The organism is Pseudonocardia sp. ICBG601 (assembly GCF_020496245.1).
Genome location: NZ_JAHLJA010000055.1, coordinates 1 through 57,671, shown reverse-complemented (window position 1 = coordinate 57,671; position 57,671 = coordinate 1). Strand labels below are relative to the sequence as shown.

The window sequence follows — 57,671 nt, the reverse complement described above, 5'->3', positions numbered from 1 at the left end:
CGGGGGGCGTGATGGTGGCGCTGCGGGTCACCGAGGACGCCGCCCGGGCCGCGCTGGCGGCCGAGGGGACCGCACTCGCCGACGTCGCCGCCGTGAACGGACCTCGTTCGGTGGTGCTCTCCGGCGAGGCCGCCGCCGTCGAGGCGGTCCGCGCCCGGCTCGGCGTCGAGGGCACCCGGCTGCCGGTGTCGCACGCGTTCCACTCGCCGCTGGTCGAGCCGGTGCTGGAGCGGTTCGCCGGTGTCGTCGCCGGGCTGCGCCTGTCCGCGCCGCGGATCCCGGTGCTGTCCGGGACCGCCGGTGCCCTCGCCGGGGACGAGATCACCGACCCCGCGTACTGGGTGCGGCACGTGCGGGCCACGGTGCGGTTCGCCGACGTCGTCGACGCCGCGCGCGCCGCCGGGGCGGACACGCTGCTGGAGGTCGGTCCGGACGCCGTGCTGGCACCGTTGGCCGACGGGATCGTCCCGACGCTGCGCCGCGACCGGGACGAGGAGACCGCGCTCGCCACCGCGCTCGCCACCGCGCTCGCCACCGCGCTCGCCCGGCTCCACGTGGCGGGCGGGCCCGTGCGGTGGGGCCCGTGGTTCGACGGGACCGGGGCCCGGCCGGTGGACCTGCCGGTCTACCCGTTCCGCCGGGACCGGTACTGGCTCGACCCCGCCGCCCGCGCCAGCGGCGCCGACCCGGGGGAGTCCGCGTTCTGGGCCGCTGTCGAGCAGGGCGACCTGGAGTCGCTGGCCGCCACCCTCGACCTGGACGACGACGCGGTCTCCGCGGTCGTCCCGGCGCTGTCGGCCTGGCGCCGCCGCCGCCGCGCCGAGGGCGCCGTCGACGCCGTCCGGTTCCGCGAGACCTGGGAGCCGGTCACCCCCGCCGCCCCCGCGCGACCGGGCCGGGTCCTGCTGGTCGCCCGGACCGCCGACCCCGGCACCGATCCCGACACCGCCGCCGTGGCCGCGGCGCTGCGCGACGCCGGTGCGACGGTGGCCGGGCCGGTCGCCGTCGACGACGTGGCGCTCGCCGACCGCGGCGCGCTGGCCGCCCTGGTCGGCCCGGCCGGGGCCGGCGCGGACCGCCTCGTGTCCCTGCTCGGTCTGCACCCCGACGCGCACACCGCGCTCACCGGCACCCTCACCCTCGTCCAGGCCCTCGGCGACGCCGGTGTCGACGCGCCGCTGTGGACACTCACCCGCGGCGCCGTCGGCACCGGTGGCGCCGACCCCGCTCCGGTCCCGGAGCGCGCCGCGCTCTGGGGGCTCGGCCGGGTCGCGGCGCTCGAGCACCCCACCCGCTGGGCCGGGCTCGCCGACCTGCCCGCCGACCTCGACGGCCGGGCCGCCCGCCGGCTCGTCGCCGTCCTCACCGGTGCGGGTGAGGAGGACCAGGTCGCGGTGCGCGACAACGGCGTGCTGGGGCGGCGGCTGGTCACCTACCCGGTCGGCGCCACCGCCGAGGCCCCGGCTCCCGGCTGCGTCCTGGTCACCGGCGGCACCGGTGCGCTCGGCGCGCATGTGGCCCGTGACCTCGCCCGTCGCGGCACCCGCCGGCTGGTGCTGCTGGGCCGCCGCGGCCCCGACGCCGCCGGAGCGGCCGAGCTGTCCGCCGAGCTGACCGCGCTCGGCGCCGAGCCGGTCTTGGTCGCCGCCGACGTCACCGACCGCGACGCACTGGCCCGCGTGCTCGACGCACACCCCGTCGACGGCGTCGTGCACGCCGCGGGTGTCCTCGACGACGGCGCGCTCGACTCCCTGACCCCGGACCGGTTCGACACGGTGTGGCGGACCAAGGTCACCGCCGCGCGGCTGCTCGACGAGCTGACCCGGGACCACCCGGTCGCGCTGTTCGTCCTGTTCTCCTCGGTCGCCGGCGCGGTCGGCAACCCCGGCCAGGGCAACTACGCCGCAGCCAACGCCGCCCTGGACGCGCTCGCGGCGGCCCGCCGCGCCGACGGCCTGCCGGCGGTGTCGGTGGCCTGGGGGGCATGGGCCGGCGACGGCATGGCCGCCGGCGACGACGCGGACCGGGCCCGTCGCCGCTCCGGCTCCACCGCGCTCGACCCGGCGCTGGCCCTGTCCGCGCTGTGGCGCTCGGCCGACGGCCCGGCCGCCGCCCCGGTGGTCGCCGAGCTGGCCCGCCCGCAGCTGCTCACCTCGCTGCTGTCGCTGCGCCCGTCGCCGCTGCTGTCGGCGCTGCCCGGCGCCCGGGCCGCCGCGGACGCGGCCGCCGCGGCCCGCCGGGACACCGAGCGGGCCGGCGGGGAGATGCGCGCCCGGCTGTCCGGGCTGCGCGGCACCGACCGGATCGAGCCGGTCCTGGACCTGGTGCGCGCCACCGCCGCCGCCGTGCTCGGCCACACCGGGACCGACCGGATCCCCGCCGAGCGCCCGTTCCGTGACCTCGGGATCGACTCGCTCACCGCGGTGGAGCTGCGCGACCGGCTCGCCGCCGTCACCGGGCTCGCCGTGCCCGCCGCGCTGGTGTTCGACCACCCCACCCCGCGGGCGGTGGCCCGGCACCTGCTCGACGAGCTCGACCCGGCCGGTGACGCTGCCGATGACGCCGCGGCCCCGACCACGTCCGTGGCCGGCCCGGACGACCGGAACGACCCGGTCGTCGTCGTCGGCGCGGCCTGCCGGTTCCCCGGCGGCATCGCCTCGCCCGAGGACCTCTGGACCGTCCTCACCGAGGGCCGCGACGTGATCGGCCCGTTCCCCACCGACCGCGGCTGGGACCTCGCGGCGCTGGCCGGCGACGGCCCCGGCGCCAGCGCGACCGCCCGGGGCGGGTTCCTCGACGGCGTCGCCGACTTCGACGCCGCGTTCTTCGACATCTCCCCGCGCGAGGCGCTCGCCATGGACCCCCAGCAGCGGCTGCTGCTGGAGACGTCCTGGGAGTCCCTGGAGCGCTCCGGCACCGAACCGACGAGCCTGCGCGGATCCCGGACCGGGGTGTTCGTGGGCACCAACGGGCAGGACTACCAGCGCGTCGTCCTCGGCTCCCGAGAGGACCTGGAGGGCCACGCCGGCACCGGGCTGGCCGCCAGCGTCATCTCCGGGCGCCTGTCCTACGCGCTCGGGCTGGAGGGGCCCGCCGTCACCGTCGACACCGCGTGCTCCTCGGCGCTGGTCGCGCTGCACCTCGCCGCCCAGGCGCTGCGGGCCGGCGAGTGCGACCGTGCCCTGGTCGGCGGCGGGGTCACCGTGATGGCCACCCCGACCTCGTTCGGCGGGTTCTCCCGGCAGGGCGGGCTCGCCGCCGACGGCCGCGTGAAGGCCTTCTCCGACGACGCCGACGGCACCGCCTGGTCCGAGGGCGCGGCCGTGGTCGTCGTGGAGCGGCTCTCCGAGGCCCGCCGGCACGGCCATCCCGTGCTCGCGGTGCTCCGCGGCTCGGCGGTCAACTCCGACGGCGCCTCCAACGGGCTCACCGCCCCGAACGGGCCGTCCCAGCAGCGGGTCATCCGGGCCGCGCTCGCCGCGGCCGGGCTCGACGCCGCCGACGTCGACGTCGTCGAGGCGCACGGCACCGGCACCGCACTCGGCGACCCGATCGAGGCGCAGGCACTGCTGGCCACCTACGGCCGCGCCGACCGCGACGCGCCGTTGCGGCTCGGCTCGGTGAAGTCGAACATGGGCCACACCCAGGCCGCCGCCGGCATGGCCGGGCTGCTCAAGATCGTCCTCGCGATGCGGCACGGGGAGCTGCCCCGCACCCTGCACGTCGAGCGACCCACCGGCCGGGTGGACTGGGCCGACCGGATCGCGCTGCTCACCGAGCCGCGCCCGTGGCCAGCCGGCGGACGCACCCGCCGCGCCGGGCTCTCCTCGTTCGGCATCAGCGGCACCAACGCCCACGTGGTGCTGGAGGAGCCGCCGCCCGGGGAACCGGCTCCGGCCCGCCCCGGGCCGGAGGACGCGCTCGTCCCGTGGCCGGTCTCCGCCCGCAGCGCGCGCTCCCTGCAGGAGCGGGTCGCGCAGCTGCACGCCCTCGACCCGGCCGGCCCCGGCGCCCGGTCCGACATCGGCGCCGCGCTGGCCGCCACCCGGGCGGTGCACGAGCACCGCGCCGTGTTCGCCGCGGGCCCGGACGGTCTCATCGAGCTGGCCAGCGGCGTCGCCGGGGAGCCGGGCACCGCGGTCCTGTTCTCCGGGCAGGGCAGCGTCCGGCTCGGTGCGGGCCGCGAGCTGCACGCCCGCTTCGACGTCTTCGCCGACGCCTTCGACGCCTGTGCCGCCGAACTGGACCGCCACCTCGACCGGCCGCTGCGCGAGGTGCTCTGGGGCGAGGACCCCGCGCTGCTCGAACGCACCCGCTACGCCCAGCCCGCCCTGTTCGCGGTCGGCGTGGCCTCGTTCCGGCTGGTCACCGCGCTCGGCGTGCGGCCCCGGCACGTCGCGGGGCACTCGGTCGGCGAGATCACCGCCGCCCACGTCGCCGGGATGCTGTCGCTGCCCGACGCCGCCCGCCTGGTCACCGCCCGCGGCGCGCTGATGGACGCGCTGCCCGAGGGTGGCACGATGGTCGCCGTCCGGGCGACCGAGGCCGACGCCCTCGCCGCGCTGCGCGACGGCGTGTCGCTGGCCGCGGTGAACGCGCCCGGCTCCGTGGTGCTGTCCGGGGACGCCGACACCGTGGCCGAGGTCGTCGCCGGGCTGGGGGAGACCACCCCGCTGCGGGTCGGGCACGCCTTCCACTCCGCACGGATGGACCCGGTGCTCGACGACCTCGACGCGGTCGCCGCCGGGCTGGAGCTCACCGAGCCGCGGATCGGTCTGGTGTCCACCCTGACCGGTGGTCCCGCCGGCCCCGACGAGCTCGGCGCGCCCGACCACTGGTCCCGGCACGCCCGCGGGACCGTCCGGTTCTCCGACGCACTGGCCACGCTGGCCGCCGCGGGAGCCACCGCGTTCCTGGAGCTCGGTCCGGACACCGCGCTGTCCGGGCTGGTCCCCGCGACGGTGCCGGACGCCGTCGCCGTCCCGCTCCTGCGGCGGGACCACGACGAGCTCCGCACCGCCGCGACCGCGCTGGCCCGGCTCCACACCGCCGGCGCCGACGTCGACTGGACCGCCTGGTTCGCCGGGTGCGCCACCCGGCCGGTGGAGCTCCCGACCTACCCGTTCGACCGCGCGCGGTACTGGCCCGCCGCCGCACCCACCGTCCGGCCCGGCGACGTCTCGGGGCTCGGCCTGGAGTCCCCGGGGCACCCGCTGCTCGGGGCGTCGGTCGCGATGGCCGGCTCCGAGGAGGTCGTGCTCACCGGACGGGTGTCGGCCGCGACCCTGCCGTGGCTGGCCGACCACGTCGTCGGCGGGTCGGTGCTGTTCCCCGGCACCGGCTTCCTCGAGCTGGCGCTGCGGGCCGGTGACCTCGTCGGCTGCGAGCGGGTCGGCGAGCTGACCCTCGCCGTGCCGCTGGTCGTCCCGGACGGCGGGGCGGCCGAGATCCAGGTCCGCGTCGGTGCCCCGGACGGCGGACGCCGCCCGCTGTCGGTCTGGGCCCGCGAGGCCGGCTCCGGTGACGACTGGACCGGCCACGCCGAGGGCACCCTGACCCCGCGCACCGGCACCGTCCCCGCACCCGTCGCCACGGCCTGGCCGCCGCCCGGGGCCGAGGAGCTCGACCCCGCCGCGTTCTACGACGGCACCGCCGCCGCAGGCGGCCTGGACTACGGCCCGGCGTTCCGCGGCGTCCGCGCCGCCTGGCGGGACGGCGAGGACGTCCTCGCCGAGATCGAGTCCGACCCCGTCACCGAGGACGCCGCGTTCTACGGGGTGCACCCGGCGCTGCTCGACGCCGCGCTGCACGCCGCGGCACTGCTGCCGGACGCACCCCGCGGGCTGCCGTTCGACTGGTCCGGAGTGACCCTGCACGCCACCGGTGCCCCGCTGCTGCGGGTGCGGGTCGCCCACGCCGGGGACGGCGCCGTCCGGGTCGAGGCCGCCGACGCGGCAGGGGACCCCGTGCTGTCGGTCGACTCACTGGCCCTGCGCGAGCCCACCGCCCCGGCCGACCCGGCGCGGACACGCACCGCCGAGTCCCTGTTCCGGCCCGGGTGGACACCGCTGGAGGTCCCGCCGGGGATGCCCGAGCCGGTGCGCTGGGTCCTGCACGGCCCGGACGTCCACGGGGTGGCCGACGCGCTCACCGCCGCGCTCGGCGCCCCCGTCGCCGACGGGGGGACGCCGGAGCTCGTGGTCGCCGGTGTGGCCGGTGGCACGACCCCGGACGCGGTCCGCGCGAGCACCCACGCCGTGCTCGCGGTGCTGCAGGGCGCCGTCGCCGACCCGGACGGACCGCGCACGGTCTTCCTCACCCGCGGTGCCGCGGGCGCGGGCGATCCGGTCACCGACCTCGCCGCCGCCGCCGCGACCGGTCTCGTCCGGTCCGCACAGGCGGAGAACCCCGGCCGGTTCCTCGTCGTCGATCTGCCCGCCGACACCGTCGACCTGCCCGCCGAGGCCGCTGCGCCGCGGGTGCTCGCCGCGGCGCTCGCACGGGCCGACGAACAGCAGGTCGCCGTCCGCGGGACCGGGATCCTCGCCGCGCGGCTGGACCGGGCCCGGCCCGAGACCTCGGGACTGCTGCCCCCGGTGGGCGTCCCGTGGCGGCTCGACACCGCCGGCGGCGGCAGCCTGGCCGCGCTCACCCTCGCCCCCGCGCCCGACGCCGACGGCCCGCTCGGCGCCCGGGAGGTCCGGGTCGCGGTCCGCGCGGCCGGCCTGAACTTCCGGGACGTCCTCAACGCACTGGGCATGTACCCGGGCGAGGCGGGCATGTTCGGCGCCGAGGCCGCCGGCGTGGTCGTCGCGACCGGGCCGGAGGTCACGTCGCTGGCGGTCGGCGACGCGGTGGCCGGCATGCTGTTCGGCGGGTTCGGCCCGCTCGGCACGGCCGACGAACGGCACCTCGCCCGGATCCCGGACGGTTGGTCGTTCGAGCGCGCCGCCTCGGTCCCGCTGGTGTTCCTCACCGCCTACCACGGCCTGGTCGACCTGGCGGGTGTGCAGCCGGGCGAGCGGGTCCTGGTGCACGCCGGTGCCGGTGGCGTCGGCATGGCGGCGATCCAGCTGGCCCACCACCTGGGCGCCGAGGTGTACGCCACCGCGAGCCCGGCCAAGCAGGACGTGCTGCGCTCGCTCGGCGTCCCCGACGACCACATCGCCTCCTCCCGCGACCTCGGCTTCGCGAGCGCGTTCGGCGGCGTCGACGTGGTCCTCAACGCGCTCGCCGGCGAGTTCGTCGACGCCTCGCTCGGGCTGCTCGGGCCCGGCGGCCGGTTCCTGGAGATGGGCAAGACCGACCTGCGCGACCCGGCCTCGCTGCCGGCCGACATCGTCTACCGGCCCTTCGACCTCGGTCAGGTCGACCCGGAGCGGATCCGGGAGATGCTCGACGCCCTGCTGGTGCTGTTCGCCGACGGTGCGATCGAGCCGCTCCCGACCCGCACCTGGGACGTGCGCCGGGCTCCCGAGGCGTTCCGGTTCATGAGCCGGGCCCAGCACGTCGGCAAGATCGTCCTCACCGTCCCGGCGGGGCCCGACCCGGACGGCACCGTGCTGATCACCGGCGGCACCGGCGGGCTGGCCGCCGAGCTGGCCCGGCACCTCGTCGACGGCGGCGCGCGGCACCTGACCCTGGTCAGCCGCCGCGGCCCGGACGCGCCCGGCGCGGCCGAGCTCGTCGCCGACCTGCGGGCGGGCGGGGCGCAGGTCGCGGTGCACGCCTGCGACGTCGCCGACCGCGACGCTCTCGCCGCGGTGCTCGCCGGTCTGGAGCGGCCGCTGACCGCGGTGGTGCACGCGGCCGGGATCCTCGACGACGGCGTCGTCGGCTCGCTCACCCCGGAGCGGCTCGACCGCGTGCTCGCCCCCAAGGTCGACGCCGCCTGGCACCTGCACGAGCTGACCGCCGGGCTCGACCTCACCGCGTTCGTCCTCTACTCCTCGGTCTCGGGGGTCATGGGTAGCGCCGGGCAGGGCAACTACGCCGCGGCCAACGGCTACCTCGACGCACTGGCCCAGCACCGCCGCGGGCTCGGGCTCCCCGCCGTCTCCCTGGCCTGGGGTGCCTGGGCGCCGACCACCGGCATGACCGCGGCGCTCGACGCCGCGGCCCTGGAACGGATGGAACGGTCCGGGATGCCGCCGCTGTCGCTCGAGCAGGGCCTCGCCCTCTACGACGCGGCCACCCTGGTCGACGACCCGGTCGTCGTCCCCGCCCGGGTCACCGCGGGCAGCGGTGCCGGACCGGCACCGGACGCCGCGACCGTGCCGCCGCTGCTGCGCGGCCTGGTCCGCACCCGGCGCACCGCCGCGGGCGGCGGGGACGGCCGCGCCAGGGACCGGCTCACCGGCCTCGCCGCCGACGACCGGCCGGACGCGGTCCGCGCCCTGGTCCGCGCCGAGACCGCGGCCGTGCTCGGACACGCCTCGCCCGAGGGCCTCGACGGCACCGCCGAGTTCCGCCAGCTCGGACTCGACTCGCTGACCGCGGTCGAGCTGCGGAACCGGCTCACCGCCGGCACCGGGCTGAGCCTGCCCGCCACGCTCGTCTTCGATTACCCGACACCCGACGCGCTCGCCGCGCACCTGCTCGGCGAGCTCTTCGGCGACCCGGATGCCCCCGCGGACACCTCGGCCGCCGCACCGGCCCGCGCCACCGACGACGACCCCGTCGTCGTGGTCGGGATGAGCTGCCGGTTCCCCGGCGGTGTCCGGTCCCCGGAGGACCTGTGGCAGCTCCTCGTGGAGGAGCGCGACGCCACCGGTCCGCTGCCCACCGACCGCGGCTGGGACCTCGCCGCGCTGGCCGGCCAGGGGCCGGGCTCCAGCGCGACGGCCCGCGGCGGCTTCCTCGACTCGATCGCCGAGTTCGACCCGGAGTTCTTCGGGATCTCCCCGCGCGAGGCGCTGTCGATGGACCCGCAGCAGCGGCTGGTGCTCGAGGCGTCCTGGGAGGCGTGCGAGCGCGCCGGGATCGATCCGACCGCCCTGCGCGGCACCCCGACCGGGGTGTTCGTCGGCACCGGCGGCGCCGAGTACGCGCACCTGCTGTTCGGCTCGCCGGAGAGCATGGAGGGCTACTCCGGGACCGGCACCTCGGCCAGCGTCACCTCCGGCCGGGTGGCCTACGCCCTGGGCCTGGAGGGCCCCGCGATGACCGTCGACACCGCGTGCTCCTCGGCGCTGGTGGCGCTGCACCTCGGCGCGCAGTCGCTGCGCGCCGGCGAGTGCTCGCTGGCCCTCGCCGGTGGCGTGCAGCTCATGTCCACCCCCGGCGCCTTCATGGAGTTCACCCAGCAGGGCGGCCTCGCCCCGGACGGCCGGTGCAAGCCCTTCTCCGACGACGCCGACGGCACCGCCTGGTCCGAGGGCGTCGGCGTGATCGTGCTGGAGCGGCTGTCCGACGCCCGCCGCCGCGGCCACGAGGTCCTCGCGGTGCTGCGCGGCTCCGCGGTGAACTCCGACGGCGCCTCCAACGGGCTGACCGCCCCGAACGGGCCCGCCCAGCAGCGGGTCATCCGGGCGGCCCTGGCCGCGGCCGGGCTGACCGCAGCCGAGGTGGACGCGGTCGAGGCGCACGGCACCGGCACGGTGCTCGGCGACCCGATCGAGGCCCACGCGCTGCTGGCGACCTACGGGCGGGGGGAGCGCGAGCACCCGCTGCTGCTCGGGTCGGTCAAGTCCAACCTCGGCCACACCCAGGCCGCCGCCGGCGCGGTCGGCGTGGTCGCCACGGTGCAGGCGCTGCGGCACGGCGAGCTGCCCCGCACCCTGCACGTCACCGAGCCCTCCGGCCACGTGGACTGGTCGTCCGGGGCGGTGCGGCTGCGCACCGAGCGGACCCCGTGGCCGGACACCGGGCGGCCCCGCCGGGCCGCGGTGTCCTCGTTCGGGATCAGCGGCACCAACACCCACGTCGTGCTGGAGGCCGCACCCGAGCCGCCGCCCGTCGCGGAGCCCGCGGCCGGGCAGGTGACCCCCGCCGTGGTGGCGCTGCCGGTGTCCACCCGGCACCCCGACGTGCTCGACACGGCCCTCGACGACGTGCGGGCCGCGGTGCGCGACCGGCGCCCGGTCGACGTCGCGTACTCCCTGGTGCACGGCCGCGCGCGCTTCGAGCACCGCGCCGTCCTGCTCACCGGGCCCGAGGGCGGGAGCCTCGCCGAGGTCGCGCGGGGGACCGCGCCGCACCGCACGCTGGCCCTGCTGTTCTCCGGGCAGGGCACCCAGCGCCCTGGGATGGGGAGCGGGCTGTCCGCCCGCTTCCCGGTCTTCGCCGAGACCCTCGAGGACGTGCTGGGCCGGCTCGGCGCCACGATCCCCGACGACCCGGAGGAGCTGCGCCGCACCGGGATCGCCCAGCCCGCGCTGTTCGCGCTGCAGGTCGCCCAGTACCGGCTCGTCGAGTCCTGGGGCATCCGCCCCGCCCTGCTCGGCGGGCACTCGGTCGGTGAGATCGCGGCCGCACACGTCGCCGGGGTGTTCTCCCTCGACGACGCCTGCACCCTCGTCGCCGCCCGGGCCCGGCTGATGGAGGCCCTGCCCGCGGGCGGCGCGATGGTCGCGGTCGCCGCCCCGGAGGAGACGGTCACACCGCTGCTGACCCCGCGCACCGCGATCGCCGCGGTGAACGGCCCGGCCTCGGTGGTGGTCGCCGGCGACGACGCCGAGGTGACCGCGATCGCCGCCACGCTCGCCGGCGCCGGGCACAGGACTAGCCGTTTGCCGGTCGGACATGCGTTCCACTCACCCCTGATGGAACCGGTGCTGGCGGAGTTCGCGACGGTCGTGGAGGGCCTGGCCCTGCACGCGCCGCGCGTCCCCCTGCTCACCGGTGGCGACGACGACGTGACCGACCCCGGGTTCTGGGTGCGTCATGTCCGCGACACGGTCCGCTTCGCCGACACCGTCGCCCGGCTGTCCGACCGCGGCGCGACGGCGTTCCTGGAGCTCGGCCCGGACGGTGTGCTCACCGCGCTCGCCGCCGACCTCACCGGCGAGAGCGCCGTGCTCACCCCGCTGCTGCACGCCGACCGGCCCGAGGAGACGACCGCGCTCACCGCGCTCGCCCGGCTGCACGTCGCCGGCGTCGACGTCGACTGGGCCCCGGTGCTCGCCGGCACCGGCGCACGCACCGTCGACCTGCCCACCTACCCGTTCCGGCACCGCCGGTTCTGGCCGGCGACGGGCGCGGCCCCCGCCGACGCGGGCGGCCTCGGCCAGGAACCTGCCGGGCACCCGCTGCTCGGTGCCGCGGTCACCGTCGCGGACGGGGGTTGTGTCCTCACCGGGCGGCTCACCGCGGCCGCGGTGCCGTGGGCGGGCGGCGACGGCCCGGCCGAGCTGCCGTCGGCCACGCTCGTCGAGCTGGCCGTGCAGGCCGGCGCCCGGGTCGGCTGCGACCGGGTCGCCGAGCTCACCGTGCACACCCCGCTCGTCGTCCCGGCCACCGGAGCGCTCGCGCTGCAGGTCCGCGCCGGCGACGACGACGGGTCCGGGCGCCACCCGGTCACCGTCCACTCCCGCACCGGGGACGCCCCGTGGGTCGCGCACGCCACCGGCGTGCTCGCCGGACCCGGCCCCGACGGTTACGAGGTGCCCGCCGTCCTCCCGCAGCCGACCGGGACCGCCGAGGAGATCGCCCCGGACGGTGCGCTCCCGGCGGACGGCCCGGTCTCGGTCCGCGGAGCGTGGCGGACCGACGACGGCGTCCTCGTCGAGATCGCGCTGGTGGAGACCCCGGGCCGGGGGCCGGTCGGCTGGGGACTGCACCCCGCGCTGCTCGACGCGGCCGTGCGCATCGCCGCCGCCGACGCCGGGGAGCCCGCCCTGCGGGCCACCGCCTGGCACGACGCACGGCTGCACGCCACCGGCGCCACCGTGCTGCGGGTCGCCCTGCGCCCCGACGGCACCGGCGGCGTGCGGATCTCGGCCCACGACGGCGCGGGCGCCCCGGTCCTCACCGTGGCCGCCACCCTCGCCGTCCCCGACGGGACGCCCGTGCGCCCATCGCGCGGCGCCGGGGCGCTGCTGCGCACCGACTGGGTCCCGGCCGAGGACCTCGCCCCGGTCGACGTGGCGCGCTGGGCGGTGCTGGACCCCACCCCGGCCGGCGCCGAGCCGGACGTCGCCCGCACGGTGGCCGAGGCGCTGACCGGGACGGGACGCGAGGTCGGCGTGGTGGCCACGGTCGACGCGGTGCCCGACGGCACCGGCATGCTCGTGGTGCCGCTGCCCGCGAACACCGACGGGTCCGTCCCCGGACGTGCCCGCGCGCTGGCCCATCGCACGCTCGGCGTCGTCACCGACCGGCTGGCCACCGAGCGCCCCGACCTGACGGTGCTGTTCCTGACCCGCGGCGGCGTCGCCGCCGCACCGGACGAACGGCTCGCCGACCCGGCCACCGGCACCGTGTGGGGGCTGGCCCGCTCGGCCCGTTCCGAGCACCCCGGCGTCTTCGCCGTCGCCGACACCGACGCCGGGTCGCTCGCCGCGCTCGCCACCCTCCCCGCCCTGCTCACGGCGGGGGAGACCGAGTTCGTCCTGCGCGACGGCGCGGTCCGGGTGCCCCGGCTCGCCCCGGCCGACGGACCCACCGACGGCACCGGGGACGGCCCGGTGCCCGGCTGGGACCCGGACGGGACCGTGCTCGTCACCGGCGGCACCGGCGGCCTGGGCGCCGAGCTGGCCCGGCACCTGGCCGGCCGGGGCCACCGCAACCTGCTGCTGGTCTCGCGCCGCGGCCCGGACGCCCCCGGCGCCCTGGAGCTGAGAGCGTGTTTGGAAATTCTAGTGGGTTGAGGGTGTCGTGTGTTTCTGCTGGCGGGTGGCGGGGTATCCACGGGCGATGCGGCGGGTGATGGTGTTGATCGCGGCCCAGCGGATCATGGCTTCGGATGTGGTGGGGTGGCGTTCGTAGTCTCGGGCCAGGCGTCGGTGTGCGGTGAGCCAGGCCAGGGTCCGTTCGACCACCCACCTTCGTGGGAGGACGGTGAATCCGCGCTGCTCGGGTGGCTTGCGGATGATCTCGATCGTTGTCTGCAGGATCGTGGCGGCCCAGTCGAGCAGTCGCCCGGCGAAGCCGGCGTCGGCGTAGACGAACCGCACCCTGGTGCGCAGGTAGAGGTTGAGCAGGATCGGCTTGGCGCCGTCGCGGTCCTGTACCGAGGCCGAGCACACCATCGTGGTCAGCAGCAGACCGAGGGTGTCGGTCACGATGAACCGTTTCCGTCCGCCTGTCTTCTTCCCGGCGTCGTAGCCGCGGGAGTCCTGGCCGACGGTGTCGGCGCCCTTGACCGACTGGGAATCGATGATCCCCGCACTCGGCTCCGGATCACGGCCCTCGGCGATACGTAACTGCCCCCGCACGACCGGGAGGATCTTCTCGGTGACCTTCTGCTGTTCCCACTGGTTGAAGTACCAGTAGACGGTCTGCCAGGGCGGGAAGTCCACCGGCAACGCCCGCCAGGCACACCCGGTCCGCACGACATACAAGATCGCGTCCAGCACGTCCCGACGAGCATGAGCAACAGGCCGCCCCCGCCGCGCGAGCGGCGGTAACAACGGCTCGATCACCACCCACTGGGCATCACTGGTGTCCGAGGGGTACCGGCGCGGTCGTTCCTGCATGCCGACCACGATGGAGCACCCCAGCCGTGTCGACCATCCCGACACACCCACCATTTCCAAACACGCTCTGAGGGCCGAGCTCGCCGCGCACGGCGCGGAGGTCACCGTGGCCGCGGCCGACACCGCCGTGCGGGCCGACCTGGCCGCCGTGCTCGCGGCGGTCCCGGCCGAGCACCCGCTGACCGCGGTGGTGCACACCGCCGGTGTGCTCGACGACGGCACCGTCGGCTCGCTCACCGACGAGCGGCTCGACACCGTCCTCGCCCCGAAGGTCGACGGCGCCTGGCACCTGCACGACCTCACCCGCGACGCCGGGCTGCGCGGGTTCGTCCTCTACTCCTCGGTCGCCGGCGTGCTCGGCGCCGCGGGGCAGGCGAACTACGCCTCCGCGAACGTCGCCCTCGACGACCTGGCCCGACACCGGCACGACCTCGGCCTGCCCGGGCTGTCGCTCGCCTGGGGCCCCTGGGCGGCCGGGATGGGCGAGGCCGTCGCGGAACGGGCCGCCCGCACCGCGATGCCGCCGCTGGACACCGCCGACGGCCTGGCCCTGTTCGACGAGGCGGTGACCCGCACCGACCCGGTCCAGGTCGCCGTCCGCCTCGGTGGTGGCGGGGGCCGTCCGGCCGGACCGGTACCGCCGATCCTGCGCGGCCTGGTCGTCGGTGGCCGGCGCAGCGCGTCGGACCGGACGTCGTCGCAGGACCTGGCCCGGACCCTGACGGAGATGGCGCCGGAGCGCCGCGAGGAGCACGTGCTGTCCCTCGTCACCCGCAGCGCCGCCGCGGTGCTCGGGCACGACGTCGCCGAGGTCACGGTCGACAAGGAGTTCCGGGCGCTCGGCGTCGACTCGCTCGCGGCGGTCGAGCTGCGCAACGGGCTCACCGCGGCGACCGGGCTGACGCTGCCCTCGACCCTGGTGTTCGACTTCCCGACCCCGCTCGCGGTGGCCCGGCACCTGGTCGGCGAGCTGGTCGGCGCGACCGGCCCGGTGCCCGCGCTCACCGCCGAGCTCGACCGCCTCGACGCGGCCCTCGCCTCGGCCGATCCCGCCGACCTCACCGGCGCCGACGTCCTCACGCGTCTGCGCCGGCTGCTCGCCCGGCACGAGGCCCGCGACCGGGGCCCCGGCGGGGCCGGGGTGGAGGACCGGATCCGCGAGGCCAGCGCCGAGGACGTCCTGGCCTTCATCGACAACGAGCTGGGCCGGGCCCGCAACGGCTCCGACCACTCCTGACCGCCGACCCGTCAGCCCAGAAGGAAGGTGCCCGCCGTGCCGGACGACCAGAAGCTCGTCGACTATCTGAAGTGGGTCACGGCCGACCTGCACCGGACGCGCCGGCGTCTCGAGGAGGCCGAGGCCGGTGTGCGGGAGCCGATCGCCGTGGTCGGCATGGCCTGCCGGTTCCCCGGCGGGATCGACTCGCCCGACGACCTCTGGCGGCTGCTGTGCTCCGACGACGACGTGATCGGGCCGTTCCCGACCGACCGGGGCTGGGACCTCGCGCTGCTCGCCGGCGGCGAGCGCGGGCACAGCGCGACCCTGCGCGGCGGGTTCCTCGACGGCGCCGGTGACTTCGACGCCGGATTCTTCGGGATCTCCCCGCGCGAGGCGCTCGCGACCGACCCGCAGCAGCGGCTGCTGCTGGAGACCACCTGGGAGGCGGTCGAGCGGGCCGGGATCGACCCGGAAACCTTGCGCGGCAGCCGGACCGGTGTGTTCGTCGGGACCAACGGTCAGGACTACGGCCACGTGCTGATGCGGTCCGGGGAGGACGTGGAGGGCCACGCCGGGACCGGCACCGCGGCCAGCGTCATCTCCGGGAGGCTGTCCTACGCACTCGGGTTCGTCGGCCCGGCGGTGACCGTGGACACCGCGTGCTCGTCGTCGCTGGTGTCGATGCACCTGGCGGCGCAGGCGCTGCGGGCCGGTGAGTGCGGTCTCGCGCTCGCCGGTGGCGCCACCGTGATGGCCACCCCGGCAACTTCGCCGGGTTCACCCGGCAGGGCGGTCTCGCCGCCGACGGCCGGTGCAAGGCGTTCTCCGACGACGCCGACGGCACCGGCTGGTCCGAGGGCGCGGGCGTGGTGCTGCTGGAGCGGCTGTCCGACGCCGTCGCGCACGGGCATCCGGTGCTCGCGGTGCTGCGCGGGTCCGCGGTGAACTCCGACGGCGCCTCCAACGGTCTCACCGCACCGAACGGCCCGTCGCAGGTCCAGGTGATCCGCTCCGCACTCGCCTCGGCCGGTCTCGACCCGGCCGACGTCGACGCCGTCGAGGCGCACGGCACCGGCACCGTGCTCGGCGACCCGATCGAGGCCCAGGCGCTGATCGCGGCCTACGGAGCCGACCGGGAGCACCCGCTGCGCCTCGGCGCGGTGAAGTCCCGCCTCGGGCACACCCAGGCCGCCGCGGGCGTCGCCGGGGTGATCGCCACCGTGCAGGCGCTGCGGCACGGCACCCTCCCGCGCACCCTGCACGTCAGCCGCCCCACCACGCATGTCGACTGGTCCGGTGGCGAGGTCGAGCTGCTCACCACCGCGCAGGCGTGGCCGCGCACCGACCGGCCGCGCCGCGCCGGGGTGTCCGGGTTCGGCATCAGCGGCACCAACGCGCACCTCGTCCTGGAACAGGCCCCGGAGCCGGAGCCCGACGACGGTGCCCCCGAGCCCGGCGCCGCCCCCGGCGGGACCACGGCGGCACCGGGGACACCGGGGACACCGGGGACACCGGGCACCGTGCCCTGGCCGGTGTCGGCCCGCACGGCGGGTGCGCTGGACGGCCAGGTCGAGCGGATCACCGCCCTGGCCACCGGACCGGACGCCCCCGTCCCCTCGACGTCGGCTGGTCCCTGGCGAGCACCCGCGGCACCCATCCGCACCGCGTCGTGCTCGCCGCAGGCCCGGACGGCGTCCGCGAGCTCGCCCGCGGCACCGCGACCCGGCGCAGCACCGCGCTGCTGTTCTCCGGACAGGGCAGCCAGCGCCTCGGGGCCGGCCGCGAGCTGTACGCCACCGAGCCCGTCTTCGCCGACGCGATCGAGACGGTGTTCCGCCACCTCGACCCGTGGCTGGAGCGCCCGCTGCGCGAGGTCCTGTGGGGCGAGGACCCGGACACCCTGACCGAGACCGGGTGGGCCCAGCCCGCGCTGTTCGCCGGCCAGGTCGCGCTGTTCCGGCTGCTGGAGTCCCGGGGCGTGCGCCCGGACGCGCTGCTCGGCCACTCCATCGGCGAGCTCGCCGCCGCACACGTCGCCGGGGTGTTCGGGCTGGAGGAGGCCTGCGCGCTCGTCGCCGGCCGGGCCCGGCTCATGCAGACCATGGCCGGCGAGGGCGCGATGGTCGCCGTCGAGGCCACCGAGGACGAGGTCGTGCCGCTGATCGCCGGGCACACCGACGAGGTCGCGCTGGCCGCGGTCAACGGGCCCCGCTCGGTGGTGGTCAGCGGGGTGACCGCCGTCGTCGAGGAGCTGGCGGCCCGCTGGTCGGCCGAGGGACGCCGCACCACCCGCCTGGCCGTCTCGCACGCGTTCCACTCGCCCCTGCTCGACCCGATGCTCGACGACTTCCGCGAGATCGTCGCCGACCTGACCGGGGCCGCGCCGTCGATCCCGCTGATCTCCGACCTCACCGGCCGCCCGGCCACCCGGGAGGAGCTGGCCCGGCCCGAGTACTGGGTCCGCCAGCTGCGCGACCCGGTCCGGTTCGGCGACGGCGTCGCCACCCTGGCCGGGCTGGGCATCGGCGCGTTCGTCGAGGTCGGGCCCGGTTCCACGCTGACCGCACTGGCCGCGGCCTCGGCCCCCGACGGCGCGGTGCTGGTCCCGGCCCTGCGCACCGGCCGGAGCGAGCAGGACTCGGTGCTGGGTGCACTGGCCGAGCTGCACGTCGCGGGCGGACAGGTGGACTGGGCGGCGGGGTTCGCCGGGACCGGTGCGCGCCGGGTCGAGCTTCCGACCTACGCCTTCGAGCACCGCAGGCACTGGCCGTCGGGCACCGCCGCGATCGGTGTCCCCGACGCCTCCGGCCTCGGTCTCGGCTCGGCGGACCACCCGTTGCTCGGCGCCACCGTCTCGGTCGCCGGGTCCGGTGAGACCGTGCTGACCGGACGGATGTCGCTCGCCGAGCAGCCGTGGCTGGCCGACCACGTCGTGGGCGAGCGGGTGCTCTTCCCCGGCACCGGCTTCCTCGAGCTCGTCCTGCGCGCGGGCGACGCCACCGGCTGCGAGCGGGTCGAGGGGCTGACCCTGACCGAGCCGCTCGAGCTCGGCCCGCACGACGCCGTCGCCCTGCAGGTCAGGGTCGGCGCCCCCGAGGACCCCGCGGCGGCGGACCCCCGCCGCCCGGTGACCGTGCACGCCCGGCCCGCCGGCGACCCGGACGGCCCGTGGACCCTGCACGCGTCGGGACGGCTGACCACCGCCGACGACGCCGTCCCGGCGCCGGACGACGCCGAGTGGCCGCCCGCCGGGGCCCGACCGGTCGACCTCGAGGGGTTCTACGAGGGCCTGTCCGAGCACGGCAGGCTGCACTACGGCCCGGCCTTCCGCGGTGTCGCGCGCGCCTGGCGCCACGACGGCTCCGTGTACGCCGAGATCTCCGCCGGGACGACCGGCGACACCGGCGGCTACGGCGTGCACCCGGCGCTGCTCGACGCGGCGCTGCACCCGATCGTGCTGCTCGAGGAGGACACCCCGGGCCTGCCGTTCGACTGGTCCGGGGCCGTCCTGCACGCCTCCGGCGCCACGACGCTGCGGGTGCGGATCACCGCCGCGGGCCCGGGATCGGTGAGCGTGCGGGCCAGCGACCGGGCGGGCCTGCCGGTCCTGACCGTGGAGGCGCTGGAGCTGCGCACCACCTCGGGGCGCGGTGGCCCCGCCACCGGACGGCTGCCGCTGCTGACGCAGGACTGGCCGGAACGGGCGGGTGAGGCACCCGACCCGGGCGGGCTGCGATGGGGGATCGTCGGCGTCGACCACTGGCACCTGGGTTACGGGGTGCACTCGGCGGGGCACACCGTCGACGCGTTCGGAGACACCCTCGGCGCCGTCGCGGACGCCGCCGCCGGCGTCCCGGACGCCGTGCTCGTCCCGCTCGCCGCGCCCGACACCGACGACGTCCCGGCCGCGACCCGCGAGCTGGGCGGACGCACCCTGGCACTGCTGCAGGAGGCGCTGTCCGACGACCGGCTCGCCGGCTGCACCGTCGTGTTCGTGACCAGCGGCGCCGCGGCACCGCCGGGGGAGGCGCCGCGCGACCTGCCCGCGGCCGCTGCCGCCGGGCTGGTCCGCTCGGCACAGTCGGAGAACCCCGGCCGGTTCCTGCTCGCCGACATCGACGTCTCCGAACACTCGGTGGCGGCGCTGCCCGGCCTGACCGCCGGGGACGAGCCGCAGGTCGTCGTCCGCGACGGTGTCGTGCGCGTCCCGCGGCTGGCGCCGGTCACCACCGCGCTGTCCGGGACCCCGGACCCCGACCCCGACGGCACCGTGCTGGTCACCGGCGGGACCGGCGGGATCGGCGCGGAGCTGGCCCGGCACCTGGTCACCGGGGCGGGGGTGCGCCACCTCGTCCTCGCCGGGCGTCGCGGCGCCGACGCCCCGGGTGCGGTCGCCCTGCGCGACGAGCTCGCCGAGCACGGCGCCCGGGTCACCCTCGCCGCCTGCGACGTCGCCGATCCCGGCGCCGTCGCCGCGCTCGTCGCGTCGGTCCCGGAGGCGCACCCGCTGACCGGGGTCGTGCACGCCGCGGGGGTCCTGGACGACGGCCTGGTCGCGGCGGCCACCGCCGACGGGCTGGCCGGGGTGCTCGCCCCCAAGGCCGGCGGTGCCTGGAACCTGCACGAGGCGACCCGCGCGCTGCCGCTGCGGTTCTTCGTCCTCTACTCCTCGGTCGCCGGGATCATGGGCGGCGCCGGGCAGGGGGTCTACGCGGCGGCGAACTCGTTCCTCGACGCGCTCGCCGCACACCGGCACGGACTCGGCCTGCCCGCGACGTCGATCGCCTGGGGGCCGTGGGAGCCGACCGGCGGCATGACCGCCGACCCGGCCGCCGCCGAGCGGATCGCCCGCTCCGGGTTCCCGCCGCTGACCGTGCGCCGCGGGCTCGCCGCGTTCGACGCCGCGGTCGCCGCGGACCGCCCGGCCACGGTCGTGCTGGAGCTCGGGACCGGGCGCGGCGGCGCCGCAGCCGGCACCGTGCCGCCGCTGCTGCGCGGCCTGGTCCGCCGGACCCGCCCGGTCGCCGGGACCGGTGTCGCCCCGGCGACACTGGGCACCCGGCTCCGGGAGCGCGACGCCGACGGGCGGGTGGAGCTGCTGCGCACCGAGATCGTGGCCCAGGCCGCCCGGCTGCTCGGGCACGACGACCCCGCGGGCATCGACCCGGCCCGGGACTTCCTGGAGCTGGGCTTCGACTCGCTGATCGCGGTCGAGATGCGCAACGCGCTGTCCGAGGCGCTCGGTCTGCGGCTGCCGACCTCGGTGGTGTTCGACCACCGCACCCCCGCCGAGCTCGCCCGGTACCTGGCGACCGCACCCGAGGTGGTGGAGGGCGCCGCGACGTCCGGCGGGCCCGGGCCCGGGCCGCGGACGGTGCCCGCCGGGGAGACCGTGCACGAGCTGTTCAGCCAGGCCGTCCGGGACGGGCGGTCGCTGGCCGGGCTGCGGATGCTGTCCGCGGTCGCCGCACTGCGGCCCAGCTTCGAGAGCCCTGCCGAGCTGGCGGAGCTGCCCGCACCCGTGGTCCTGGCCGAGGGGTCCCGGGACCCGCGGCTGATCTGCATCAGCTCGCCCGGAGCGAGCGCCGGCGTGCACCTCTACGCCCGGATGGCGGCCCACCTGCGCGGCCGCCGGCACGTCTCGGCGCTGCCGCTGGTGGGCTTCGCGCCGGGGGAGAGCCTCCCGGCGAGCACCGAGGCGGCCGGCCGGGTCGTCGCGGAGAGCATCCTGCACGCCTCCGAGGGCGAGCCGTTCGTCCTGCTCGGACACTCCTCGGGGGGCACGCTGGCCTACTTCGCCGCCGGGATCCTCGAGCGCACCTGGGGGGTCCGCCCGGAGGCGGTGATCATGCTCGACACGCTGAGCCTGCGTTACGACGGCGGCGAGGCGATCGACTTCGACGCCACCTCCCAGCACTACTTCACCACCATGGACTCGCCCGCGGTGAGCATGAACAGCGCTCGGCTCTCCGCGATGGCGCACTGGTTCGTGAGCATGACCGGCATCGGTGACGAGCCGACGGTGCCGACGCTCATGGTCCGGTGCTCGCGCGACGACGAGGCCACCGGCGCGGCCACCGCGTCCGGGATCAGCGTCGCCGTCCCGGCCGACGAGGTCCGGGAGATCCCCACCACGCACATGGCGATGGTGATGGAGGACTCCGCCCTGACCGCCGGTGTCGTCGAGGAGTGGCTGACCGAGCGCGTGCCGGCACGCACCTGACCCGTCCGTCCCGGTCCACCCGAGGGAGAACCCATGTCCACCTCCACGACGAGTGCCGCCGCGGCACACGACGAGCCGCCGATCGTCGGCATCGACCCGCCCGGTGTGCTCACGCTGAGCCCGCTGCGGCTGCGGCTGCAGCAGCAGGCCGGGGTGTGCCCGATCCGCACCCCGGTCGGTGACCCCGCATGGCTGGTCACCCGGCACGCCGAGGTCGCGACCCTGCTGACCGACAACCGGCTCGGCCGGTCCCACGAGGACCCGGCACACGCCCCGAAGTTCCTCGACAACCCGATGCTCGACATGCTCATCACCGACGCACCCCCGGAGGTCGAGCTCCAGGAGCACCTGACCAAGCGCGCGATGTACACCGCGAGCTTCGCCGCCCGCCGGGTGCTGGACCGCCGCGCCTCCGTGGAGGCCATCGCCGAGCGGCTCCTGGACCGGATCGAGGAGGCGGGCGCCCCCGCCGACCTGCACGAGGCATGGTCGATGCCGTTCCCGCAGCAGGCGCTCTGCGACATGATGGGCATCCCGGAGGAGGAGCGGGAGCCGCTGCTGTCCATGATGGACCGGGTCGGGGACACCACCGACGCCGCGGACTCCCACGCCGGGATGGAGGCGCTGTTCGAGCGGGCCTCCGCGACGGCCGCCGGGGTGCGGGCAGCGCCGGGCGACAACGTCGTGTCCCGGTTCGTCGAGACCGGGCTGGACGACCGCGCGATCGCGACGCACATCGTCGCGCTGCTGTTCACCGGGCTGTCCGGGCTGGCCAGCCACGTCGACTTCGGCACCCTGCTGCTGCTGCGCAACCCCGAGCAGCGCCGGCGCGCCGTCGCCGACCCGGACGTGATGTCGCGGGCCGTCGACGAGGTGCTCCGCGCGACGATCGGCGCCCCCGTGCTGCCCCGCTACGCGCACACCGACATCGAGGTCGACGGCGTCACCATCCGCCGCGGCGACCTGGTGATGGTGGACTTCTCGCTGGCCAACCACGACCCGCGCGTGTTCGACGACCCGTTCACCTTCGACGTCGACCGCGTGCCGAACCCGCACTTCACCTTCAGCCACGGCCTGCGCCACTGCACCGGCGCGCCGCTGGTGCGGATCATCCTCGGGGTGGCCTACCGGGCCCTGTTCGAGCGGTTCCCCGACCTGCGCCTGGCCGTCGACGACTCCGAGCTCGCGCCGCACCCGGGCGGCCGCCTGGCCGGCGGGCTCGCCGCCCTTCCCGTCACCTGGTGACCGAGACCCGTGAGGAGACCGACGTGACCGAGCAGTCCGCACGGCCGTCCCAGATACCGCTGCTGAACCTGGTGAACGGGTTCATGGCCTTCAAGACCCTCGCCGCCGCCGTCGAGCTGGACGTGTTCACGGCCCTGTCCGGCCGAGGTGCCCGGACGGAGGCGGAGCTCGCCGAGGAGCTCGGGCTCGCTCCGCGCCCCGCACGCGTGCTGCTGGCCGCGCTCACCTCCCTGGAACTGGTCGAGCGCACCGCCGACGGCCACTACCGCAACACCCCGCTCGCCCAGGAGTTCCTCGTCGAGGGGGTCGAGGACCACTTCGGCGGCTTCGTGCAGTTCTACGATCGGGTGCTCTACCCCGGCTGGCAGGGCATCACCGAGGCGCTGCGCACCGACAGCCCGGTGTTCGCCGAGCCGGAGGAGCGCGACAGCGTCTTCGAGGTCGACAACTTCGTGATGACCGAGTTCTTCGGCAACGCGATGCACGCCGTCGCACTCACCACCGCGGGCGCGCTGGCCGGGGCCTACGACGTCGGCCGGCACACCGCGCTGCTGGACGTCGGCGGCAGCTCCGGCGGGTTCCCGATCGAACTGTGCCGGCGTCACCCGAACCTGAGGGCGACCGTGTACGACCTGCCGCACGTCTGCCCGGTCGCCACGAAGAAGGTCGCCGCGGCCGGTCTGGAGGACCGGATCGGCACCGCACCGGGCGACCTGTTCACCGACGCCGCCCTGCCGTCCGGACACGACCTGATCGTGCTCAGCCAGGTCCTGCACTGCGCGGGGGAGGAACGCAACCGGGAGACGCTGCGCAAGTGCTTCGAGGCGCTGCCGCCCGGCGGTGCGGTGGTGGTCTGCGAGCTCCTGCTCGACCCCGCGCGCAGCGGACCTCCCGCCGCGGCGCTGATGGGCATGAACATGCTCGTCGCCCACGACGGCGGGGAGAACTACTCCGAGACCGAGTACCTGGGCTGGCTGGCCGACACCGGGTTCGTCGACCTCGAGGTCGTCCGGTTCGAGGCCGCGGGCGCCAACGGCGCGGTGGTCGGGCGGCGGCCCGCATGACCGGCGGCCTGCCCGAGGTCGACGTGCCCGGGGTCGACGTGCCCGGGGTCGAGCGGCGCGAGGACGACGTGCGCGAGGTCGACGTGCTCGTCGTCGGCGGCGGCGGGGCCGGCCTGACCGCCTCCATGCTGCTGTCCCGGCTGGGGATCGACTCGCTGCTGGTCAGCGCCCGTCCGGACACCTCGACGGTGCCCAAGGCGCACGTGCTGAACCAGCGGACCATGGAGATCCTGCGCGAGCTGGGCCTGGCCGAGCAGGTGTACGCGGCCGGGACGCCCGCGGCGAACATGAGCCACACCGGCTGGTACGCCGGGCTGCGCGGCGAGCACGACGACTACGGGCGCGAGATCGCCCGGATCGAGTGCTGGGGCGCCGGCGCGACCGACCCGGCCTGGGTCGCGGCCAGCCCGTGCCGCACCACCAACCTCCCGCAGATCCGGCTGGAACCGCTGCTGCGCCGCCGCGCCGAGGAGCTGGCCCCCGGCCGGGTCCGGTTCGGCCGGGAGGTCACCGCCCTCGACCCCGACGAGGACGGCGTCACCGCCACCGTGCGCGACGTCGCGACCGACGAGGTCACCCGGGTCCGGGCGCGGTACGTGCTCGGGTGCGACGGCGGCCGCTTCGTGGGGCCCGACCGCGGCGTGACCATGGAGGGCGTCAGCAACCTGTTCCGGTCGATGTCGGTGCACGCCACGACCGACCTGACCCGCTGGCTGCGCGACGACGAGGTCCTGATCCGCTGGATCTGGCTGCCGCACATCGGTACCAGCTGCGCGATCGTGCCGATGGGACCGCAGCGCTGGGGGACCGACTCCGAGGAGTGGGTGTTCCACCTGAGCTTCCCGATGGACGTCCCGGTCCCCGATGACGAGGCGGTCGTGGCCGAGCTGCGCCGGGCACTGGGCCTGGACCGGCACCCGATGCAGGTCCACCGGATCAACCGGTGGCTGGTGGAGGGCGTCGTGGCCGACCGGTTCGCCGACGGCCGGGTGCTGCTGCTCGGCGACGCCGTGCGCCGGCTGCCGCCGACCGGCGGGCTCGGGCTCAACTCCGCGATCCAGGACGCGCACAACCTGGTCTGGAAGGTCGCCGCGGTGCTGCAGGGCCAGGCCGGACCCGGCCTGCTCGACAGCTACGAGGCCGAGCGCAAACCGGTCACGGTGCAGTTCGTCCAGCACGCCGTGGCCAACATCGTCACCCATCTGCGGGGCATGGAGGCGGCCGGCTTCGGCCCGGGCAGCGACCCGGACCGGAACTGGGCGACGCTGCGCCGGATGTGGGGGGACGACCCCGCCGACGAGGACCTCCGGCGCCGCATGCGCCGTGCCTTCGCCGACCAGTCCGGGGAGTTCGACGCGCTCGGCATCGAGTACGGCTACGAGCTGGACCCTGCCGACCCGGCGACCGCGCTCGTGGACGACGGCTCGCCGGCGGACCCGCCGCCGGACCCGCGGATCCACCGGCCGGGCACCCGTCCGGGAGCACTGCTGCCGCACGCCTGGGTCGACCCCGACGGCGACGTCACGGCCCGGCTGCCGGTGATGGACCTGGTCCGTCCCGGTCGGTTCCTGCTGATCGCCGGCGAGGACGGGCAGGCCTGGGCCGAGGCGGCGGCGAAGGTGGCCGGCGAGCTGGGTGTCGGGCTGGACGCGGTCCGGATCGGGCACCTAGACGGCGACCTGCTCGCCCCCGGAACGGCCTGGCTCGACCGGCGGGGGACCGGCCCCGGCGGAGCGGTGCTGGTCCGCCCGGACCGGGTCGTGGCCTGGCGCGCCACCGGTCCCGCGGACGATCCGGCCTGACTTTGGTCACCCGAGCCTGGTTTCGCAGCTTGTACTGCGCTGAGCTGCGGTGATGTGTTTGCGCGGGAGCGGTGTGAGGCACTAATTCGGTGCTCTACGCTCGGTCAGGTGGCGTGGGTGAGGCGGGTACGGACGGCCTCCGGGGCGACCGCGGTCCAGATCGCCGAGTCCGTGCAGGGCCATCGACGGATCGTGGCCCATGTCGGGTCAGCGCACACCGAGGCCGAGCTGGGCCTGCTGGTCGAGCAGGCCCGTGGGCTGATCGACGACGCTGCACAGCAGGCCCTGGATCTGGGCGTCGCGCCGTCACCCCGGCGGGCCGAGCTGATCGCGCCCACCGCGGCCGGCGGTGCCACGCAGGAGGGGCTGTTCGGCCAGATGCCGCGGCGCGCCCCGAGCACCACAACCCGGCGGGTGGGTGCGCCGCAGGTGATCACGACCGGGTCGCGGGTGCTGTTCGACATCCTCGCCGAGGTCTACGCGGGCCTCGGGTTCGCAGAGGTCGCTGATGACACGTTCCGCGACCTGGTGATCGCCCGGATCGTCGAGCCCACGTCCATCCTGGACACCGGTCGGGTGCTGGCCGGTCTGGGCGTCACCGCGGCGAGCGAAAAGACGATGCGCCGCACCCTGCTGCGCTGCACCGGGCGCAGCTACCGCGACGAGATCGCGAGGGCCTGCTTCACCCACGCCCGTGGCAGTGGGGATGTGTCGTTGTGTCTCTACGACGTCACCACCCTCTACTTCGAGGCGGAGAAGGAGGACGACCTGCGCAAGGTCGGGTTCTCCAAGGAACGCCGGGTCGACCCGCAGGTCGTCGTCGGGCTGCTGGTCGATCGCGCAGGGTTCCCCCTCGAGATCGGCTGTTTCGAGGGCAACAAGACCGAGACCGCGACGATCCTGCCGATCATCGAGGCCTTCCGGGCCCGACACCAGCTGCCGGTCGAGCCGGGCGGGATGGTCGTGGTCGCCGACGCAGGGATGCTCTCGGCCGCGAACCTGCGCGACCTCGACGAGGCCGGCCTGCGGTTCATCGTCGGCTCCCGACTCACCAAGGCCCCGGTTGACCTGGAGTCGCACTTCCACTGGCACGGCGACGCCTTCGTCGACGGGCAGATCATCGACACCCTCACACCACGCGACCGCCGCACCGGGCGCAGCGAGAACAGCCCGAAGGTCAAGGCCGAGCCCGTCTGGAACCCCAACCAGCATCCGGGATCCTGGCGGGCGGTCTGGGCCTACTCCACGAAGCGGGCCGTCCGGGACCGGCGCACGTTGACCCTGCAGGAGAACCGGGCCCGCGAGGTCATCGCCGGCGAGAAGCCCGCGCGCACACCGCGGTTCGTCAAGGTCACCAACGGCTCCCGCGCCCTGGACGAGGCCTCCTTGGCTCGGGCATACCGGTTGGTCGGGTTGAAGGGCTACGTGACCAACATCCCGGCCGGCGGCGCAGCGGCCGGGGAGATCATCGGCGACTACCACGACCTCTGGCACGTCGAGCAGTCCTTCCGGATGAGCAAAACCGACCTACGCGCCCGCCCGATGTTCCACCACCAACGCCAGTCCATCGAAGCGCACCTGACCATCGTGTTCACCGCCCTCGCAGTCGCCCGCGAGATCCAGAACCGCACCGGGCTCACCATCCGCAACGTCGTCCGCCAGCTCCGACCACTGCGCTCGGCCACCATCGCCATCAACGGCACCCAGCAGACCTTCCCGCCCGCCGTCCCCGCCGACAAACAGGCCCTCCTCGACGCGCTCCGTCAGCCCGCGGCGAAGCACTAAGACAAGTGACCGAAGTCAGGTCCGGAGGCCGAGGTGACCGCGGCACTGGACGCGGTCCGACGCCGCGACCGCTGACCTGCCCGGCGTCGCTCCTGCCAGGTGTCGTCCCCGACCGGTGCCGCCCGGCCCGTGGCGGCACCGGTCAGGGCCGCGGATCAGTCGGCCGAGGCGCCGCCGTCCACCGGCAGCACCGTGCCGGTGATCCAGCGCGCCTCCTCCGACAGCAGGAACACCGCGACCCTGGCCATGTCGTCGGGCAGGGCGAGGAACGGCAGCGGCGCGGTCTCGGCGACCTTCTGGCGGATCGCGTCGCTGGTCACCCACGGGGTGAGCATCTCGGTCATCGTCGCCCCGGGTGCCAGGCCGTTGACCCGGATGCCCCGGTCGGCATAGGTGATCGCGGCGGTGCGGGTCAGCCCGTCGAGCCCCGCCTTGGACGCGCCGTAGGCGGGCAGCTGCGGGGTGCCGACCAGGCCGGCGACCGAGGAGGTGTTGACGATGCTGCCGCCCTCGCCCGCCAGCATCGCGCGGATCTCGTGCTTCATCGCCAGGAACGTGCCGCGCAGGTTGACCGCCACGACCTGGTCGAACTCCTCGGTGGGGACCTCGTGCAGCGGGCCGGGGGTGTTGCCGACGCCCTGGACGTTGAACGCCGTGTCCAGGCCGCCGAGCCGCTCCACCGTGGCGTCCACGAGGGCCGCGACCGACTCCTCGTCCTGCACGTCGCAGGGCATCGGGAGCACCGGTCCGGCCGAGGCGGGTAGTCCGTCGCGGACCTCGGCGCAGACCTGTTCGAGCCGGTCGCGCCGGCGCGCCGCGGCCACCACGGACGCACCCTCACGGGCGAAGCGCCGCACGGCGGCGGCACCGATGCCGCTGGAGGCGCCGAGCACGATCGCGCGCCGCCCTCGCAGCCGGTCCGCCTCGAAGCCGACCGGATCGGGATGGATGTGGCCGATGGGGGAACGCATATTCCGATTCTGCGCCCCGACCCGCCGGGAAACCGTATCGAGGAGATTTTCCGGATAATTCCCTAGACGCCCCTCGAATAGTGTCACCCGATGGAATGACGTATCCGTGCGATGAGTGAGGTGTTCTCACTAGCTTGTTGATCATGTTGTTCGGTTGTGCTCGGTGTGGAGTAGGACCAGCGCTGCTGCGGTGATCGCGCCGATCCGTTGTGGGCAGAGGCTGAGGTGTCTCAACGCTCGGAAGGTGTTCTTGAGCAGGGCGTTTCCTCGTTCAGCGATCGCTCGGGTCGCGGAGTGCAGCACGTTGACCGTGCGCTGGTCCGGGCAGAGCCCGGCCCCGGATCGGGTCTTGATCGGGACGGTGAGTCGGTCGGACTCGCCTTCATAGCCCAGGTCAGCGAGCACGGCGTGGTCGTCATCGATGAACTCGGCGAGTCGGTCGAGGAGTCCGGGATGGGCACGAGCGCAGGTCAGGTCGTGTTCCCGACCTGGGCGGACCGGTGAGCTCCACAGTGGCCACCCGTCGGGGGCGGTGATGACCTGGATGTTCCCACCGTGACAGCGGTGTTTACCCGACCACCACAGGTCCACTCCTGGGGTGGGGCCGAGTGCTCTGCTGCGGGTCGTGGTGATCAGGGTGCCGTCCAGATGTACCCGGGAGTACCCGGCCGCGCGGGCGGCCAGCAGAGCGCCGTGCAGGCCGGGCGCGGCCGCGGTGAGGACGTCGATGCCCTCGTGCAGGTACCGGTAGGCGGTCGCGCGGCTGATCCCGCTGTCGCGAGCTAACCGGGTGACGCGGGTGGCGTCGAGGAACCAGCGCAGCACCATCACCGCCTGCGCGGACACCTCCAGCACTCGTCGTCCGCGACGGGTCCCGCGACGGGCCCGTTCACCAGCGAGAAGCCGGGCCAGGTAGTCCACGGTCGAGGCTGCGACGGGGAGCACACCGGTGTAGGTGACAGGATCAGACACGCAGGACCTCGGTACGGAAGTAGCGATCTTCGAACGGACCGATCTTCCCTACCGAGGCCCTGCACCCACCCCACAGGCCTGCCGCTACACCACATCCCTGACCAGCGACGACGGCCCTACTGAGAACACCTCAGTGTCACCGGTCGCCGGACCGCCCGGAGAGGACCTTTGCGACAATGACCGACACGGACACGGGAACCGGCCGACACGACGATTCCGCCGAGGCGGTCGGCCGCCTCTACGACGCGTTCGGCGAGCAGTGCGCCGAGCGCGGCACCGACGCCGACGACGACACCGACGCCGGCAACTTCGGCTTCGGCGACCAGCTCCACTTCGGGTACTGGGAGTCGCCGCAGGAGGAGCTCGGTCTCGCCGAGGCCTCGCTGCGGCTGACCGACATGGTGATCGAGCGGCTGGCGGTCGGGCCCGGCTCCCGGGTGCTCGACCTCGGCTGCGGGATCGGCGGCCCGGCCCTGCGGCTGCACGCACGGACCGGTGCCGCGGTCGAGGGCGTGACGCTGAGCCGGGACCAGGTGGACGAGGCCCGGCGTGCCGCGGAGATCGCCGGCGCCGACCACGCCGTGCGGTTCCGGGTGGCCGACGCGCGCCGGACCCCGTTCGAGGACGCGTCGTTCGACGCCGTCGTCGCGCTCGAGTCGATCATGCACGTACCGGACCGGTCCGAGGTGGTAGCGGAGGCCGCCCGGGTGCTGCGCCCGGGCGGGCGCCTGGTCCTCACCGACTTCTTCGAGCGGGGGCCGATCCTGCCGGAGCAGCGTCCGGCCCTGCGGATGCTGCTGGAGGGCTCGATGATGTCGCTGTCGCGGGCCGGGGACTACCCGGAGCTGCTGCGGGCCGCGGGGATGACCTTCGAGGAGATCCGCGACATCAGCCGGCACAGCACCCGGCGCACGTTCCTGGAGATGGCGCGGGTCCAGCAGCGGGCGGCCGCCGGGTCCGGGGGCGCGGCCGACTGGCCGGACCCGTGCGCGGAGATGGCCGCGGTCGACGGCTTCGGCTACCTGCTGCTGACCGCTCGCCGCGTGGACGCCTGACAGCGACGACCGACACCGACGTCCGACATACCCGGACCGGCGACAGGGGTGCCCCGCCCGCGTTCCGCGGAACGCGGGCGGGGCACCCCTGTCAGGTCCGTTCCGGCCGGCGGGCCGGCCCCCTCACGACGGTCCGGCGTCGGGGACCTGTCGGATCGCCCCGGACGGGCAGATGCGCGCCGCCAGACCGACCCGGTCGGCCCGGTCGGCGGGCGGGGTCTCGTCGAGGACCACCACGAAGCCGTCGTCGTCCTGGTCGAAGATCTCGGGCGCGGAGAGCACGCACTGGGCGGCCCCGATGCAGCGGTCGACGTCGACGACGATCCGGCCGGCGCCGCCCGCGGCGGTCGTGGCCCGCGTCCCGTCGGTGCGGTCCGTGTGGTCGGTGCGGTCGGTGCTGTCCGTGGGCGGGGCCTCTCCCCGTGGGCGGCTCACCAGCGCACCGGCAGGGCGTGCAGGCCGAACAGCACGCCGTCGTACTTGATCGGGAGGTCCTCGGCGGGCACCCCGAGCCGCAGGCCCGGGACCCGGTCGAACAGCGTCCGGTAGGCCAGCTCCATCTCGGTCCGGACCAGGTTCTGGCCCAGGCACTGGTGCACACCGAACCCGAACGCGACGTGCTGGCGGGACTCGCGCGACGGGGCGAAGCGTGCCGGGCACTCGCCGAAGACCTCGGGGTCGTGGTTCGCCGCGGCGATCAGCGGGACGATGCCCTCACCGGCCGCGATGGTCCGACCCCCGATCTCGACGTCGGACACCGCGACGCGCAGCGCGACGATGTCGGCGACCGAGTGCAGGCGCAGCAGCTCGTCGGGCAGACCGTCGGCGCCGATCCACTCGGGGTGCGCCAGCAACGTCACCGCACCCAGCGCGATGTTGTTCGCGGTGGTCTCGTGCCCGGCGATCAGCAACAGCATCGCCACCCCGGACAGCTCCTCGGGGGTGAAGTCCCCGGCGGTCACCAGCCGGCTCAGCACGTCCTCGCCGGGGCGCCGGGTCCGGATCGCGATCAGCCGGTTCAGGTAGCGGAGCAGCTGCTCGGTGGCGGTGTCGCGGTCGGCGTCGGCGGACCCGATCGTGACGAGGGTCCGGGTGCGCGACTCGAAGAAGTCCCGGTCGACCTCGGGCACCCCGAGCAGCGCCGAGATCACCAGGGAGGGGACCGGCAGGGCGAAGTCGGCGACGAGGTCGGCCTCGCCGTCGCGGGCCAGCAGGTCGTCGACGACGCGGTCGACCACCTGCTGGATCGCCGGGCGCATCTCGCGCACCCGGCGCACGCTGAACTCCGGGATCAGGGCGCGCCGGAACCGGTCGTGCTCGGGCGGGTCCAGCGACACGAACCAGCCGGGCACCTCGGTCGCCGAGGGCGCGCCGCCGTTGGCGTTCGGCCGGGGGAAGCCCTCCCGGTCGGGGTTCGAGCTGATCCGCCGGTCGGTGAGCACGGCGCGGACGTCGGCGTGCCGGGTCACCAGCCAGACCGGCGTCCCGTCCGGCAGCGCGGCGCGGACGGGTCCCTGCCCACGCAGCGCGTCGTACTCCGGGGGCGGGAAGGGTTTGCCCGGCCCGCGCATCAGGAACGGGACGAGCTCGGGATCGGTCTCGGTGGTCGACATGGTTCCTCCGGGGAGGGTCAGGGCTGGGGGACGGACGGGGCCGCTCGACCGGCGCCGAGGAGCCCGGTGACCAGGTCGGCGGCCCGCTCGCGTCCGCCCGCCGCCCGTTGCAGCGCGGCGAACCGCCGGGCGTTCTCGGCGAACGCGGGCTCCTCCAGCACCCGGGTCACCGCGTTCTGGAGGTCGTCGATGCCGAACCGGCGCGGTCGGCGCAGCGACAGCCCCACGCCCAGGTCCTCGGCCCGTACGGCCTGGTCGTGGCAGTCCACCCACAGTGGACGGACCACCATCGGCTTCCCGAACCAGAGGCTCTCGTGGTAGGCGTTCCCGCCGCCGTGCGAGAGGAAGGCCCGCACCGAGGGGTGCGCGAGCACGTCCAACTGGGACGGCACCCAGCTCACCACCCGCAGGGAGGCCGGCAGTGTGTCCGGGAGGAGGTGCTGCTGCTCGGCGGGGAGCTTCCACAGCACCTGGTGACGGCCCTCCAGCCGGCGGGCGAGCTCCACCATCGTGGCGACCTCGGGGCGGGTGAGCCGGGTGATGGTGCCGAAGCCCGCGTAGAGCACCGAGGTCTGTGCGTCCAGCCAGTCGGTCAGCTCACCGGGGGGCTCCTGCGGCAGCGGCGGGATCATCGCGCCGACGGTCCGGAACACCGCGGGCAGCTCGAACGGGTAGTCCAGCTCCGGGATCGAGTAGTTGAGGACCATCGCCGCGGACTCGGTCCGGGTGAACTGGCCCGCCGAGGCGGGGTCGACGCCGAGCTCGGCGGCGATCCGGGCGTCCTCGGCGTTGCGACGGCGCATGGCCGGGGACAGGAACAGCCCGAGCATCCGCCACCGGAACCAGCGGTTGGCCAGCCGGCCCAGCGGCCCCGCGTGCGCGGAGCGCCCCGAGTGCGGCACCGGGAAGTCCTTCGGCGTGTAGGACGGCCCGAACGGCACCAGCGAGGTCAGCAGGTTGCTGGGGACGAACGGGTTGCTCAGCACGAACGGGATGCCGCGGGTGATCGCGACCTGGACGCCGTACTGGCACATGCTCTCGACGACCATCAGCGACGGCCGCACCCGGTCCACCACCGCGAGCAGCCTGCGGTACTTCTCGGCCTGCGCTCCGGGCACGTAGGTCTTCCGGATGACCGCGGCGCGGGCCCGGAACCGGGACCGCCCGGTCACCCGCCGGTAGGTGCGGTCGTCCCAGGTCACCGACGACAGCTCGCCGACGACCTCCCCGAGGCCGCAGAACCGCACCGGGGCGCCACCGTCCGCGCCGGCCGCCTCGACGTCGTCGCGTCGGTGGTCGTCGGTGGCGAACCAGAGGTCGGCGACGTCGCGTCGGGACAGCTCCCCGGCGAGCACGAGCATCGGGTTGATCAGGCCGCTCTCCGGCAGCCCGACCATCAGCACCGCGGGGCGGGTCGCGTTCATGCCGTCCATGGCACCGGATCGGGAACCGGGATATTGCCAGTCTTCGACGACCTAGCCTCGGTGGTCGTGAGCACCGTCCTGCCCGGCCGCACCGCGCAGTGGCCGCCCTCGGCGAGCAGCTCGACCTGCTGCGCCGCGGGACCGGCGGGGTCGCGCTGCTCGACGGGCCACCCGGCTGCGGGCGTACCGCACTGCTCGACGCCGTCACCGCGCGGGCCGCGGCGACCGGGACGACGGTGCTGCGGGCCACGGCGTCCGCGGCCGAGCGGCCGGTGCCCTTCGGTGTCGCCGCCCAGCTGTGCGGCCGTCCGCTGCCCGACCCGGGCCCGGACCAGGCGGCCCGCGCGCTGCGGGTGGAGGAGCTCGGCGCGGCGCTGCCACCCGGGCCGGTGCTGGTGGCGGTCGACGACGCGGGCGAGACCGACGACGCCTCGCTGGGCCTGCTGTGCTGGATCGCGCGCCGGACCGGTCCGGGGCGACCGGTCCTGCTGCTGGTCGCCGCACCCGGTGCCGCGCTCGCCCACGACCTGCGGCGCTGCCCGGCGGCCCGGGAGCACGTCGTCGGCCCGCTGGACGCTGACGCGGTCGCCGAGGTCTGCCGGGCCCGGCCGGGGCCGGGGCCGGAGGCCGTGCTGGCGGCCACCGGCGGGCACCCGGGGCTGGTCGCGGCACTGCTCACCGACCACGCGGCCGGGCGGACGACGGTGCCGGGGCCGGCGCTGGTCCGGGCGGTCGAGGTGCTGCTCGCACGGCTGCCCGAGGGGGCGTCGCGGCTCGCGCTCGCCCTCGCGGTCACCGGGCGCCGGACCGCGGCGCCGCCGCCGGCGACCGGTGCGGTACCGGGCCCTGCCGAGCCGCGGCGGTCGGCCGCGACCTGTGCGCTCGCCGCCGCCGGGCTGCTGACCGGCGACGAGCTGCCCGGCGGGGTCCGCGACGCGGTCCTGGCCGGTGTGCCCCCCACGGAGCTGCGGGCCCTGCGGCTGCGGGCCGCCGAACGCCTGCACGACCGCGGCGCTCCGGTCGCCGACGTCGCCGAGCGGCTGGCCGAGGCCGGTGGGGCCCTGCCGTCGTGGGCGGTCGGGGTGCTGGTCCGCGCCGCGGACGAGGCGCTGTGCGACGGGCGCACCGCCACGGCCCGCACGCTGGCCCGGGCCGCGGTGACCGCGGCCGCCGGTGCCGGCCCCGCCGACGTCCTGGCCGCGGACACCTGCGCCACCCGCGCCGAGTGGCGGGCCGGACCGGGCCTCGCGGACCGGTTGCTGACCCGCCCGGCCGCGGCCGTGGCGCAGCTGCCCGATCCCGAGCTGGCGCCGCTGCTGCGTCGGTTGCTCTGGCACGGCCGCACGGACGAGGCCGGTGCGGTGGCGGCGCGGCTGCGGGCCGTCGGGGGCCCGGACACCGGCGCCGTCGAGGGCTGGCTGGTCCGCACCCATCCGGGATCGGCGGGCCCGGGCCCGGCTCCGCTGTCCGCGCGGCCCGGGCCGGTCCCGGGAGACCCGGCCGTCCCGGCCTGGACGGCCGTCGCCGACGCGCTGGCCGCGGTGTGCACCCGCGACCGGCGGGCCGAGGCCGCGGCGACCGCCGAGCAGGCGCTGGTCCGTGTCCGGCCCCGGGACCACGCGTGCTGGTGGCCGGAGGTGGCGTTCGAGCTGCTGCTCGTGCTGGTCTACGCGGGACGGCCTGCCGTCGCGTGCGAGCGGGCCGCGGCGATCGCGGCCGAGGAACCGCCGGGCCCCGGGCGGGCCCTGGTCCGCGCGGCGGGCGCGGAGGCCGCGCTGCGGCTGGGTCGGCTCGGGGCGGCGGGAGCGGCGGCGTCGGCGGCGCTGGAGATCGGACCGGGGGACTGGGGCGTGGCCTGCGGGGTGCCGCTGGCCACCGCGGTCGTCGCGGCCACCCGCGCAGGCCGGCTCGGCGACGCGGCCGCGCTGCTCGCCCGCCCGGTGCCTCCCGCGCTGTTCGGCACCCGCTACGGACTGCACTACCTGTTCGCCCGCGGGGAGTACCACCTGGCCGCGGCCCACGCGCACGCCGCGCTCGCGGACTTCCTGTCCTGCGGTGAGCTCGCGGTCGGCTGGGGCCTGGACCGGCCGGGTCTCGTGCCGTGGCGGGCCGGAGCGGCCGCCGCCCGGCTGGGTGGGACCACCCCGCGGGACGAGGGCCGCTCCGAGGCCCGGCGGCTGCTCCAGGAACAGCTCGCCGCGACCGGCGCGGGCCCGTCGGGGGAGCGCGGCACGGCGCTGCGGCTGCTCGCCGCCGCGGGTCGCAGCGCAGGCCGGGAGCAGGTGCTGGAGGAGGCGGTCGCCGTGCTGGAGGCGGCCGGGGACCGCTACGGGACCGCCCGGGCACTCGCCGACCTGGCCCGGGTGCACGCCGGAGCGCGCCGGCACCGACGCGCGCTGGCCACCGCCCGGCAGGCGCTGACCCTCGCCGTCGACTGCGGGGCCGACGCGCTGGCCACGACGCTGCGCGCCCACTGCACCGCGGATCCCGATCCGGAGCCGGGGCGGACGGCCGCGGTGCTGACCGCGGGCGAGCGTCGGGTGGCGGAGCTGGCAGCGGCGGGCCTGACGAACCGCGAGATCGCGCAGCGGCTGCACATCACCGCCAGCACCGCCGAGCAGCACCTGACCCGGGTGTTCCGCAAGCTCGGCGTGCGGGACCGCACCTCGCTGCCGGCGTCCCTCGGACCCGGAACGGCCGCGGAACCGGAAGCGGCGTCGGCGTAGACCGCCCGCGTTCAGCAGGCGGCGATCACCGCGCGCGCCTGGGCCGGGTTCAGCCGGGGATCGCACGGCGACTCGTAGCGGGCCGCCAGCGCACCGGGGCCGGGGACGTCGGCACCGACGCACTCGGTCACCGGGGTCGCGGCGGTCTCCAGGTGGAGCCCGCCGGCGTGCAGCCCCGCCGCGGCGAGGACCTCGCCGAACGCGCGCACCTCGGCGACGACGTCGGCCAGCATCCGGGTCTTCGTCCCGTCGGGCGTCCGCACGGTGTTGCCGTGCATCGGGTCGCACAGCCACACCACCGGGTGGCCGGCGTCGCGGACCGCGGCGACCAGCGGCGCGAGCAGCGTCCGGACCCGGTCCCGGCCCATCCGGGAGACGAGGGTCAGTCGGCCGGGGGAGCGGTCCGGGTCCAGGAGCGCGCACAGCCGCCGCAGCCGGTCCGGCGTCGCGGTGGGACCGACCTTGCAGGCGACCGGGTTGGCGACCCGGGCGAGCAGCGCGACGTGTGCCTGCCCGGGGTCGGCGGTGCGGTCGCCGATCCACGGCAGGTGGGTGGAGGTGAGGTGGTCGTCGCCGCTGACCGGGTCGTGGCGCACCTGGGGTCGCTCGTAGTCGAGCACCAGCGCCTCGTGGCTGGTGAAGGGCCCGGTCCCGGACCGCGACGGGTGCGCGCGGACCCCGGCCAGCACCGTGGCCGCCGCCCGGTGGGCACGCACCAGGCGGTCCGGGTCGGGCCTGCGGGCCCGCTCGTCCGGCTCGGGTGCGTTCACCAGGTCCCCGCGGTAGACCGGCAGGACACCGTCGTGCTCCTCCACCGGCGACGACCGCGGCTTGGCGTACTGGCCGGCCATCCGCCCGATCCGCAGCACCGGGTGCCCGGTGCGGTCGGAGAGCAGCGCGGCGAGCGCGTCGAGCTCGGCGAGCCGGCGGGCGGTGTGCCCGGCGCCGCACTCGTCGAGCCGCTCGGCGCAGTCGCCCGCCTGCAGCACCACCGCCCGCCCCTCGGCGACCTCGCCCAGCGCGCGCCGGGCCCGGGCGATCTCGTCCGGGCCGACCAGCGGCGGGGTCGAGGCGAGCCTGCGCACGGCGCGGCCGAGGCCCGGGTGGCCCGCCCAGTCGGGCTGCTGCGCGGCGGGTGGCCCGGCGGGGTCCGCCACGGCCGGCGCGGCCGGGATGGCGGACCGGGTCACGGCCGCGGTCCGGCGACGGTGCGGGCGATGCCCTCGATCTCGACCAGCAGGTCGGCCCGGCAGACGTCCACGACGAGGTAGCGCGCCTCGGCGTGCGGGGACAGGGTGGCCTCGACGATCGCGCGCACCGTCGGGACGTCGTCCGCGTGTCGCACGTACACCTTGACCAGGTCGAGGTCGTACAGGTCGGGGACGGCCCCGGCGGCCGGGCCGGAGGCGGCGAGCACACGAGCGATGTTCTCCAGGGCGAGCCCGGTCTGGCGCTCGACGTCGCCGTGGAACCGGGTGAGGTGCCCGGTGATGCTCGCGGTGCCCGACACGTACACCGGTCCGGGCCCGTCCAGCACCAGCCGGGTCGCGCGGGCGAACCTCGGCGCCTCCGGCCCGTACCGCTTCGGGTAGCGGTAGGCCGCGACCTGCTGCGGGTTCTCGGCCGGCGTGCCGTGCCCGTTGCGGCTGGCCAGCAGGTAGAACATGATCCCGTCGCCGCGGGCGCCGATGCCGGTCGCGGCCGGGACCTCGGTGTCGGCGAACCCGTTGCGGCGGAAGGCGTGCGCACGGCCGAGGCAGAAGTCGCGGTAGACCTCCAGGCCGTCGGCGTTGTCCTCGTTGATCCGGTTGACGAAGTTCCACATCCGGAAGCAGCGGGTGTGGCCCAGCTCGTGCATCAGGTCGATCGCGGTGGTGTACGCCGAGCGGGTCGCCTCCGCGTAGCTGTCGGCCTCGGCGATGTGCCCGGCACAGAGCAGGAACTCGTCGTCGCGCGACCACACGATCCCGTCGGTGCTGCCCGTCTCGACCGGGCCCTCGGTCGTCCACACCTCGGAGAACGCGGGCAGATCCGCGGTGCCGGTGCCCATCCCGAGCCCGAGCCGGGGATGCCCCCCGGTCAGCGACGCGCCGGTGGCGGTGTCGCCGTAGTCGATCCGGCCGAGCACGGGGCGGGTCGCGCAGTAGGCGTCGGCGTCGGCGATGTCGACGAACGCGGCGGCCGGGGCGCGGCCGGGGGCGGGGCGTCGGGGGAGATCGGTGCGGGGCTGGAACTGGATCTGCGTCACGTCGGCTTCCCGTTCGCGTCGGTGAATGGGTCGGACAGTGCGGCGGCGTCGCGGAGGAACGGCAGCGGAGCCTCGGCGGAATCGCCGTGGAATCGCCGTGGAATCACCGTCGAATCCCGGAGACATCTCAGCGACATCGCGGCGGAATCGTGCGGTCGTCGCTCGTCCCGACGGTAGGTCCGATCCCGTGGCGTCGATCCGGCCGGACACGTCACAGGGGGGTTCCAGGGGGTGGGCAGGGGGTGGGGAATCCGTTCAGGACTGAGGATTCGCCGGTCCCGTCGCACCTACCGTCACGCCGGATCTCGACCCAGGGAGACGGCATGTTGCGCACAGAGCTGATCCGGCCGCTGCACGAGCTGGTCGCCGGGCACGCCTCGGAGCGGGGCGACACGGTTGCCTTCGCCGACCGGGTCCGGTCGGTGACCTACGCCGAGCTGCACGCGCGCACGGGCCGGCTCGCCGGGCACCTGGCGGCCCTGCGACTGCATCCCGGCGACCGGGCGGTGATCCTGCAGGGCAACGCGGTCGAGGTGGTCGAGAGCTATCTGGCGGTGCTGCGCGCGTCCGGCGTCGCGGTGCCCTGCAACCCGGCCGGGTCCGCCGACGAGCTCGCGCACGTCCTCGACGACAGCGGGGCCCGGGTCGTGCTCACCGACCCGGCCCACCTGGAGCAGGTGCTCGGCCTGCTGCCCGGTCGGTCCTCGGTGACGGTGCTCGTGACCGGGGACGGGCCGTTGCCGCGGGGGGTCCACGGCTACGAGCGCCTCGCCCGGACCGAGCCCCCGCAGCCCGCCCGCGACGACCAGGACCTCGACGACGTCGCGTTCATGCTCTACACCTCGGGCACCACCGGCAGCCCCAAGGGCGTGCTGTCCACCCAGCGCAGCTGCCTGTGGTCGGTGGCGGCCTGCTACGCGCCGATCGTCGGGCTGGCCGCGGGGACCGGGTGCTCTGGCCGCTCCCGCTGCACCACAGCCTCGCCCACGTGCTGTGCGTGGTCGGGGGTGACCGCGGTCGGCGCGACGGCCCGGCTGATGGCGGCCTTCGACCCGCACGACGTCCTCGCCGAGCTGCGCGCGGGCTCCTACACTTTCCTGGCCGGGGTCCCCGCGATGTACCACCGGCTCGTCGCCGAGGCCCGCGCCGCGGGCGGGGTGCCGAACGGCCTCACCCGGGCCCTCACCGCGGGCTCCATCTGCCCCGGCCCGCTGCGGACCGCGTTCGAGCAGACCTTCGGGGCCCCGCTGCTCGACGGCTACGGCAGCACGGAGACCTGCGGTCTGATGGCGGTCAACTGGCCGACCGGGGCCACCGTCGACGGGTCGTGCGGGCTGCCGGTGCCCGGCATCGCACTGCGCCTGGTCGGCGACGACGGCCGTGACGTCGACGCCGGCGCGGAGGGTGAGGTGTGGGTCCGCGGACCGAACCTCATGGTCGGCTACCACGGCCGCCCGGACGCGACCGCCGAGGCGATGCCCGGCGGCTGGTACCGGACCGGTGACCTGGGCCGGTTCGACGAGGCCGGGTACCTCACCATCACCGGCCGCACCCGCGAGCTGATCATCCGCAGTGGTGAGAACGTGCACCCCGCCGAGATCGAGGACGTGCTGCTCGGCGTGCCGGGCGTGGCCGACGCCGCCGTCACCGGCCGCCCGCACGAGGTGCAGGGCGAGGTCCCCGTCGCGTTCGTCGTCGCCGGACCCGGTGGTGTCGACCCCGACGCCGCCCTCGCCGCGTGCCGGGAGCGGCTGGCGGCGTTCAAGGTGCCCGAGGAGCTGTTCGAGATCGACCGGGTGCCGCGCACCTCGTCGGGCAAGATCACCCGGCACCTGCTGCTCGACGGCCCGGCCCGGCTGCGCGCCACCGCGGGCGGCCGGCACCGCACGGTGCTGCGGACGTCGTGGACGCCGTTGCCGTCCACCCGCACCGGGGTGCGCGAGCTGCCGCGCCGCTGGTCGGCAGCCGGCGGGGCGCCGGCCGACCTGCACGGCATCGCCGGGGTGCTCGACGCGCTCGGCGTCGACCGCGACGCCGAGGACCCGGAGATCACCGTGCTGGCCGCCGTCGTGCCCCCGGCGGGTGGTCGTGGCGTTCCCGACGCGGCGTCCGTGGCGACGGCGACCCGCGACGCCGACGCGCGTTGCCGTGCACTGCTCGCCGGTCCCGGCCGGGTCGTGGCCGTGACCGTCGGCGCGGTCGACCCCGGCGGTGACCCGGGTGTCCCCGACCCGGCGGCCGCCGCCGTGTGGGGCGGGCTGGCCGCGCTGCAGGCCGAGTACCCCGACCGGCTCGTCCTGCTCGACACCGACGGCACGCCCGCCTCGGCCGACGCGCTCGCCCTGGCCGTCGGCACCGACGAGCCGCGGCTGGCGCTGCGCGAGGGGTCGCCCTGGTCCCGCGGCTGGCCCCGGCCGGCCCGCCCGACGGTGGCACGGCGGCCCCCGCCCCCGACCCGTGAGGCGCGGTCGCCGTCGCCGGGGCACCCGGCCCGCGCACCGCGGCGCTGGTCCGTCACCTGGTCCGCGGCCACCGCCTCGGCCAGGTCCTGCTGTGCGGGCCCGGCGGGCTCGGCGACCCCGCGATCGCCCGGCTCGCCGGGGAGCTGGACGACCTCGGCGCGGCCTGCGCGGTGCACGACACCGACCCGGCCGACCCCGACGCGCTCGCCGCCGCCCTGGCGTCCGCACCGCGGCCGGTGACCGTGCTGGTGCACGCCGACGGCGAACGGGGTGCCGAGCTCGACGCGGTGCTGGCGGGCGCGCTGCACTGCGACCGTGCCTCCCGGTCGGCCGCGCGGGCGCCGGCGCTGGTCCTCACCGGGACCGTGCGGGGTGCGCTCGGTTCGGCCGGGTGCGGCGCGGAGTCGGCGGCCGCGGCGTTCCTGTCCGCGCTCGCCGCGGCCCGGGTCCGCGACGGTCTCGGCGGCTGCGTCCTGGCCTGGGGCGACCCGGAGCCGGAGGTGCCGCCGGCGGCCGGGGTGGGCGCCGTCGCGGTCGAGGAGGTCGCCGCCGCGGCCGACGTGGCGTTGCCCGCCCGCGCCGACGCCGTCGTCGTCCGGCTGGAGGCGACCGGAACGGGAACACCCGGGCCGGTCCCGGTGCTGTTGCGCGGCCTGCTCGAGACCGTCGGGGCCGCGGGCCCCTCGGACCCGGTGCGCGACGCCCTGCGCGCACGGGTGGAACCGCTGGACGAGGCCGGGCGCACCGCGGCGTTCACCGCGATCGTGCGCACGGCGCTGGCCGGGACGCTGGGCGTCGACGTGCCGGCGTCACGGGACGGGCGCGCGTTCCGCGAGGCCGGCCTGAACTCGGTGGGTGCGGTGCAGCTGCGCAACCGGCTGGCCGCGGCCACCGGGCTGGAGCTGTCCGCGGCGGTCGCCTTCGACCACCCGACCCCGGCGGCGCTGGCAGCGTTCCTGCGGGCCGGGGTCCTGGGCGAGACGGCGCCGTCACGGCGTGCGCTCCCGGTGCGGCCGCCGTCGGACGACGACCCGGTGGTGCTGGTCGGGACGGCCTGCCGGTACCCGGGTGGGATCGCCTCGCCGGAGGACCTGTGGCGGGTCCTCGACGCCGGCGGGCACGTGATGGGCCCGTTCCCGGACGACCGGGGCTGGGACCTCGCCGCGCTGGCCGGTGGGGCGAGCGCGACCCGGGAGGGCGGGTTCCTGTCCGGCGCCGCCGACTTCGATGCCGCCTTCTTCGGCATCTCGCCGCGGGAGGCGCTGGCCAGCGATCCCCAGCAGCGGCTGCTCCTCGAGAGCGCCTGGGAGCTGTTCGAACGTGCCGGGATCGCCCCGGACTCGCTGCACGGCACCCGGACCGGTGTGTTCGCCGGGGTGATGTACCACGACTACGGCAGCGGGCACGCCGGTCCGCCGCAGGGCACCGAGGCGCACTGGGGCGTCGGTACGGCGGGCAGTGTCGTCTCCGGCCGGATCGCCTACCAGCTCGGGCTGGAGGGGCCGGCGATCACGGTGGACACGGCGTGCTCGTCGTCGCTGGTGGCGCTGCACCTCGCGGCGCAGAGCCTGCGGGCGGGGGAGTGCGACCTGGCCGTCGCGGGCGGCGTCACCGTGATGGCGACGCCGGGCAGCTTCGTCGAGTTCACCCGCCAGGGCGGGCTCGCCCCGGACGGGCGGTGCAAGCCGTTCGCCGAGGCCGCGGACGGCACCGCGTGGTCGGAGGGGGTCGGGCTGCTGCTGCTGGAGCGGCAGTCCGACGCCCTCCGCAACGGCCACGAGGTCCTCGCGGTGCTGCGGGGGTCCGCGGTGAACTCCGACGGCGCGTCCAACGGGCTGACCGCCCCGAACGGGCCGTCCCAACAGCGGGTGATCGACGCGGCGCTGGCCGCCGCCGGGCTCGGCCCGGACGACGTCGACGTCGTGCAGGCCCACGGCACCGGCACCACGCTGGGGGACCCGATCGAGGCCGAGGCGCTGCGCGTCGCCTACGGCGACCGGTCGGAGGAGCTGCTGCTGGGCTCGGTCAAGGCGAACCTGGGCCACACCCAGGCCGCCGCCGGGGCCGCCGGGGTGATCGCGATGGTGCAGGCGATGCGGCACGGGGTCGTGCCCGCGACCCCCGGGGTGGACGCGCCGTCGTCCGCGGTGGACTGGGCGGCCGGGCCGGTGCGGCTGGTGACCGCCACCGAGAAGTGGCCGGACCGCGACCGTCCGCGCCGGGCCGCGGTGTCGGCGTTCGGGATCAGCGGTACGAACGCCCACGTCGTGCTGGAGCAGGCCCCCGACAGCGGGACCGGCCCGGCGCGGGAGCCGGCGGGCACGGAGGCGTGGTTCGTCTCGGCCGCCACCCCCGAGGCGCTCGACGCCCACGTCGCCCGGATCACGGCGGTGGCAGGCGGGCTCCCGCGCGGCGACGTCGCGCACGCGCTGGTGCACGGCCGGTCCCGGTTCGAGCACCGCGCGGTGCTGCTCGCCACCGACTCCGGGGTGCGTGAGGTCGCGCGTGGGCGGGCCGTGCCGCGGCGGGTCGCGGTGCTGTTCTCCGGCCAGGGCACCCAGCGTCCGGGGATGGGGCGGGAGCTGTACGGGCGCTTCCCCGCCTTCGCCGAGGCGTTCGCCGAGGTGCTGGGCCACCTCCGCCCGGGGCTGCGCGACATCGTGTGGGGCGACGACGCCGAGCGGCTCGCCCGTACCGGCACCGCCCAGCCCGCCCTGTTCGCGTTCCACGTCGCGGCGGCCGCGCTGCTGCGGTCGTGGGGGGTGACACCGGCGCTGACCGGCGGACACTCGATCGGCGCGCTCGCTGCGGCGCACCTGGCCGGGGTGCTGGACCTGGCCTCGGCCGCCCGGCTGGTCACCGCACGCGGCGAGCTGATGGAGGCACTGCCCGGCGGCGGAGCGATGGTCGCGGTGGAGGCGGGCGAGGACGAGGTCGCCGCCCACCTGGGACCGGAGGTGGCGCTGGCCGCGGTGAACGGCCCGTCGGCCGTCGTGCTGTCCGGGGCCGCCGACGCCGTCGACGCGGTCGCGGCGTCGTTCTCCGCCCGCGGCCGCAGGACTGGCCGTTTCCCGGTCTCCCATGCGTTCCACTCGCACCTGATGGAACCGATCAGCGTGCCGCTCCGCGAGGTGCTCGACGGGCTCGACCTGACGCCTGTGCGGATCCCGGTCCTGTCCGACGTGACCGGTACGGTCGTCGACCCGGCGGCGCCCGCCGACCCGGACTACTGGGTCCGGCACGCCCGCGGCACGGTGCGGTTCGCCGGCCTGGTGGCGGCCGCGGCCCGGGCCGGGGTGGACACCGTCGTGGAGCTCGGCCCGGACGCCACACTGTCCGGTCTGGTGCCCGACGCGCTGCCCGTGCCCGGCGACGTGCTGGTCACCCCGCTGTGCCGGGACGGCCGGTCCGAGGTGGACACCGCCCTGACCGCGGCGGCCCGGCTGCACGTCGCGGGCGTCGCGGTGCGCCCCGCGGCGCTGGTGCCGGGGTCCGGGGCGCCGGTGCCGGAGCTGCCGACCTACCCGTTCGACCGTCGCCGGTTCTGGCCCGAACCGCAGGCCGGCCGGGCGGGCGGGGTCCCCGAGGTCCCTGCGCTGTGCGAGGAGTGGGTACCGCTGCAGAACCCGCCGTCGGTCCCGGAGCGGGTCCTGGTGGTCGTCGACGGCGGGCGTCCGGCCGCCGCCCTGACCGGGGTGGGCGCGCCGGTCGGGTTCCTGGACGCGACCGGTCTCGACCGCGCCGCGCTGGCCGCGGCGTTGGTGGACGCCGCGACCGACCCGCCGGACGTCGTGCTGTCGCTGCCCGTCGGGGACACGGCCGACACGGCAGGCGGGGAGGTCCCCGCCTCGCTGCTGCGCCGGGTGACCCTGGCCGGTGCGCTCGCCGACGCCGGGGTGCCCGCCCCGCTGTGGTGCGCGACGACCGGGGCCGTACCGGTGGGGACCGGGGAGGACACCGGGCGGGATACCGCGGTCGTGAACCCGGAGCAGTGCGCCGTCTGGGGGTGGGGTCGTTCGGCCGCACTGGAGGACCGACTGTCCTGGGGCGGCCTGGTCGACCTGCCCGCCGAGCCCGGTCCGGCGACGGTCGCGGCACTCGGCTCCGTCCTGACCGGCGCGTCCGGCGAGGACCAGGTCGCGATCCGGGACGGAGCCGCCTTCGGCAGGCGGCTGGTCCCCGCCCCGACCGGGGACCGGGCTGCTCCGGTGTTCCGCGACACCGTGCTGGTCACCGGAGGCACCGGGGGGCTCGGCGCGCACGTCGCCCGGCACGTCGTCCGCCGCGGCGCCGCACACGTGGTCCTGGCCGGCCGCCGCGGCGAGGCCGCCCCCGGCGTGGCCGCGCTGGTGGCCGAGCTGAGCGAGGCCGGGGCCCGGGTCACCGTCGCCGCCTGCGACTGCGCCGATGCCGCTGTGCTGCGGGCCGTCGTCGAGGCGGTACCGGCCGACCTGCCGCTGCGCGCGGTCGTGCACGCGGCCGGGGTCGACACCGGTGACGCTGCCGCCGCGGACCTGACCGCCGGGGGGCTCGCCGAGCTGTTCGGGCCCAAGGTCGGCGGTGCTCGCGCGCTGCGGGAGGTCACCGCCGACGCCCCGCTGGAGATGGTGGTGCTGTTCTCCTCCGCCGCCGCCACCTGGGGCGGCGCCGGGCAGGCCGGGTACGCGGCCGCGAACGCCCAGCTCGACGGCATGGCCCAGGCCTGGCGTGACACCGGTGTCCCGGTCGTGTCGCTGGCCTGGGGACCGTGGGCCGGGCAGGGGCTCGCGGGCCGCGACGGCGTCGCCGACCGGATGCGCCGTCAGGGTCTGCTGCCGCTGGACCCGCGGGCCGCGATGGCCGCGCTCGACGCCGCGCTCAGCGGCGAGCAGGCCGTGCGCACCGTCGTCGACGTCGACTGGGAGCGGTTCGCCCCCGGGTTCACCGCGGTCCGCCCGAGCCCGTTGCTGGCCGGGGTACCGGACGCGGCGCGGGCGCTCGCCCCGCCGGAGCCGACCGGCCCCGGACCGGCCGCACTGCCCGCGGTGCAACGCCCGGCGGCGGTGCTGGACCTCGTGCGCCGCGAGGTCGCGGCGGTCCTCGGCCACCCCGGCCCGGCCGACGTCGACCCGGACCGGTCGTTCCGCGACCAGGGCTTCGACTCGATGGCGGCGGTGGAGCTGCGCGACCGGCTGCGGGTCCGCACCGGGCTGCCGCTGGCCACGGCCCTGGTGTTCGACCACCCGACCCCGAAGGCGGTCACCGCCCACCTGGTCGCGGCACTCGCCCCGGCGTCGGAGCCGGACCCGTCGCCCGCGGCGGCGGTGGATCGGCTGGAGTCGGCGCTCGCGGCGGGCCTGCCCGACCCGGCCGAGCGCGCCCCGCTCGAACGTCGGCTCGCCGCGGTGCTGGACCGGCTGCGTGCCGGGGACCGGGCCTACGGCCGGGACGGCGCGCCCGCGACCGGTGGCCCCGACGACGACATCAGGACCGCCGACGTCGACGACCTGCTCGACATCATCGACGCCCAACTCTGACCCGGGCCCGACCCCATCCCGGCGACCGGCAGGAATCGAGGAGCAGCAGTGCAGGACGAGCAGCAGGACAAGGTCGTCGACCGGCTCCGGCGGGTCGCCGTGGATCTGCGCCGCACCCGCGAGCGGGTGGCGGAGCTGGAGGCGCAGCGCACCGAGCCGCTCGCGATCGTCGGGACCGGCTGCCGGTTCCCCGGTGGTGTCTCCTCCCCGCAGGAGCTGTGGGAGCTGGTCGCCTCCGGCACCGACGCCACCTCGGCGTTCCCCACCGACCGAGGCTGGGACCTGGGCGCGCCGGAGCTCGACGGGGTCTCGACCCGCGGCGGCTTCCTGGACGACGTCGCCGGTTTCGACGCGGCCCTGTTCGGCATCTCGCCCCGCGAGGCCCTGGGCATGGACCCGCAGCAGCGGCTGCTGCTGGAGGTCACCTGGGAGGCGTGGGAGCGGGCCGGCCTGGACCCCGTCGGGCTGCGCGGCACCGCCACCGGGGTGTTCGTCGGCACGAACGGGCAGGACTACGCCGCGTTGCTCGGTGACGACGAGGGGCACGCCGACACCGGACTGGTGGCCAGCGTCCTGTCCGGCCGGCTGTCCTACACCTTCGGGCTGGAGGGGCCGGCCGTCACTGTCGACACGGCGTGCTCGTCGTCGCTGGTGGCGTTGCACCTGGCCGCGCAGGCGCTGCGTGCGGGGGAGTGCGATCTCGCCGTCGCCGGCGGTGTCACGGTCCTGTCGACCCCGCACGCGTTCGCCGAGTTCGCCCGTCAGGGCGGCCTGTCCTCCGACGGCCGGTGCAAGGCGTTCTCCGACGACGCCGACGGCGTGGCCTGGTCCGAGGGCGTCGGCATGATCGTGCTGGAGCGGCTGTCGGACGCCCGACGCCTCGGACACGACGTGCTGGCCGTGGTGCGCGGGTCGGCGGTGAACCAGGACGGTGCGTCGAACGGGTTGACCGCGCCGAACGGCCCGTCGCAGCGGCGGGTGATCCGCTCCGCGCTGGCCGCGGCCGGGCTGGGCCCGGGCGAGGTCGACGTGGTCGAGGCGCATGGCACCGGCACCGCGCTGGGCGACCCGATCGAGGCCCAGGCGCTGCTGGACACCTACGGCGCCCCCGGCCGCGAGACCCCGCTGCTGCTGGGGTCGGTGAAGTCGAACATCGGGCACACCCAGGCCGCCGCCGGCGTGGCCGGGGTGATCAAGATGATCGAGGCGATGCGCCGGGGGATCGTGCCCGCGACCCTGCACGCGGGCACCCCGTCGTCGCACGTCGACTGGTCGGCGGGCGCCGTCACGCTGGTGTCGGAGGAGACCGCCTGGCCCCAGACCGGTCACGCCCGCCGGTCCGCGGTGTCGTCGTTCGGGGTGTCCGGGACGAACGCGCACGTCGTCCTGGAACTCCCCGAGCCCGAGCCCGCTGCCGAGCCGGTGCCGGTGGCGGCACCGCCCGCGACCGCGGCGTGGCCGGTGTCCGCGCGCACCGCGGCCGCGCTCGACGGGCAGGTCGCCCGGATGTCGGTGCTGGACGACACGCGTCCGGTGGACGTGGCGTTCTCCTTGTCGACGACGCGTGCGGTGTTCGACCAGCGTGCGGTGTTGTTGCACGACGGGACGGGTCCGTCGGAGGTCGCGCGGGGCGCCGTCGTGCCGGGTGGCACCGCGGTGGTGTTCTCGGGTCAGGGGTCGCAGCGCCCTGGGGCCGGTCGTGGTCTGTATGAGGCGTTCCCGGTGTTCGCGGAGGCGTTCGACGCGGTGCTGGCTGCGCTGGCCGATGCGGACCCGGCGCTGGCGGATCTGGGTGCGGTGGCGTTCTCCGAGGATCCGGCTGCTCTGGATGCGACGGGTGTTGCCCAGCCGGCGTTGTTCGCCCTGCAGGTGGCGCAGTTCCGGCTGTTGGAGTCGTGGGGGGTTCGTCCGGATCGGCTGGCGGGGCATTCGGTGGGGGAGATCGCGGCTGCGCATGTGGCCGGTGTGTTGTCCCTCGGGGATGCTGCGGCGCTGGTGGCGGCGCGGGCGCGTCTGATGCAGGGGTTGCCGTCGGGTGGGGTGATGGTGGCGGTGCAGGCCTCGGAGGCGGAGGTCGTCCCGCTGCTGACTGGTGGGGTGTCTCTGGCGGCGGTGAATGGTCCGTCGTCGGTGGTGCTGTCGGGTGTGGAGGCCGAAGTCGTTGCGGTGGCGGAGGGGTTCCGTCACAAGAGGTTGAACACTTCGCATGCTTTCCACTCGGTGTTGATGGAGCCGGTGTTGGAGGAGTTCCGGGCTGTCGTGGGTGGGCTGTCCTTCGTCGAGCCTGGGCTGCCGGTGGAGGTGGCCGGTGTGGTCACCGATCCGGAGTTCTGGGTCGCTCATGTGCGGGACACGGTGCGGTTCGCCGATCGGGTTGCTGCGTTGTCCGAGGCGGGTGTGGTCCGGTTCGTGGAGGTGGCCCGAGGACACGACCGCACTGACGGCGCTGGCCCGGGTGTGGGTGTCCGGTGGTGCGGTCGACTGGGCGGCGACCGCGCCCGGTGGGCGGCGAACCGCGCTGCCCACCTACCCCTTCGACCGCACCCCCTACTGGCCCACCCCTACCCCCGCCACCACCGCAGGCCACGACGCCACCGGCCACCCCCTGCTCACCGCCGCCGTCCACACCCCCGACGGCGGACTGCTGCTCACCGGACGACTCACCCGCCACACCCACCCCTGGCTCGCCGACCACACCGTCCTCGGCAGCACACTGCTGCCCGGAACCGGGTTCGTCGAACTCGCGCTGCGCGCCGGCGAGGCGGCCGGGTGCCCGCACCTGCACGAGCTCACCCTCGCCGCCCCTCTCGTCGTCCCCGACCACGGCGCGGTCACTCTGCAGGTCACCGTCGGTGCCCCCGGCGACGACGACCGCCGCACCGTCACCGTCCACTCCCGCACCGGCGAGGACACCGGCTGGACCCGGCACACGCCGACGGCCGCCTCGCCCCCACCGGCGCCGGCACGGCACCGGCCCCCGACCTCACGACCTGGCCCCCCGCCGCACGCCGCCCCCGCCGACCTCACCGACGCCCACGACCGGCTCGCCGCCCGCGGCTTCGACTACGGCCCCGCCTTCCGCGGCCTCACCGCAGCCTGGACCACCGACGACGGCATCCACGCCGAGATCGCACTGCCCGACGGCACCGGCGCCGACCACTACGGCATCCACCCCGCACTGCTCGACACCGCCCTGCACGCCGCGATGCTGCACAACGGCGGCGACGACACCGTCGTCCCGTTCGTGTGGAACGACGTCACCCTCCACGCCACCGCGCCGCGGCCGCCCGCGCCCACCTCGTCCGCTCCGGCGACACCGAGCTGCGGCTCACCCTCACCGACACCACCGGCGCCCCGCTGCTGACCGTCGGATCCATGATCGGACGGCCCACCCACCGGCGCCGACCACACGACCGCCCGCACCCGGCCGCTGCACACGGTCACCTGGCGGACCACCACGGCCACCCCCGCCACCCGGCCCGACGTCGTGCGCTGGGAGGACCTCGACGGCCACCCCGACGCCGTCGCCCGCCCCCGTCGTGCTGTGCACCGTCGAGAGCACCCACCCCCCGCACGCCGTCGACGTGCCCGCCGCCGTCCGGGCCGCCACCACCCGGGTCCTCGACACCGTCCAGCGCTTCCTCGCCGACGACCGCTGCGCCGGCTCCCGCCTCGTCGTCGCCACCCGCGGCGCCGTCGCCGTCCACGACGGCGACGACCTCGACCTCACCACCGCCCCCGTCTGGGGACTCGTGCGTGCCGCCTCGGCCGAGAACCCCGGCCGCTTCACCCTGCTCGACCTCCCCGACGGAACCGACCAGACCACCGACCGGACCACCGACGACAGCACCGCCGCGGCCACCGCGGTCGCGGCCGGGGAACCCGAGGCCGCACTGCGCGACGGCGAGCTCCTCGTGCCCCGCCTCACCGCGCTCACCCGGCGACACCCACCCCACCCGCACTCGACCCCGACGGCACCGTCCTCGTCACCGGCGGCACCGGCGGGATCGGCGCACTCGCCGCGCGCCACCTCGTCACCGACCGCGGGGCGCGTCACCTCGTCCTGCTGTCTCGCCGCGGCCCCGACGCGCCGGGCGCCGCCGACCTCACCGACGAGCTCGCCGCGCACGGCGCGACCGTCCGCGTGCTCGCCTGCGACGTCGCCGACCGCGCCGCGCTGGCCGCCGTCGTCGACGGGCTCGACCGACCGCTCACCGCCGTCGTGCACACCGCAGGCACCGGCGACAACGGCCTGGTGGGCGCCATGACCCCCGAGCGGTTCGACACGGTCCTCGCCTCCAAGGCGGACGCCGCCTGGCACCTGCACGAGCTCACCGCCGACACCGAGCTGGCCGCGTTCGTGCTGCTCTCCTCCGCGGGCGGGCTCGTCCTGCCCGCCGGACAGGCCAACTATGCCGCCGCCAACGTCTTCCTCGACGCACTCGCCACGCACCGCGCCGCCACCGGCCGGGCCGCCACCGCCACCGCCTTCGGGTTCTGGGACGTCGGCACCGGCATGGGCTCGCACCTCACCGACACCGACCGGCGACGGATGGCCACCGCCGGGCTGCCCCCGCTGACCCGCGACGACGGCCTCGCCCTGTTCGCCGCCGCCCTCGACTCCGGCCGGGCGACCGTCGTCCCGATCGCCGTCGACCGGGCCGCGCTGCGCGGCCGCACCGGGACCGTCCCCGCCCTGCTCCGCGACCTCGCGCCCGCACCGCGCCGCTCCGCCGCCGCACCCGTCGCACCGGCCGTCCGCGGCGACCGCGCCGCGGTCCTGCAGCTGGTCCGCGAGCACGTCGCCGCCGCCCTCGGGCACGGCTCGGCGGCCGCCGTCGCCCCCGACCGTGCCTTCTCCGAGCTCGGCTTCGACTCCCTGACCGCCGTCGACCTGCGCAACCGTCTCGCCACCGCCACCGGACTCGAGCTGCCCGCCACCCTGGTCTTCGACCACCCCGACGCACACGCCGTCACGGCGCTGCTGCACCGGCGCCTCGGCGGCGACCCCGCCACCGACCCCGCCGCCGACCCGGCCACCCCGGGGCCCGCCGGCGGCCCACCCACGTCCCCGGTCACCGACGACCCGGTCGTCGTCGTCGCCACCGCCTGCCGCTACCCGGGCGGCGTCACCGGCCCGGACGAGCTCTGGCAGCTCCTCATCGACGGCACCGACACCTCCGGCGACCTGCCCACCGACCGCGGCTGGGACATCGAGAACCTCTACCACCCCGAACCCGGCGTCCCCGGCCGCAGCTACACCCGCCGCGGCAGCTTCCTGCACGACGTCGCCGCGTTCGACGCCGAGTTCTTCGGCGTCTCCCGCGCGAGGCACCCGCACTCGACCCCCAGCAGCGGCTGCTCCTCGAGACCACCTGGGAGACCCTGGAACGCGCCGGGATCGACCCGGCCACCCTGCGCGGCTCGGACACCGGCGTCTTCACCGGCGTCATGTACCACGACTACGCACTCGGCGTGGCACCCGCGGCGTCCGCGGGCGGCTCCGTCGTCTCCGGGCGGATCGCCTACACCTTCGGGTTCGAGGGCCCGGCCGTCACGGTCGACACCGCATGCTCGTCGTCGCTGGTCGCGCTGCACATGGCGGCGCAGAGCCTGCGCGCGGGGAGTGCTCCCTCGCCATCGCCGGCGGCGCCACCGTCATGGCCACCCCCGGCATGCTGATCGACTTCAGCCGGCAGCGCGGCCTCTCCCCGGACGGCCGCTGCAAGTCCTTCTCCGACGACGCCGACGGCGTCGCCTGGGGCGAGGGCGCCGGCGTCGTGCTGCTCGAACGGCTCTCCGACGCCCACCGCCACGGCCACGACGTCCTCGCCGTGCTGCGCGCCACCGCCGTGAACTCCGACGGCGCCTCCAACGGCTTCACCGCCCCCAACGGCCCCTCCCAGCAGCGCCTCATCCGCGGCGCGCTCACCTCCGCCGGCCTCACCGGCCGCGACGTCGACGTCGTCGAGGCGCACGGCACCGTACCGCGCTGGGGGACCCGATCGAGGCGCAGGCGTTGCTGGCGACCTACGGGCGGGACCGTGAGGTCCCGCTGTTGTTGGGGTCGGTGAAGTCGAACATCGGGCACACCCAGGCTGCCGCGGGTGTCGCGGGTGTGATCAAGATGGTGGAGGCGATGCGGCGGGGGACCGTGCCGGCCACCCTGCACGCCGACACCCCGTCCACCCGCGTGGACTGGACCGCCGGCTCGGTCCGCCTGGTCACCGAGACCACCACCTGGCCGGACACCGGGCGGCCGGGCCGTGCCGCGGTGTCCTCGTTCGGGATCAGCGGCACCAACGCCCACGTCGTCCTCGAGCAGGCGCCGGCCGCCGCGGCCCCGGCCACCGAGCCGCACCGCACCACCCCCGCGACGCTGCCCTGGACCCTGTCCGCACCGACCGCCGCCGGCCTGCGCGCCCAGGCCGCACGCCTGGCCGCGTTCCTCGCCGCCGACGACGCCGCACCGCTCGACCTCGCCTGGTCCACCGCGACCACCCGGGCCGCGCTGGACCACCGCGCCGTCGCCGTCACCGGCAGCGACCCCGCTGCCCACCTCGCCGCACTCGCCGCCGGGGAGACCCTCCCCGGCCTCGTGACCGGCCGCGTCCGGCACGGCTCCACCGCGTTCCTGTTCCCCGGCCAGGGCACCCGCCTGCCCGGCGCCGGGCACGAGCTCCACGCACGCTTCCCGGTGTTCCGCGACGCCGCCGACGCCGCCTGCGCGGCCCTGGGCGGCGACACCGGTGACACCGTCGCCCGCGCACTCGCCGGGGGCGTCCCGCCCGCCGACCCCACCGCCACCGGCTACACCCAGCCCGCGCTGTTCGTGCTGCAGGTCGCCCTCCACCGCCTCCTCGAGTCCTGGGGCGCGACCCCCGACCACGTCGCCGGGCACTCCGTCGGTGAGATCGCCGCCGCGCACGTCGCCGGGGTGCTCTCGCTCGACGACGCCGCCACCCTCGTCGCCGCCCGCGCCCGGCTCATGCAGGCGCTGCCCACCGGCGGCACGATGGTCGCCGTCCGCGCCACCGAGGAGCAGGCCCGCGCCCGGTGCGGCGGGAACGTCGCCGTCGCCGCGGTGAACGGCCCCACCTCGGTGGTGCTCTCCGGCCCCGAGGACGAGGTGCTCGCCGCCGCCGCGGGCCTGACACACCGCAGACTGCCGGTCTCGCACGCCTTCCACTCGCCGCTGATGACGCCGGTGCTCGACGAGCTCGGCGCCGTCGCCGCGGGCCTGCACCACAACCCCCCGCGGATTCCGCTGGTCTCCACCGTCACCGGTGCCGTCGTCGACGCGCTCACCCCCGGGCACTGGGTCGAGCACGCCCGCCGACCCGTCCGGTTCGCCGACGCCGTCGCCACCCTCGCCGCCCGCGGCGCCGTCCGCTACGCCGACCTCGGCCCGGACGGCTCGCTCGCCGGGCTCGCCGCGGAGTGCCTCGCCGGCCCCGACGCCGATGCCGCCGCCGCCGCCGACACCGACACCGACACCGACACCGACACCGACACCGACACCGACACCGACACCGACACCGACACCGACACCGGGTCGACCCGGTACCACTCGCCGTCCCGGTCCTGCGCTCCGGGCGCCCCGAGGAGACGACCGCGCTCACCGCGCTCGCCCGCCTGCACGTCGACGGCGGCACCGCCGACCTCGCCGGGCCGCTCGCCGGCACCGGCGCCCGCCGCACCGCCCTGCCCACCCACGCCTTCCGGCGCCGCCGCTACTGGACCCCGCCGCCCCGGCCCTCACCGGACCGTCGCCGACCGCGGCCGCGCCCGCCCCCCACCGCAGGCCACCCCCTGCTGCACGCCGAGCTGGTCTCCCCGCAGGACGGCTCGGTCGTCCTCGCCGGACGCGCCGACCCGGCAGTGCGGCCGTGGCTCGCCGACCACGCCGTGCAGGGCACCGTCCTGTTTCCCGGCGCCGCGTTCGTCGAGCTCGCGCTGCGCGCCGGGCGCGCCGCCGGCACCCCACGGCTGGGGGAGCTCACCCTGGCCGCGCCGCTGCCGCTGACCGGCCCCGCCGACCTGCGCGTCACCGCCGGCGCCGCCGACGGCTCCGGGCACCGGCCCGTCACCGTGCACTCCCGCGCCGCGGAGCACGACGACTGGACGCTGCACGCGACCGGGCACCTCACCCCGGCCGACCCCCGGCCCGCCGACCCCGCACGCGGCCCCTGGCCGCCGGCCGGCGCCACCCCGGTGCCGGTCGACTACGCCGCCATCGCCGCCCGCGGCTTCGGCTACGGACCCGCCTTCCGCGGCCTCACCGCAGCCTGGCGCGACGGCGACGACCTCTACGCCGATGTCGCCCTGCCGGCGGGCTCGACGGCACCGCCCACGACCTGCACCCGGCACTGCTCGACGCCGCCATGCACGTCGCCACCCTCGCCGCCGACGGCGACGGCACCCCGGTGCCGTTCGTGTGGAACCGGGTCGCGCTGCACACCACCGGCGCCACCGCCGCACGGGTGCACCTGCACCGCGGCAGCGACACCGACATGGTGCTGACCCTCAACACACCCGCCGGGGAGCCGCTGCTCACCGTCGGGTCGATGGTCGGGCGCCGCATGGAGCCCGGCCCCGCCCCGTCATCCGCAGCCCCGTCACCCACAGCCCTGTCACCCGCGCCGGTGCTGCACGAGACCATCTGGCGCCCGGCCGACGCGGCGCCGGGAGCCCCCGTCCCCGCGCTGGGGGCCCCGGCGACACCGACGCCGCGGTGCTGCTGCTCGACGTCACGGCCGGGCCGGCCGGCGAGCCCGTCCCCGCCGCGGTGCGCACCACCTGCGCCCGGGTGCTCGACGCCGTCCAGGCCTGGCTCACCGACCCGCGACGGACCGGGGCCCGGCTGGTCGTGCGCACCCACGGCGCGGTCGCCACCGCCCCCGGCGAGGACGTCGACGTCACCGCCGCCGCCGTCTGGGGGCTGGTGCGCGCGGCCCAGGCCGAGAACCCGGGCCGGCTGGCCCTCCTCGACGAACCGGCCGACCCCGGCCGATCCGGCCGACCTCGCGGACGCCGAGGATTCCGCCGCGCCCGCCGCCGCCCCCGTGCTCCCGGCCGTCGTCGTGGACGGCACCGAACCCGAGGTCGCCCGCCGCGGCGACCGGGTGCTCGTCCCGCGGCTCGCCCCCCTCACCGACGCCCCGGCTCCGACACCGCCGCGGTTCGACCCGACGGCGTCGTGCTCGTTCACCGGGGGCACCGGCGGCCTCGCGCCGTCGTCGCCCGACACCTCGCCGGCACCCGCGGTGTCCGGCACCTGATCCTCACCGGACGCCGCGGACCCGACGCGCGCCGGCGCCCGCCGAGCTCGTCGACGACCTCGCCGCGCTCGGCGCCGAGGCCCGCGTCGTCGCCTGCGACGCCGGCGACCGCGCCGCCCTCGCACACCTGCTCGACGGGCTCGACCGGCCGCTGACCGGCGTCGTGCACGCCGCCGGCGTCGGCGCCAACGGCCTCGTCGGGTCGCTCACCGCCGACGTCCTGGACACCCTGCTCGCCCCCAAGCCGACGGCGCCTGGCACCTGCACGAGCTCACCGCCGACACCGAGCTGGCCGCGTTCGTGCTGCTGTCCTCCGTCGGCGGCTCCGTCCTCGCCGCGGGACAGGCCGGCTACGCCGCCGCCAGCACCTTCCTCGACGGCCTCGCCGCGCACCGCGCCGCCACCGGGCGGGTCGCCACCGCCGTCGCCCCGTCGCTGTGGGACGTCGGCGCGGGCTTCGCCACCGCCTTCGGCGACGCCGACCGCGCCCGGATGACGGCCCGCGGACTGCCCCCGCTCGGCCACGACGAGGGCCTGGCCCTCGTCGACGCCGCCCTCGACTGCGGGCGCCCCGCCGTCGCCGCCGTCACCGTCGACCCGACGGCCGTCCGCGGCGAGCCCGCCACCCACCTGCGCGACCTCGTCGCCGCGGCCCGCACCGCGGCCGGCGGCACCGGCGACGGCGAGCAGGACCAGGCCCAGGCCGACCGCCGCGCCCGCACCGGGGAGCTGCTGCGCACCGTCCGCGAGCGGATCGCCACCGTCCTCGCCACGGCTCCGCCGCCGACATCGATCCCGAGCGCGCCTTCCGCGACCTCGGGTTCGACTCGCTCGCCGCCGTCGAGCTGCGCAACGAGCTCGCCACGGCCACCGGGTCGCCCTGCCGCCACCCTCGTGTTCGACCACCCCACCCCCGCCGCGCTCGCCCGCCACCTGCGCGACGAGCTCGACGGTCCCGACCCCGCCACCGACCCCACCACCGACCCGGCCGCGACCCCCACCGCCGGCCACCACCCACCCGGCCGACGACCCCGTCGTCGTCACCGGTCTGGCCTGCCGGTTCCCCGGCGGCGTCGAGACCCCGAGCAGTTCTGGACGCTGCTCGCCGAGGGCACCGACGCGATCGGAGCCTTCCCCACCGACCGCGGCTGGGACCTCGACACCCTGCTCGACCCGACCCCGGCAGCCCCGGCGGGTCCGCCGCCCGCGCCGGTGGCTTCCTGCACGAGGCCGGCGAGTTCGACCCCCGGCTTCTTCGGGATGAGCCCCCGCGAGGCACTGGCCACCGACAGCCAGCAGCGGATCCTGCTCGAGACCACCTGGGAGGCCCTCGAACGGGCCGGGATCGACCCACCGCGCTGCGCGGCTCCCGCACCGGTGTGTTCACCGGCCTGATGTACAACGACTACCACCAGCTGCTCGGCGCCGAGTTCGACGGCGACCACGTCACCGGCAGCTCCCCGAGCGTCGCGTCCGGCCGGATCTCCTACGTCCTCGGCTCGAGGGCCCGGCCATGACCGTCGACACCGCCTGCTCCTCGTCGCTGGTCACCCTGCACCTCGCCGCGCAGGCCCTGCGCGACGGCGAGTGCGACCTCGCCGTCGCGGGCGGCGCCACCGTCATGTCCACCCCACGGACCTTCGTCGAGTTCTCCCGGCAGGGCGCGCTGTCCCCGGACGGGCGGTGCAAGGCCTTCTCCGACGACGCCGACGGCACCGGCTGGTCCGAGGGCGCCGGCCTGCTCGTCCTCGAACGGCTCTCCTCCGCGCGCCGGCACGGACGGCGCCCGCTCGCCGTGCTCCGCGGCTCCGCCGTCAACTCCGACGGCGCCTCCAACGGCCTGACCGCCCCCCACGGACCGTCCCAGCAGCGGGTGATCGGCGCCGCGCTGCGCGCGGCGGGCCTGCAGCCGTCCGAGGTGGACGCGGTCGAGGCGCACGGCACCGGGGACCCGGCTCGGCGACCCGATCGAGGCCCAGGCGCTGCTGGCGACCTACGGGAGCGGGGACCGCGAGCACCCGCTGCTGCTCGGGTCGGTCAAGTCCAACATCGGCCACACCCAGGCCGCCGCCGGCGTCGCCGGTGTCATCAAGATGATCCTCGCCATGGACGCCGGGGTCCTGCCGCGGACCCTGCACGCGGACACCCCGTCCCGCCACGTCGACTGGACCGCCGGCGCGCTGCGGCTGCTCACCGCACCCACCCCCTGGCCCGACACCGGCCGCCCACGCCGGTCGGCGGTGTCCTCGTTCGGCGTGTCCGGCACCAACGCGCACGTCGTCCTCGAACGGCCCGAGCCCGACCCGGAACCCGAGCGCGGCGCACCGGACCGGACGCGGTCGTCCCGTGGCTGCTCACCGCCCGCTCCGCCGACGCGCTGCGCGGCCAGGCCCGCCGCCTGCTCGCCGCCCTCGACGGTCCGCTCGCC

General features: G+C 76.5%; 20 protein-coding genes and 10 pseudogenes (1 of these 30 running past the window's edge). 22 read left to right on the top strand and 8 right to left on the bottom strand.

Annotation, left to right across the window (positions count from 1 at the left end):
• On the top strand, nucleotides 1-12,809 hold the 3' portion of the coding sequence (locus tag KPL57_RS66770) for a type I polyketide synthase (RefSeq protein WP_374203740.1). Its footprint begins 3,895 nt before the window's first position; the window shows 12,809 of its 16,704 coding nt (coding positions 3,896-16,704); the start codon falls outside the window, past its left edge; it ends in the stop codon at nucleotides 12,807-12,809.
• Here KPL57_RS66770 and KPL57_RS18045 read toward each other — a convergent pair.
• Nucleotides 12,782-13,691: pseudogene (locus tag KPL57_RS18045) on the bottom strand (IS5 family transposase); the annotation flags it as partial. The gene KPL57_RS66770 and the pseudogene KPL57_RS18045 overlap by 28 nt on opposite strands.
• Here KPL57_RS18045 and KPL57_RS18040 point away from each other — a divergent pair.
• The 6 genes and pseudogenes from KPL57_RS18040 (at nucleotide 13,636) to KPL57_RS18015 (ending at nucleotide 26,975) form a co-directional block, all read left to right on the top strand.
• Nucleotides 13,636-14,874, top strand: coding sequence for a beta-ketoacyl reductase (locus KPL57_RS18040; RefSeq protein WP_308252919.1), 1,239 nt, complete (start codon nucleotides 13,636-13,638; stop codon nucleotides 14,872-14,874). The pseudogene KPL57_RS18045 and the gene KPL57_RS18040 overlap by 56 nt on opposite strands.
• A gap of 75 nt (nucleotides 14,875-14,949) precedes the next feature.
• Nucleotides 14,950-21,079, top strand: a pseudogene (locus KPL57_RS18035) (type I polyketide synthase); the annotation flags it as partial.
• 33 nt (nucleotides 21,080-21,112) lie between these two features.
• Nucleotides 21,113-22,324, top strand: a complete 1,212-nt coding sequence (locus KPL57_RS18030; protein WP_226352487.1) for a cytochrome P450 — start codon at nucleotides 21,113-21,115, stop codon at nucleotides 22,322-22,324.
• Nucleotides 22,321-23,388, top strand: coding sequence for an acetylserotonin O-methyltransferase (locus KPL57_RS18025; RefSeq protein ID WP_226352486.1), 1,068 nt, complete (start codon nucleotides 22,321-22,323; stop codon nucleotides 23,386-23,388). The genes KPL57_RS18030 and KPL57_RS18025 overlap by 4 nt, the downstream gene beginning before the upstream one ends.
• A complete protein-coding gene (locus KPL57_RS18020) occupies nucleotides 23,385-25,190 on the top strand; it encodes an FAD-dependent monooxygenase (RefSeq protein WP_226352485.1) in 1,806 nt (601 codons plus the stop codon). The genes KPL57_RS18025 and KPL57_RS18020 overlap by 4 nt, the downstream gene beginning before the upstream one ends.
• Before the next feature lie 108 nt (nucleotides 25,191-25,298).
• Nucleotides 25,299-26,975, top strand: a complete 1,677-nt coding sequence (locus KPL57_RS18015; protein WP_226350710.1) for an IS1634 family transposase — start codon at nucleotides 25,299-25,301, stop codon at nucleotides 26,973-26,975.
• Between the two features lie 155 nt (nucleotides 26,976-27,130).
• Here KPL57_RS18015 and KPL57_RS18010 read toward each other — a convergent pair whose 3' ends face one another.
• On the bottom strand, nucleotides 27,131-27,946 hold the full coding sequence (locus KPL57_RS18010) for an SDR family NAD(P)-dependent oxidoreductase (RefSeq protein WP_020623668.1): 816 nt from the start codon (nucleotides 27,944-27,946) through the stop codon (nucleotides 27,131-27,133).
• Nucleotides 27,947-28,087: 141 nt separating this feature from the next.
• Nucleotides 28,088-28,918: a transposase family protein gene (locus tag KPL57_RS18005; protein WP_374203696.1), complete on the bottom strand. Its 831-nt coding sequence runs from the start codon at nucleotides 28,916-28,918 to the stop codon at nucleotides 28,088-28,090.
• A 176-nt stretch (nucleotides 28,919-29,094) separates the two neighbouring features.
• Between KPL57_RS18005 and KPL57_RS18000 the strand changes: the two genes are divergently transcribed.
• The gene (locus tag KPL57_RS18000; RefSeq protein WP_226352484.1) at nucleotides 29,095-29,973 is read left to right on the top strand and encodes a cyclopropane-fatty-acyl-phospholipid synthase family protein; all 879 of its coding nucleotides are present in this window, start codon (nucleotides 29,095-29,097) and stop codon (nucleotides 29,971-29,973) included.
• 123 nt (nucleotides 29,974-30,096) lie between these two features.
• Here the strand turns inward: KPL57_RS18000 and KPL57_RS17995 are convergent, their stop codons facing one another.
• The 3 genes from KPL57_RS17995 to KPL57_RS17985 are packed head-to-tail and all read right to left on the bottom strand — an operon-like array spanning nucleotide 30,097 to nucleotide 33,010.
• Entirely contained in the window at nucleotides 30,097-30,408 is a 312-nt protein-coding gene (locus tag KPL57_RS17995; RefSeq protein ID WP_308187816.1) for a ferredoxin, read from the bottom strand.
• Nucleotides 30,405-31,586 (bottom strand): cytochrome P450, encoded by a 1,182-nt coding sequence (locus KPL57_RS17990; RefSeq protein WP_226352483.1) that lies wholly within the window; start codon nucleotides 31,584-31,586, stop codon nucleotides 30,405-30,407. Before KPL57_RS17990 ends, KPL57_RS17995 begins: the two co-directional genes overlap by 4 nt.
• A gap of 17 nt (nucleotides 31,587-31,603) precedes the next feature.
• Nucleotides 31,604-33,010 (bottom strand): glycosyltransferase, encoded by a 1,407-nt coding sequence (locus KPL57_RS17985; protein ID WP_226352482.1) that lies wholly within the window; start codon nucleotides 33,008-33,010, stop codon nucleotides 31,604-31,606.
• 98 nt (nucleotides 33,011-33,108) lie between these two features.
• On the opposite strand from KPL57_RS17985, the gene KPL57_RS69865 reads away from it, so the two are divergent.
• Entirely contained in the window at nucleotides 33,109-35,736 is a 2,628-nt protein-coding gene (locus KPL57_RS69865; RefSeq protein ID WP_308252918.1) for a LuxR C-terminal-related transcriptional regulator, read from the top strand.
• 11 nt (nucleotides 35,737-35,747) lie between these two features.
• Here KPL57_RS69865 and KPL57_RS17970 read toward each other — a convergent pair whose 3' ends face one another.
• Nucleotides 35,748-36,926: a 3-deoxy-7-phosphoheptulonate synthase gene (locus KPL57_RS17970; protein ID WP_226352481.1), complete on the bottom strand. Its 1,179-nt coding sequence runs from the start codon at nucleotides 36,924-36,926 to the stop codon at nucleotides 35,748-35,750.
• The gene (locus KPL57_RS17965) at nucleotides 36,923-37,984 is read right to left on the bottom strand and encodes an FkbO/Hyg5 family chorismatase (protein WP_226352480.1); all 1,062 of its coding nucleotides are present in this window, start codon (nucleotides 37,982-37,984) and stop codon (nucleotides 36,923-36,925) included. Before KPL57_RS17965 ends, KPL57_RS17970 begins: the two co-directional genes overlap by 4 nt.
• A 323-nt stretch (nucleotides 37,985-38,307) precedes the next feature.
• On the opposite strand from KPL57_RS17965, the pseudogene KPL57_RS17960 reads away from it, so the two are divergent.
• From KPL57_RS17960 to KPL57_RS17895, 13 genes and pseudogenes are all read left to right on the top strand, one after another.
• Nucleotides 38,308-40,359, top strand: a pseudogene (locus KPL57_RS17960) (AMP-binding protein); the annotation flags it as partial.
• Between the two features lie 131 nt (nucleotides 40,360-40,490).
• A complete protein-coding gene (locus KPL57_RS17955) occupies nucleotides 40,491-45,962 on the top strand; it encodes an SDR family NAD(P)-dependent oxidoreductase (protein WP_226352490.1) in 5,472 nt (1,823 codons plus the stop codon).
• A gap of 141 nt (nucleotides 45,963-46,103) precedes the next feature.
• Nucleotides 46,104-49,326 (top strand): annotated as a pseudogene (locus tag KPL57_RS17950) (type I polyketide synthase); the annotation flags it as partial.
• A gap of 175 nt (nucleotides 49,327-49,501) precedes the next feature.
• A pseudogene (locus tag KPL57_RS72280) lies at nucleotides 49,502-49,828 on the top strand (hypothetical protein); the annotation flags it as partial.
• A 140-nt stretch (nucleotides 49,829-49,968) separates the two neighbouring features.
• A pseudogene (locus tag KPL57_RS66760) lies at nucleotides 49,969-51,709 on the top strand (type I polyketide synthase); the annotation flags it as partial.
• Between the two features lie 33 nt (nucleotides 51,710-51,742).
• Nucleotides 51,743-52,036, top strand: a complete 294-nt coding sequence (locus KPL57_RS72275; RefSeq protein WP_374203741.1) for a hypothetical protein — start codon at nucleotides 51,743-51,745, stop codon at nucleotides 52,034-52,036.
• Nucleotides 51,982-53,289, top strand: a pseudogene (locus KPL57_RS66745) (acyltransferase domain-containing protein); the annotation flags it as partial. The gene KPL57_RS72275 and the pseudogene KPL57_RS66745, both read left to right, overlap by 55 nt.
• Nucleotides 53,290-53,402: 113 nt before the next feature.
• Nucleotides 53,403-54,485, top strand: a complete 1,083-nt coding sequence (locus tag KPL57_RS69860; RefSeq protein ID WP_308252921.1) for a polyketide synthase dehydratase domain-containing protein — start codon at nucleotides 53,403-53,405, stop codon at nucleotides 54,483-54,485.
• Nucleotides 54,400-55,398 (top strand): hypothetical protein, encoded by a 999-nt coding sequence (locus tag KPL57_RS66740; RefSeq protein WP_374203739.1) that lies wholly within the window; start codon nucleotides 54,400-54,402, stop codon nucleotides 55,396-55,398. Before KPL57_RS69860 ends, KPL57_RS66740 begins: the two co-directional genes overlap by 86 nt.
• Nucleotides 55,326-55,627: pseudogene (locus tag KPL57_RS66735) on the top strand (KR domain-containing protein); the annotation flags it as partial. The gene KPL57_RS66740 and the pseudogene KPL57_RS66735, both read left to right, overlap by 73 nt.
• Nucleotides 55,628-55,680: 53 nt before the next feature.
• Nucleotides 55,681-56,073, top strand: a pseudogene (locus KPL57_RS66730) (hypothetical protein); the annotation flags it as partial.
• 64 nt (nucleotides 56,074-56,137) lie between these two features.
• Nucleotides 56,138-57,140 (top strand): annotated as a pseudogene (locus tag KPL57_RS72270) (beta-ketoacyl synthase N-terminal-like domain-containing protein); the annotation flags it as partial.
• Nucleotides 57,141-57,210: 70 nt separating this feature from the next.
• On the top strand, nucleotides 57,211-57,671 hold a 461-nt coding region (locus tag KPL57_RS17895; RefSeq protein WP_308252920.1), incomplete at its 3' end, for a ketoacyl-synthetase C-terminal extension domain-containing protein.

Excerpts from the sequence above, each read along its gene's own strand:
- KPL57_RS18000 (WP_226352484.1), top strand. The coding sequence starts at position 29,095 with ATGACCGACACGGACACGGGAACCGGCCGACACGACGATTCCGCCGAG.
- KPL57_RS18030 (WP_226352487.1), top strand. The coding sequence starts at position 21,113 with ATGTCCACCTCCACGACGAGTGCCGCCGCGGCACACGACGAGCCGCCG.
- KPL57_RS17990 (WP_226352483.1), bottom strand. The coding sequence starts at position 31,586 with ATGTCGACCACCGAGACCGATCCCGAGCTCGTCCCGTTCCTGATGCGC.
- KPL57_RS17985 (WP_226352482.1), bottom strand. The coding sequence starts at position 33,010 with ATGAACGCGACCCGCCCCGCGGTGCTGATGGTCGGGCTGCCGGAGAGC.
- KPL57_RS18040 (WP_308252919.1), top strand. The coding sequence starts at position 13,636 with ATGCCGACCACGATGGAGCACCCCAGCCGTGTCGACCATCCCGACACA.
- KPL57_RS18020 (WP_226352485.1), top strand. The coding sequence starts at position 23,385 with ATGACCGGCGGCCTGCCCGAGGTCGACGTGCCCGGGGTCGACGTGCCC.
- KPL57_RS18010 (WP_020623668.1), bottom strand. The coding sequence starts at position 27,946 with ATGCGTTCCCCCATCGGCCACATCCATCCCGATCCGGTCGGCTTCGAG.